The 56,463-nt window shown below is 67.7% G+C and carries 52 protein-coding genes, 1 other RNA gene, 2 pseudogenes and 1 riboswitch (2 of these 56 only partly in view); of the genes and pseudogenes, 10 read left to right on the top strand and 45 right to left on the bottom strand.

Annotated elements, in window-relative coordinates; translation table 11 throughout:
• From AC3ARF_RS02625 to AC3ARF_RS02595, 7 genes are all read right to left on the bottom strand, one after another.
• Positions 1-509, bottom strand: the 5' portion of a protein-coding gene (locus tag AC3ARF_RS02625; RefSeq protein ID WP_498930018.1) for a glycosyltransferase family 2 protein. It extends 415 nt beyond the left edge of the window; 509 of the gene's 924 nt are visible here — the first part of the coding sequence; its start codon is at positions 507-509; the stop codon falls past the left edge of the window.
• A 42-nt stretch (positions 510-551) separates the two neighbouring features.
• Positions 552-1,100 carry a class I SAM-dependent methyltransferase gene (locus AC3ARF_RS02620; protein WP_498930016.1) on the bottom strand — a complete coding sequence of 183 codons (549 nt, stop codon included), beginning with the start codon at positions 1,098-1,100 and terminating at the stop codon, positions 552-554.
• 212 nt (positions 1,101-1,312) lie between these two features.
• On the bottom strand, positions 1,313-2,422 hold the full coding sequence (locus AC3ARF_RS02615) for a glycosyltransferase (protein ID WP_498930014.1): 1,110 nt from the start codon (positions 2,420-2,422) through the stop codon (positions 1,313-1,315).
• Entirely contained in the window at positions 2,419-3,867 is a 1,449-nt protein-coding gene (locus tag AC3ARF_RS02610) for a lipopolysaccharide biosynthesis protein (RefSeq protein ID WP_498930012.1), read from the bottom strand. The genes AC3ARF_RS02615 and AC3ARF_RS02610 overlap by 4 nt, the downstream gene beginning before the upstream one ends.
• Before the next feature lie 3 nt (positions 3,868-3,870).
• Positions 3,871-4,536, bottom strand: coding sequence for a NeuD/PglB/VioB family sugar acetyltransferase (locus tag AC3ARF_RS02605; RefSeq protein WP_498930010.1), 666 nt, complete (start codon positions 4,534-4,536; stop codon positions 3,871-3,873).
• Positions 4,536-5,717 (bottom strand): DegT/DnrJ/EryC1/StrS family aminotransferase, encoded by a 1,182-nt coding sequence (locus tag AC3ARF_RS02600; RefSeq protein ID WP_498930008.1) that lies wholly within the window; start codon positions 5,715-5,717, stop codon positions 4,536-4,538. Before AC3ARF_RS02600 ends, AC3ARF_RS02605 begins: the two co-directional genes overlap by 1 nt.
• Before the next feature lie 13 nt (positions 5,718-5,730).
• Positions 5,731-6,585: a glycosyltransferase family 2 protein gene (locus AC3ARF_RS02595; protein WP_498930006.1), complete on the bottom strand. Its 855-nt coding sequence runs from the start codon at positions 6,583-6,585 to the stop codon at positions 5,731-5,733.
• Between the two features lie 115 nt (positions 6,586-6,700).
• Between AC3ARF_RS02595 and pilB the strand changes: the two genes are divergently transcribed.
• Genes pilB through AC3ARF_RS02580 form a run of 3 tightly spaced genes read left to right on the top strand, consistent with a single transcriptional unit; the run spans position 6,701 to position 10,567 of the window.
• Entirely contained in the window at positions 6,701-8,422 is a 1,722-nt protein-coding gene (gene pilB, locus AC3ARF_RS02590; RefSeq protein WP_498930004.1) for a type IV-A pilus assembly ATPase PilB, read from the top strand.
• A gap of 3 nt (positions 8,423-8,425) precedes the next feature.
• A complete protein-coding gene (locus AC3ARF_RS02585) occupies positions 8,426-9,682 on the top strand; it encodes a type II secretion system F family protein (RefSeq protein ID WP_498930002.1) in 1,257 nt (418 codons plus the stop codon).
• Positions 9,683-9,703: 21 nt separating this feature from the next.
• Complete coding sequence (locus tag AC3ARF_RS02580; RefSeq protein ID WP_498930000.1) at positions 9,704-10,567, top strand: prepilin peptidase; 864 nt, start codon at positions 9,704-9,706, stop codon at positions 10,565-10,567.
• Between the two features lie 12 nt (positions 10,568-10,579).
• On the opposite strand, the gene coaE is transcribed toward AC3ARF_RS02580, so the two are convergent.
• The 5 genes and pseudogenes from coaE to AC3ARF_RS02555 form a co-directional block, all read right to left on the bottom strand.
• Entirely contained in the window at positions 10,580-11,194 is a 615-nt protein-coding gene (gene coaE, locus AC3ARF_RS02575) for a dephospho-CoA kinase (protein WP_498929998.1), read from the bottom strand.
• Positions 11,195-11,208: 14 nt separating this feature from the next.
• Positions 11,209-11,961, bottom strand: a complete 753-nt coding sequence (locus tag AC3ARF_RS02570; RefSeq protein ID WP_498931728.1) for a thiamine phosphate synthase — start codon at positions 11,959-11,961, stop codon at positions 11,209-11,211.
• Between the two features lie 6 nt (positions 11,962-11,967).
• Positions 11,968-12,363: pseudogene (gene mutT, locus AC3ARF_RS02565) on the bottom strand (8-oxo-dGTP diphosphatase MutT); the annotation flags it as partial.
• A 61-nt stretch (positions 12,364-12,424) separates the two neighbouring features.
• Positions 12,425-15,133, bottom strand: coding sequence for a preprotein translocase subunit SecA (gene secA, locus AC3ARF_RS02560; RefSeq protein WP_498929996.1), 2,709 nt, complete (start codon positions 15,131-15,133; stop codon positions 12,425-12,427).
• A 111-nt stretch (positions 15,134-15,244) separates the two neighbouring features.
• Positions 15,245-16,168, bottom strand: a complete 924-nt coding sequence (locus AC3ARF_RS02555) for a peptidoglycan DD-metalloendopeptidase family protein (protein WP_498929994.1) — start codon at positions 16,166-16,168, stop codon at positions 15,245-15,247.
• A gap of 67 nt (positions 16,169-16,235) precedes the next feature.
• Between AC3ARF_RS02555 and AC3ARF_RS02550 the strand changes: the two genes are divergently transcribed.
• A complete protein-coding gene (locus AC3ARF_RS02550; protein ID WP_498929992.1) occupies positions 16,236-16,607 on the top strand; it encodes a DciA family protein in 372 nt (123 codons plus the stop codon).
• A 277-nt stretch (positions 16,608-16,884) separates the two neighbouring features.
• Here AC3ARF_RS02550 and lpxC read toward each other — a convergent pair whose 3' ends face one another.
• The 17 genes from lpxC to rsmI form a co-directional block, all read right to left on the bottom strand.
• Positions 16,885-17,793 (bottom strand): UDP-3-O-acyl-N-acetylglucosamine deacetylase, encoded by a 909-nt coding sequence (gene lpxC / locus AC3ARF_RS02545; RefSeq protein WP_498929990.1) that lies wholly within the window; start codon positions 17,791-17,793, stop codon positions 16,885-16,887.
• Positions 17,794-18,173: 380 nt separating this feature from the next.
• Positions 18,174-19,433, bottom strand: a complete 1,260-nt coding sequence (gene ftsZ / locus AC3ARF_RS02540; protein ID WP_498929988.1) for a cell division protein FtsZ — start codon at positions 19,431-19,433, stop codon at positions 18,174-18,176.
• Between the two features lie 170 nt (positions 19,434-19,603).
• Entirely contained in the window at positions 19,604-20,839 is a 1,236-nt protein-coding gene (ftsA, locus tag AC3ARF_RS02535) for a cell division protein FtsA (protein WP_036138431.1), read from the bottom strand.
• The gene (locus AC3ARF_RS02530) at positions 20,836-21,645 is read right to left on the bottom strand and encodes a cell division protein FtsQ/DivIB (protein WP_498929986.1); all 810 of its coding nucleotides are present in this window, start codon (positions 21,643-21,645) and stop codon (positions 20,836-20,838) included. Before AC3ARF_RS02530 ends, ftsA begins: the two co-directional genes overlap by 4 nt.
• Positions 21,642-22,613, bottom strand: a complete 972-nt coding sequence (locus tag AC3ARF_RS02525) for a D-alanine--D-alanine ligase (protein ID WP_498931726.1) — start codon at positions 22,611-22,613, stop codon at positions 21,642-21,644. The genes AC3ARF_RS02530 and AC3ARF_RS02525 overlap by 4 nt, the downstream gene beginning before the upstream one ends.
• A gap of 14 nt (positions 22,614-22,627) precedes the next feature.
• Complete coding sequence (gene murC, locus AC3ARF_RS02520; RefSeq protein ID WP_498929984.1) at positions 22,628-24,088, bottom strand: UDP-N-acetylmuramate--L-alanine ligase; 1,461 nt, start codon at positions 24,086-24,088, stop codon at positions 22,628-22,630.
• Positions 24,085-25,179 carry an undecaprenyldiphospho-muramoylpentapeptide beta-N-acetylglucosaminyltransferase gene (murG, locus tag AC3ARF_RS02515; RefSeq protein WP_498929982.1) on the bottom strand — a complete coding sequence of 365 codons (1,095 nt, stop codon included), beginning with the start codon at positions 25,177-25,179 and terminating at the stop codon, positions 24,085-24,087. The genes murC and murG overlap by 4 nt, the downstream gene beginning before the upstream one ends.
• Positions 25,176-26,513 (bottom strand): putative lipid II flippase FtsW, encoded by a 1,338-nt coding sequence (ftsW, locus tag AC3ARF_RS02510; RefSeq protein WP_498929980.1) that lies wholly within the window; start codon positions 26,511-26,513, stop codon positions 25,176-25,178. The genes murG and ftsW overlap by 4 nt, the downstream gene beginning before the upstream one ends.
• 1 nt (position 26,514) lies before the next feature.
• Entirely contained in the window at positions 26,515-27,600 is a 1,086-nt protein-coding gene (mraY, locus tag AC3ARF_RS02505) for a phospho-N-acetylmuramoyl-pentapeptide-transferase (RefSeq protein WP_498929978.1), read from the bottom strand.
• Complete coding sequence (locus AC3ARF_RS02500; RefSeq protein WP_498929976.1) at positions 27,590-28,981, bottom strand: UDP-N-acetylmuramoyl-tripeptide--D-alanyl-D-alanine ligase; 1,392 nt, start codon at positions 28,979-28,981, stop codon at positions 27,590-27,592. The genes mraY and AC3ARF_RS02500 overlap by 11 nt, the downstream gene beginning before the upstream one ends.
• On the bottom strand, positions 28,978-30,453 hold the full coding sequence (locus tag AC3ARF_RS02495) for a UDP-N-acetylmuramoyl-L-alanyl-D-glutamate--2,6-diaminopimelate ligase (RefSeq protein ID WP_498929974.1): 1,476 nt from the start codon (positions 30,451-30,453) through the stop codon (positions 28,978-28,980). The genes AC3ARF_RS02500 and AC3ARF_RS02495 overlap by 4 nt, the downstream gene beginning before the upstream one ends.
• Complete coding sequence (locus AC3ARF_RS02490; RefSeq protein ID WP_498931724.1) at positions 30,450-32,222, bottom strand: peptidoglycan D,D-transpeptidase FtsI family protein; 1,773 nt, start codon at positions 32,220-32,222, stop codon at positions 30,450-30,452. Before AC3ARF_RS02490 ends, AC3ARF_RS02495 begins: the two co-directional genes overlap by 4 nt.
• Before the next feature lie 140 nt (positions 32,223-32,362).
• Entirely contained in the window at positions 32,363-32,629 is a 267-nt protein-coding gene (ftsL, locus tag AC3ARF_RS02485; RefSeq protein ID WP_498929972.1) for a cell division protein FtsL, read from the bottom strand.
• A complete protein-coding gene (gene rsmH, locus AC3ARF_RS02480) occupies positions 32,626-33,567 on the bottom strand; it encodes a 16S rRNA (cytosine(1402)-N(4))-methyltransferase RsmH (RefSeq protein ID WP_498929970.1) in 942 nt (313 codons plus the stop codon). Before rsmH ends, ftsL begins: the two co-directional genes overlap by 4 nt.
• An 11-nt stretch (positions 33,568-33,578) precedes the next feature.
• Positions 33,579-34,025 carry a division/cell wall cluster transcriptional repressor MraZ gene (gene mraZ / locus AC3ARF_RS02475; RefSeq protein WP_498929968.1) on the bottom strand — a complete coding sequence of 149 codons (447 nt, stop codon included), beginning with the start codon at positions 34,023-34,025 and terminating at the stop codon, positions 33,579-33,581.
• A gap of 350 nt (positions 34,026-34,375) precedes the next feature.
• Positions 34,376-34,741: RNase P RNA component class A (gene rnpB / locus AC3ARF_RS02470), an RNA gene on the bottom strand.
• Positions 34,742-34,783: 42 nt separating this feature from the next.
• Entirely contained in the window at positions 34,784-35,605 is an 822-nt protein-coding gene (gene rsmI / locus AC3ARF_RS02465; protein ID WP_498929966.1) for a 16S rRNA (cytidine(1402)-2'-O)-methyltransferase, read from the bottom strand.
• Positions 35,606-35,822: 217 nt separating this feature from the next.
• Between rsmI and AC3ARF_RS02460 the strand changes: the two are divergent.
• The 4 genes and pseudogenes from AC3ARF_RS02460 to AC3ARF_RS02445 all read left to right on the top strand — a co-directional run.
• A pseudogene (locus AC3ARF_RS02460) lies at positions 35,823-37,025 on the top strand (penicillin-binding protein activator); the annotation flags it as partial.
• Entirely contained in the window at positions 37,006-37,410 is a 405-nt protein-coding gene (locus AC3ARF_RS02455) for a YraN family protein (RefSeq protein ID WP_498931722.1), read from the top strand. The pseudogene AC3ARF_RS02460 and the gene AC3ARF_RS02455, both read left to right, overlap by 20 nt.
• Positions 37,407-38,795: an FAD-binding oxidoreductase gene (locus tag AC3ARF_RS02450; protein ID WP_498929965.1), complete on the top strand. Its 1,389-nt coding sequence runs from the start codon at positions 37,407-37,409 to the stop codon at positions 38,793-38,795. Before AC3ARF_RS02455 ends, AC3ARF_RS02450 begins: the two co-directional genes overlap by 4 nt.
• An 87-nt stretch (positions 38,796-38,882) precedes the next feature.
• Positions 38,883-39,467 carry a uracil-DNA glycosylase family protein gene (locus tag AC3ARF_RS02445; RefSeq protein ID WP_498929963.1) on the top strand — a complete coding sequence of 195 codons (585 nt, stop codon included), beginning with the start codon at positions 38,883-38,885 and terminating at the stop codon, positions 39,465-39,467.
• Between the two features lie 3 nt (positions 39,468-39,470).
• Here the strand turns inward: AC3ARF_RS02445 and thiL are convergent, their stop codons facing one another.
• The 10 genes from thiL to AC3ARF_RS02395 all read right to left on the bottom strand — a co-directional run bounded on the left by thiL (position 39,471) and on the right by AC3ARF_RS02395 (position 48,006).
• Positions 39,471-40,424 carry a thiamine-phosphate kinase gene (gene thiL / locus AC3ARF_RS02440; RefSeq protein ID WP_498929962.1) on the bottom strand — a complete coding sequence of 318 codons (954 nt, stop codon included), beginning with the start codon at positions 40,422-40,424 and terminating at the stop codon, positions 39,471-39,473.
• 16 nt (positions 40,425-40,440) lie between these two features.
• Entirely contained in the window at positions 40,441-40,902 is a 462-nt protein-coding gene (nusB, locus tag AC3ARF_RS02435; protein WP_498929960.1) for a transcription antitermination factor NusB, read from the bottom strand.
• Positions 40,899-41,396 carry a 6,7-dimethyl-8-ribityllumazine synthase gene (ribH, locus tag AC3ARF_RS02430; RefSeq protein WP_498929958.1) on the bottom strand — a complete coding sequence of 166 codons (498 nt, stop codon included), beginning with the start codon at positions 41,394-41,396 and terminating at the stop codon, positions 40,899-40,901. Before ribH ends, nusB begins: the two co-directional genes overlap by 4 nt.
• Positions 41,397-41,447: 51 nt before the next feature.
• Positions 41,448-42,563 carry a 3,4-dihydroxy-2-butanone-4-phosphate synthase gene (gene ribB, locus AC3ARF_RS02425; RefSeq protein ID WP_498929956.1) on the bottom strand — a complete coding sequence of 372 codons (1,116 nt, stop codon included), beginning with the start codon at positions 42,561-42,563 and terminating at the stop codon, positions 41,448-41,450.
• A complete protein-coding gene (locus AC3ARF_RS02420; RefSeq protein WP_498929955.1) occupies positions 42,560-43,207 on the bottom strand; it encodes a riboflavin synthase in 648 nt (215 codons plus the stop codon). Before AC3ARF_RS02420 ends, ribB begins: the two co-directional genes overlap by 4 nt.
• Before the next feature lie 236 nt (positions 43,208-43,443).
• Positions 43,444-43,609, bottom strand: a riboswitch (FMN riboswitch).
• 136 nt (positions 43,610-43,745) lie between these two features.
• A complete protein-coding gene (locus tag AC3ARF_RS02415) occupies positions 43,746-44,576 on the bottom strand; it encodes a class I SAM-dependent methyltransferase (protein ID WP_498929953.1) in 831 nt (276 codons plus the stop codon).
• The gene (gene ribD / locus AC3ARF_RS02410) at positions 44,573-45,670 is read right to left on the bottom strand and encodes a bifunctional diaminohydroxyphosphoribosylaminopyrimidine deaminase/5-amino-6-(5-phosphoribosylamino)uracil reductase RibD (protein ID WP_498929951.1); all 1,098 of its coding nucleotides are present in this window, start codon (positions 45,668-45,670) and stop codon (positions 44,573-44,575) included. Before ribD ends, AC3ARF_RS02415 begins: the two co-directional genes overlap by 4 nt.
• A 67-nt stretch (positions 45,671-45,737) precedes the next feature.
• Positions 45,738-46,259, bottom strand: coding sequence for a transcriptional regulator NrdR (gene nrdR / locus AC3ARF_RS02405; protein ID WP_498929949.1), 522 nt, complete (start codon positions 46,257-46,259; stop codon positions 45,738-45,740).
• Positions 46,260-46,268: 9 nt separating this feature from the next.
• Entirely contained in the window at positions 46,269-47,522 is a 1,254-nt protein-coding gene (glyA, locus tag AC3ARF_RS02400) for a serine hydroxymethyltransferase (protein WP_498929947.1), read from the bottom strand.
• Positions 47,523-47,610: 88 nt separating this feature from the next.
• On the bottom strand, positions 47,611-48,006 hold the full coding sequence (locus AC3ARF_RS02395) for a hypothetical protein (RefSeq protein ID WP_498929946.1): 396 nt from the start codon (positions 48,004-48,006) through the stop codon (positions 47,611-47,613).
• A gap of 217 nt (positions 48,007-48,223) precedes the next feature.
• On the opposite strand from AC3ARF_RS02395, the gene ettA reads away from it, so the two are divergent.
• Positions 48,224-49,888, top strand: a complete 1,665-nt coding sequence (gene ettA / locus AC3ARF_RS02390; RefSeq protein WP_498929944.1) for an energy-dependent translational throttle protein EttA — start codon at positions 48,224-48,226, stop codon at positions 49,886-49,888.
• Between the two features lie 15 nt (positions 49,889-49,903).
• Positions 49,904-50,716, top strand: coding sequence for an orotidine-5'-phosphate decarboxylase (gene pyrF / locus AC3ARF_RS02385; protein ID WP_498929942.1), 813 nt, complete (start codon positions 49,904-49,906; stop codon positions 50,714-50,716).
• A 99-nt stretch (positions 50,717-50,815) separates the two neighbouring features.
• On the opposite strand, the gene AC3ARF_RS02380 is transcribed toward pyrF, so the two are convergent.
• From AC3ARF_RS02380 to AC3ARF_RS02355, 6 genes are all read right to left on the bottom strand, one after another.
• Positions 50,816-51,679: a glycosyltransferase family 2 protein gene (locus AC3ARF_RS02380; RefSeq protein ID WP_498929940.1), complete on the bottom strand. Its 864-nt coding sequence runs from the start codon at positions 51,677-51,679 to the stop codon at positions 50,816-50,818.
• Positions 51,676-52,563 (bottom strand): glycosyltransferase family 2 protein, encoded by an 888-nt coding sequence (locus AC3ARF_RS02375; protein WP_498929939.1) that lies wholly within the window; start codon positions 52,561-52,563, stop codon positions 51,676-51,678. Before AC3ARF_RS02375 ends, AC3ARF_RS02380 begins: the two co-directional genes overlap by 4 nt.
• A gap of 42 nt (positions 52,564-52,605) precedes the next feature.
• Positions 52,606-54,831: a type II secretion system secretin GspD gene (gene gspD / locus AC3ARF_RS02370; protein ID WP_498931963.1), complete on the bottom strand. Its 2,226-nt coding sequence runs from the start codon at positions 54,829-54,831 to the stop codon at positions 52,606-52,608.
• A 79-nt stretch (positions 54,832-54,910) separates the two neighbouring features.
• Positions 54,911-55,717, bottom strand: a complete 807-nt coding sequence (locus AC3ARF_RS02365) for a type II secretion system protein, XpsN-like (RefSeq protein WP_498929938.1) — start codon at positions 55,715-55,717, stop codon at positions 54,911-54,913.
• Positions 55,707-56,330 carry a type II secretion system protein GspM gene (gene gspM / locus AC3ARF_RS02360; protein WP_498929936.1) on the bottom strand — a complete coding sequence of 208 codons (624 nt, stop codon included), beginning with the start codon at positions 56,328-56,330 and terminating at the stop codon, positions 55,707-55,709. The genes AC3ARF_RS02365 and gspM overlap by 11 nt, the downstream gene beginning before the upstream one ends.
• Positions 56,305-56,463, bottom strand: partial view of a PilN domain-containing protein gene (locus tag AC3ARF_RS02355; protein ID WP_498929934.1) — the 3' portion only. It continues 1,008 nt past the right edge of the window; the window shows 159 of its 1,167 coding nt (coding positions 1,009-1,167); the start codon falls outside the window, past its right edge; it ends in the stop codon at positions 56,305-56,307. The genes gspM and AC3ARF_RS02355 overlap by 26 nt, the downstream gene beginning before the upstream one ends.

The following is a 56,463-nucleotide window of genomic DNA, read 5'->3' as shown; positions in this document are numbered from 1 at the left end:
ATCAGGGTGCCCGAGGTGATTAGCGTCAATGCCTCCGTCACGGGTTGCCCCGCGCTCGGTCTTGCGTGCCCGTAAAGCAACTTTCCCGCCACTTCTGCCTGGAACGGGAATGTGATGCCGGTATTTCTGTCAGTGAACGTTGGGGCAACCGCCCCTACCCTGGCGCCCTGTGCTACCAGTTCCTGCTTCGTTCGCAAGAGTCCCGCGACCATATCCGCCGCCGGCAGACTGTCCTGATCGCTGAGCAACACATGGCCGGCGCCGCAAGCCCGAGCGAGCCCAATGCCTACGTTCAACGCCTTGGCAATGCCGAAATTGTCTCCTAGGCGCCTCAATGCGACGTTGCTGAGACTCAGTCCATCCAGAATGACCTCAAGCCGCGGATCTGATGAAGGCGTATTGTCGATTACGTGGATCTTGTCAACTTGAGTCGAAAGCGCGACAAGCAGCTCGGACAGCACTTCGCGATCCGGGAAGTAGGTGACGATCACCGCATCGACATTAACCATCTTGGTGGAATCCCTCGAAGGAAGCCGCGCGCGGCACGGAGCTCAATCGCATCGACGAAAGAGAAAAAAGGGCTCCGAGGCATTAACGCCACAAACCATTGCGTCGTACCTGGTGAGGAGACTCTCATGCGTTTCCACACATGGAAGCAGGCCCATCGACGAAATACGCCCAAAAACATCCTTTCCATACAACCTCACGTGATCCTCCTGACCGTAAGCCTGCAGTCTCGCATTGGCGTCGGTGATTCCCGTGTCACTCCATGTAGAGGTCAGTACGAGACAGTATGGGGTCTGCAGGATCGCCAACCCGCCATTGCAGAGAACGCGATGAACCTCGCTTACTGCACGCAGATCATCATTCACGTGCTCCAGCACGTGATTGGCGATTACGAGGTCAAACGAACCATCACGGAAGGGCATCGCCTCGATGTCGACAGCCATCATATCGCCGCCTGTCGGATACTTGTCGCACTTGACGTACTCCAGCGGCCCCATCCCTGCAATGACTTTCGTCAGGCATCGCTCTGGAGCGAAATGCAAGATTCTTAGATCAGGAAGGCGCTTGAAAAGCCCTGACTGCATCAGATACATGAAGAGATGTCGTTCACGGTCATGTGCGCCGCAACGCGGACATTCAAAATTTTCTAGATCGCTCCCGGTCATTCCCAGCACCTGCACCAATGGCGGCGCGCTAGCGCTCCCTTTCCTGTAAGGCAGGAATCTTCCGACTCTCTTCCCACACATCACGCACTGGCGTCGGACCGGCCGCGGAATGGACGCCATGGCTCTACGCAGGTCATGAACTATGCCCAAGTGCCACCCCACTTGTGCCCGTCCCTAGTACCGGTCCGTCGGAAGGTAACTTGATGCAGCATCGCCTCGAACCGGAAAAAGGTTTGGACCAGGGAGCGAGTGAGATTCGGCATTGCGATTAGTCGTCGCATTGCATTCGCTGCCCATGGCCTCAACGCGCATGGATCATTCGATGAAAGCCAAGCCCAAGCTTGCTCGAAGCGTTGCCGGTCTCCCGCTACAAGCGCCAACCGCATCAGCGTTTGATACTGAGCTGACAAGGCACGCATTCGTACCGCCTCGCCATCCCCGAAGTGTTCACAGAAATCCTCCACCATCCGAATCGCATCCAAGCCCCTCTCGACTGCGGCTGCGGCCCCGGCATTCGTCACGGATCCCGGGGTCCTGCGATAGGCAGCCAAAGGCTGATTGATAAATCCAATCTCTGATTCGTGGGCAACATACAAGAACTCCGGCCAATCACCGACGCGGTATTCACCCACTCCAGGACCTACTGCATGATAACGAAGCACAAGATCGCGCCTGCTTAGGGCAGTACAGGTCTGGATTCGGTTGGCCTGCAGCAAAGCCGGATATATGTCCCCCGCGCGGAACTCCAATTGGCGACGATGCCGGAAAGCCAGACGCGCTCTCCACACGCCCCCAACCTCAATCACGTTCAGATAGTTGCCGTGGACCAGGCCGCATGCCGGATTCGCGCGCATGAATTCAACCTGTTTCTGCAGTTTGCTCTTCTCGACCCAGTAGTCGTCCCCTTCGCAGTATGCAATGAACTCCCCACGTGACGCGGCAATCGCGCGAGCATGGTTGGCGTGCATTCCCACGTTACAGCCCGAAACTATCAGTCGGATTCTGTCAGGCGACTTGTGTTGGCACTTGCTTGCAAGTTCTCGAGTGTCATCTGTTGAGCAGTCTTCCGCGATTATCACTTCAAAAGGGAAGGTAGTCACTTGCTCGAGCACGCTCGCAACCGCCCTCTCAATGTAGGGACCATGGTTATAGGCAAGCATAAGCACACTGACGACGGGATTATCGACGAGCACCCGCGCGTCTCGTACTTCGTTGCTTCGTTCGAGAGCGCCTGCGTTGGTCGCAATCATGACTCTTGCCCTGGCCGCGCAGGAGGAAACACCAATTGCATGACATCCTGCATTGCATCGATCCGCGCGATTGCCATCACTGACAAGTACGCCATGGCGCCAGCACTTCCTATCACCGCGATCTGCATGGATGCCGACGCGGTCCAAGCCTGACTCCAAAAGTGAGCTGCGCCTGCCACCAGGCCTGCAACAGACACCGGCGGCGCAATTTCACGCAACTGCGACCATGCACCAAAATCAAGCCAGCGTTTCGTGTAATGCGTGTTAACCGCCATAACCACCAGGGAGAACACCACTTGGCTCCACGCCACGCCCATGATTCCATAGGAGGCGCCAACCAGAATCAGGATTACGCCCATCCCTTTCTTGATTAGTTCAAGACGAAACATGAGGTTGGCGTGCCCCTGCGCCATCAGGGCTTGCAGGTTGATTACGTGGATTGGATAAAGCAACCCTGCCAAGCACAAGACCTGCAAGATCGCCGCCGCAGGCAGCCACTTAACCCCAAAAAGTAGCACCGTGACTGGATCCGCCAACGCAGCGATGCCGAGCATTAGCGGCGCATTGATCAGCATCGCTCCGCGAATGGAAAGCTGAATACCCCGCCGTAACAACTGCGGGTCGTGTGCGGCTTCGGAGAACATGGGTAGCGCCACGCGCGCTACCAAACTGCCAATGAAGCCGCCCGGAAGCTGACGAATGCTCTCTGCATTGGCATAGAACCCAAGTTCGCGAGCGCCGAAAATTCGACCTACAAGTAGCGTGTAGAGCTTTGAATACGCTGCTTCCAACAGGCTGGAGCCCAGATGGAAGCCGCCGAATCCGATCAGCTTGCGAAATGAGGCGCCGCTGAACACCCAGGCCGGGCGCCAAGGGTTGAGTAGCCAAAGCATCGCACTCATTGTGCCGACCATGACCAGCGCGTGCGCAACCAAGGCCCACACGCCATAGCCATGCAAGCCCAGCATGATGGCGACAACCCCTGACAAGCAGGCCGCCACAGTGCCTGCTTTGGCTTGAGTGCGAAAGTCGAGTTGCCGCGTCAACAGGGTGCTGTGGATAACGCCCAAGGAGGACAGTACGAACAACGGGGATATCACCCGTGCCAATGGAGCCAGGACCGGGGCGTCATAAAAGTCGGCGATCGGGGGCCCGGCCATGAACAGCCCGAGCGTCATGACGACGCCAATCCCCACGTTGCACCAGAACATCGTCGACTCGTCCGCGTGGTCAACGTTGCGGCTCTGGATGAGTGCTGCGGAGAAGCCGCCGTCCATCAGCACCATTGCGATGCTGATGTACAGCGCCAGCATGGCGACGACGCCGAAATCAGCGGGCGTCAGCATGCGCGCAAGCGCCATCGTAGTGACAAACTGGAGGCCTTGCCGCAGGACGATGTCGCCGCCGCCCCACACTGTCGCCGCAAGTGCGCGCCTCTTCAGCATGGCTTAGCGCTTACGAACGGCAGGCACGCCAGCCACCATCGCCCCAGGCTCGACGGAGCGCGTAACGCAAGCGCCTGCCGCCACCACAGCGCCATCCCCGATGGTCAGCGGATGATCGACGCTTCCATTGATGATGCTGGCTCCAGTCCCGATGTACGCAGCGTTGCCGATCAAGACATTACCTGAGACATGGACCCCAGGCGCAAGTGTGGAGTAGCTGCCCACGACCACGTCATGACCAAGTGTGCAGCCCAAATTCACCTGGACGTGAGCACGGATGTCGATATCCACGGTTAGGATCGAGCCAGCACAAATGACGCTTCCCTCACCCAATGCGACTGAGTCCGACGCCTCAACCCGGGGATGAACCAATCGGGTTGCAAGTAGTCCCAATGCATCGCAAGCGGCGACAACCCTCTGGCGCTGAATCGGGTCACCAAGGGCGACCACGTATCTTTGCCTTGGTGAAGCCACGCAATCGCTTAGCAGGCGGACGGGAAGCCCACTGACCGCGCCAGACAGATACTCCGGCCGATCGACTACAAACTCGATTGTCACCGACGCGCCCAATGCCTGCCGTGCCAACCACGCGACTTCCCGGCCAAACCCCCCCGCCCCGAAGATCAACAAGTGGTCGAAGTCTGGCGTGGCTCCTGGGAGTGTATGCATCAGGCGCGGCCTTCCAAGTCCGCGAGCGTCCTGAACACCATGGCAATCGTCTCGATCGCACCTTCGGGGAGCGAGGGCCCGCTCGGCAGCACGACGACACGCGCCCCCACGGACTCGGTGTTTGGCAACAATAACCCCGCATGCGGGTAAAGGTCGCGGTAGGGCTGCATGCGGTGACATCCGGGCCAGAAGTACTTGCGGGCAAGGATGTTCTCTGCCTGCAGCGCTGCTACCACGTCATCCCGGCAGGCGCCAAACGCCGAGTCGATCTCAACCACTACATACTGATAGTTGGGATCATTGGCAGGGTCGTATTGCAGAAGCCGGACGCCCTCGAGACCTGCAAGCGCTGCCTCATACGCTGCGTGGTTACGGCGATTGGCCTCGACGAACTGCGGCAGGGCGTCGAGGTTGACCAGGCCCATCGCGGCGTTGATCTCGGGCATCTTGCCGTTGGTGCCGGGATGGACGACGTTGTCGTACCCCTTGAAGCCGAAGTTGCGCATCAGCCGCATGGTTTCGGCCAGATTGTCGTCATTGGTGACCACAGCCCCACCCTCAAAGGTGTTGAACACCTTGGTTGCGTGGAAGCTGAGCACCTCGCAGCGGCCGAACCCGCCAATTTTCCGCCCATTGAGGCTGCAATCGAAGCCATGCGCTGCATCGAACATCAGCTGCAGGCCATGTTCGTCGGCGATCGCCTGTAGCGCTTCCACAGGCGCCGGCCGGCCCCAGAGATGCACGCCAATGATGCCGCGGGTACGAGGCGTGATCATCCGTCGTACCGCGTCTGGATCCAGGTTGTGGGTGCCGGGGTCGATGTCCGCGAATACTGGGGCAATCGCCTGCCAATGCAGGGCATGGGCAGTGGCTACGAACGTATAGGAGGGGACAATGACTTCGCCCTCTAGCCCCAAAGCACGAATGGCGATCTCCAGCGCGATGGTGCCATTGCACATGGCCACGCAATGGCCGACCCCGAGCCGCGCGGCGATTCGCGCTTCCAGTTCCTGCAGAAGCGGACCGTTGTTGGTCAGCCAGCGTCTATCGTAGATGTCGGCAGTATGGCGCAGCAGCGCCTCCCGTTCGCCCAGGTTGGGCCTGCCGACGTGCAGTGGCTCCGCGAATGCGGGCGCGGCGCCATTGATTGCGAGATCGGCCGGAGTGCGGATGGATTTCATGTCCCTTCGCTGGCTATTCGATGCGGCGATACGTCAGGCTGGTGATCTGCTCCGAGACCAACCCGATCAGGAAGATGATCACCGCTGCACTCAGCAGCAGCATGCTCATATTGGTGAAGCGTTGTTCTGTCACATACGTGTAGCCGTAGTAGCCGGTACCCAGGAGCCCGAAGGCCAAACCTATGGGGGCAAACAGCTTCAACGGTGAATACAGCGTGGCAATCCTGAAGATGATCAGCAGGAAGCGGAGACCGTCCTTGAGCGGGCGGATGTGGCTCCCGCTCCCCACCCGCCGTGCAACGGGGATTGATACATAGGCGACCGGATAGGCGCTGCGGAAGAAGGCCATCGTGGAGGTGGTTGGATAGCTGAATCCGTTGGGAAGCAGATGCAGGAACTCGCGAAACCTGGCGGCGCGGACGGCCCGGAACCCGGACGTCAGGTCGGCGACCCGGTGCCCGGTCATCCAGCTGGCGAGGCGGTTGTAAAACCCATTGGCGAGCCCCCGGCCGACGTTCGCCTGGCCGGCCGCGTCGCGGGCGCCGACCACCATGTCGTATCCTTCATCAAGCCGCTCCAGCAGTCTCGCAATGTGGGCCGGATCATGTTGCCCATCGGCGTCCATGAACACCAGCACATCACTCCCAGCCTCGCGCGCGCCGCGCTTGATCGCGGCGCCGTTGCCCATCGGGTAGGGGTTCGACAGCACTCGCGCTCCATGCGCCTTCGCCACCAATGCAGAGTTATCAGTGGATCCATCATCGACCACGATCACCTCAGCCCCTGGATACAACTCACGCAGCGCCGGCAATGTCCTCGCCAAGCCCTCCGCTTCGTTCTTGGCCGGTAGTACTACTGATATGCGCATGAAACCCCCGTTCCGGCTAGCGTAGGGGAAGCCCTGACCATACGGAAGGGCATTCAGTCGCAGTCCCCCGAGCGAGATTGCGCTAAAGTCGCATTGGGGTAACAGGGGAGGTCCAATGAGCACCGTAGCAACCGCCAATCTGGTTGGCATTACCGGCATCGCCCGCCGCTTGGTCCTGGACGGTGCGTTGGATGAAGTGCGTGCCCGGGAGGCCATGAGCGCCGCCACGGAGCAGCGCAAACCCCTTGCCATTTACCTGACCGAGCATCGGGTCGTCACCACGGGCCAGCTGGCGGCCGCCAACTCCATGGAGTTCGGCACCCCGCTGTTCGACGTGGGTGCGCTGGACCCCGCGCAGTCGGCCATCAAACTGGTCAGCGAGGACCTGATCCGCAAGCACGACGCCCTGCCCCTGTTCAGGCGCGGGAATCGGCTGTTCGTTGGCGTGGCGGACCCGACCAACACCCGCGCGCTGGACGAGATCAAGTTCCAGACCAACATGGTCGTCGAGGCCGTGCTGCTGGATGAGGAGCGGATCCGGCGCACGCTCGATCAGTGGCTGTCCACCGCGGACGCCCTCACGGACAACGAGGACAGCGAGGGGTTGGACAAGCTGGACATCAGCGGTGGCGAGGACGACGCCGCTGGCGATTCTGGGGTAGACGCCAAGGGTGATGACACCCCGGTGGTCAAGTTCGTCAACAAGGTCCTGATCGATGCGATCCGCCGGGGTGCCTCGGACATTCACTTCGAGCCCTACGAAACCGAGTACCGGGTACGCCTGCGTATCGACGGCCTGCTCAAGCAGGTGGCCAAGGCGCCGGTCAAGTTGCAGCCCCGAATTGCGGCCCGCCTGAAGGTCATGGCTCAGCTGGACATTGCGGAGAAGCGCGTCCCCCAGGACGGCCGAATAAAGCTCAACCTGTCCAAGACCAAGCAGATCGACTTCCGCGTCAGCACCCTGCCAACCCTCTTCGGCGAAAAGGTTGTGCTGCGTATCCTGGACGGCGGCGCGGCCAAGCTTGGCATCGAGAAACTGGGCTATGAAGATGAACAGAAGAGGCTGTTTCTCGACGCCATCGCCAAGCCCTACGGCATGGTGCTGGTCACCGGTCCCACCGGTTCGGGCAAGACGGTTTCGCTGTACACGGCCCTCAACATCCTCAACGACGAGCACCGCAACATCTCCACCGTGGAGGACCCGGTCGAAATCCGCGTACCCGGGATCAACCAGGTGCAGATGAACACCAAGCGGGGCATGACCTTCGCCGCGGCGCTGCGCAGCTTCCTGCGCCAGGACCCGGACGTGATCATGGTCGGCGAAATCCGCGACCTGGAGACCGCCGAGATCGGGATCAAGGCCGCGCAGACCGGCCACATGGTGCTGTCCACGCTCCACACCAACGACGCTCCGCAGACCATCGCCCGCCTGATGAACATGGGTGTGGCCCCCTTCAACATCACCAGTTCGGTCACCCTGGTCATTGCCCAGCGCCTGGCGCGGCGACTTCACGACTGCAAGCGCAAGGTCGAACTGCCGGAGCACGCACTGCTGGCCGAGGGCTTCACCCATGAGGAAATCGCGGCCGGACTCACGCTTTTCGAGGCCGTGGGTTGCCCTGACTGCACGGAAGGGTATAAAGGGCGGACGGGCATCTATCAGGTGATGCCCATGACCGAGGAGATCCAGGAGATCGTCCTCGCGGGGGGAAATGCGATGCAGATTGCCGAGGCCGCCAAGCGGGCTGGGGTCAACGACCTGCGCCAGTCTGCCCTGCAGAAGGTCAGGGATGGCGTCACCAGCCTTACTGAGATCAACCGGGTTACGAAGGACTAAGCCATGGCCGCATCACGCTCCGCCGTCAAGCAGAAGGCCCCGCTCCGCCGTCAGGAAGCCATGCCGATCTTTGTCTGGGAGGGCAAGGACAAGCGTGGTGTGACCATGAAAGGCGAGCAGATGGCCAAGAGCGTGAACAATGTTCGCGCCGAGCTGCGCCGACAGGGCATCACGCCCACGGTGGTCAAGCCCAAGCCCAAGCCGTTGTTTGGCAGTGCAGGCAAGCGAATCACCCCGGGCGACATTGCCGTGTTCAGCCGGCAGGTCGCGACCATGATGAAATCCGGTGTGCCGATTGTCACCTCACTGGAAATCATGGCGGGGGGGCAGAAGAACCCCAAGATGAAAACGCTGGTCAATGACCTGCGTGCCGAACTCGAGAGTGGCTCTTCGATGAGCGAAGCGCTTGCCAAGCACCCGGTGCAGTTCGACGAGTTGTATCGAAACCTGGTGAAGGCGGGCGAGTCCGCTGGCGTATTGGAGACCGTGCTGGACACCATTGCCAGCTACAAGGAAAACATCGAGTCCCTCAAGGGCAAGATCAAGAAGGCGCTGTTCTACCCAGCCACCGTTGTCGCGGTGGCGATCCTCGTCAGCGCGATCCTGCTGATCTTCGTGGTGCCCCAGTTCGAGAAGACCTTCGAGAGCTTCGGTGCGGAGTTGCCGGCCTTCACCCAGCTGATCATTTCGGCCAGTGACTTCATGATCGCCTACTGGTGGGCGGTGCTGCTCCTCGTCGTTGGCACGATTACCGCATTGGTAATGGCCAAGAACCGGTCGCCGGCGTTCGCCAATTTCCTCGACAGGATGATGCTCAAGTTGCCCATCGTCGGGCAGATCCTGCACCATTCCGCCATCGCTCGGTTCGCGCGCACGACCGCCGTGACATTCCGGGCCGGCGTCCCCTTGGTCGAGGCTTTGTCGACCGTCGCCGGCGCAACCGGCAACCAGGTGTATGAACAAGCCGTCTACCGGATCCGGGACGACGTCTCTGTGGGCTACCAGATGAACATGGCGATGAAACAGGTGAATCTGTTCCCGCACATGGTGGTACAGATGGTGGCAATCGGTGAAGAGGCCGGCGCACTGGACACCATGCTGTTCAAGGTGGCCGAGTTCTATGAGCAGGAAGTCAACAACGCAGTGGACGCGCTTTCCAGCTTGCTGGAGCCCCTGATCATGATCGTACTGGGTGGCATCGTGGGTTCGATGGTCATCGGCATGTACTTGCCCATCTTCAAGCTCGCCGCCACCATCTAAGCTGCAGGATCCCACCACGCAATGGCCTTCCTCGACCAGAACCCCGCCATCGGTTTTCCGCTGGCGGCCGGCCTTGGCCTGCTTGTCGGCAGCTTCCTGAACGTGGTCATCCTGCGGCTGCCGCGCCGCATGGAGTGGCAGTGGAAGCGCGACAGTCGCGAGATCCTCGGCGAGCCCGACACGTATGACCCGCCACCACCCGGGATCGTGGTGGAGCGCTCGCACTGCCCGCAGTGCAAGGCGCAACTGAGCTGGTATGAGAACATTCCGGTGTTCAGCTGGCTGGCGCTGGGCGGCAAGTGCCGGCACTGCAAGGCGCCCATCTCCCCCCAGTATCCGCTGGTCGAGCTGCTGACCATGCTGCTGTTCGTGGCCTGCGCCTGGCGCTTCGGGTTTGGCTGGCAGGGCTTCGGGGCGATGGTGTTCACCGGGTTCCTGGTCTCCATGTCGGGCATCGACCTCCGCACCCAGCTGCTGCCCGACCAGCTCACCCTGCCGCTGATGTGGCTGGGGCTGATCGCGGCGTCGGACAACCTGTACATATCGGCCAAGCCGGCGTTGCTGGGCGCGGTGGCCGGCTACGTGAGCCTGTGGAGCGTGTGGTGGTTGTTCAAGCAGCTCACCGGCAAGGAGGGCATGGGCCACGGCGACTTCAAGCTGCTGGCGGCCATCGGCGCGTGGACGGGGCTGAAGGGCATCCTGCCGACCATCCTGCTGTCGTCGCTGGTGGGCGCCATCATCGGCTCGATCTGGCTGGCGGCGAAGGGCCGCGACCGGGCAACGCCGATTCCGTTCGGCCCGTACTTGGCCATTGCCGGCTGGATCACCTTCTTCTGGGGTGATCGTCTGGTGGACGGTTACCTGAAGCTGGCCGGGCTCGGCTGAAGCTGGGGGACCTCAGCTCCCGGCCGCCAACCGGCGGTACAACCGATCCAGCGCTTCCACGTGCCCCTGCAGCGCTAGCAGCGGGCCGTCATTGACGATCACATCGTCTGCCACCGCAAGTCGCTGTTCGCGGCTGGCCTGCGCGGTGATCATGCGCTGCGCCAGTTCCGCGTCACTCCCATCGCGCTGCATGAGCCGGGATTGCTGGACCTCAGTCGGCACATCAACGACCAGGATCCGGTCGGCCCACGGGTAGGTCTCGCGACCACCGCCTTCGGCCAGCAGCGGGATCGCGGCAATGGCATAGGGGCCGCCCGCAGACTCGCAGCGGGCCCTCAGCTGGGCGCGCACGCGCGGGTGGATGATCGCCTCAAGCCGGCGGCGCGCGGCCTCGTCGCCGAAGACCCGCTGGCGCATTGCCGCACGGTCGAGGCTGCCGTCCGCGGCCAGCACCCCATCGCCAAACGTCGAGACCACTTCAGCCAGCCCTTCCGAACCAGGGGCAACCGCCTCGCGGGCGGCCACGTCGGCGTCGGCCACGGTGACCCCCAGCGCTTCGAAGCGCCGGGTGACCTCACTCTTGCCTGAGGCGATGCCGCCGGTGACGGCCACGATGTAGTTGCTCATCCGCGGATGATAGGTCAGCCCCACCACGCGCGGATGGCGGCAATGCCCTGCGCACCATGGCGGCGCGCCTCCGGCAGGTCCGCCGCGCCAAGGCCGCCGATCGCGTACATGGGCAGGCACACCGTTTCCCGAAGGCGGGCGAACGCATCCCAGCCGATACCCGGTTCGCCCGGATGGCTGGGGGTCGGTTTCAGGCTGCCGACCACGACGAAATCGCACCCCAGCTCCTGTGCGCTACGCAGGTCTTCCACGGTGTGGCAGGACGCAGCCACAGGCACACCATCGGCAAGCGGGCGGCGCATGAATTCGCCCAGTTGCGCGGCCCGCAGGTGCAGCCCTGCGCCCAGCTGCGTCGCCAGCGCGACATCGCCGTTGACCAGCACGTCGGCCTTGGCGGCGCGGCAGCGGGCGACCGCGGCGGCCGCGAGCGCGGGCCAGCGCGCCGGATCGTGGCCGTGGGCGCGCAGTTGCACGCGACGGATCCCATTGGCGAGGGCGCGGTCGAGGGCCCGGAGCCAGCGCAGTTCGACCGGGGTCCACGCGCTGGCGTCCCGGCGCCGGCGTTGGCCCAAGGGTTCCACCAGGGGTTCCAGCGTGCCCACCATGCGGTCCATGGCCGTTCGCACGCTGGCGGCGGCGAAGCGGCCCAGGCCGAGGGCGTTGTCGACGGGGCCCGGAAGTCGGCTGGTCCGCGAGGACGCGTCGTCGCCCCGCAGGCCCCCCGCCCCCGAGGGCGCGGCCGCTGCCGCGCTGCCCATTGCCAGCACCGCCGTGGGATCGGGCGTCACCAGATACCGGTCCGGCTGCCCCAGCGCGGCCACCACCGGCACGTCCGCGGGCGGCATCTGGTAGGCAGCCAGCTTGTGCGGCGGCACCCATACCAGCGCCTGCCCTTCGCGGCCGCGCGCGGCCCCGCTGAACCCGCGCACTTCGCGCACGTCCAGGGTCAGGTGCTTGTCGGGGTATTGCTGCGGGACGGTGATGAGATGGTCCCCCACCTCGGCCTCGATGCCCAGTTCCTCGCGCAGCTCGCGCACGAGGGCGCCTTCGGGAGACTCGCCAGGCTCGCGCTTGCCGCCGGGGAACTCCCACAGGCCGGCCAGATCACGCCCCTCGGTGCGCCGGGCCAGCAGGATGCGGCCGCGGGCGTCGCGGATGACGCCCGCCACCACTTCGATCGAACGACGCGCAGGTTGGCTCACCGGCGCGGGACGTTCATCCGGTTCCGGGTCAGGCGAGCTGCCCATGGCAGTGCTTGTACTTCTTGCCGCTGCCGCACGGGCACGGGTCGTTGCGGCTGACATTGGCGAACGCGGCCTCGCTGACCTGCGCGGCCTCCTCGTCGGCGCCGAAGCCGCCGGCATCGGCGTGCTGGAACTGCATCTGCCGGGCCTGGGCCTCGGCCATGGCGCGCTCCTGCGCCTCCATCTCGGCGATTTCCGCCTCGGTCTGGATGCGCACGCGGGCGAGGAAGGTGGTCACGTCGCGCTTGACCTTGTCGAGCATGTCCGAGAACAGCTCGAAGGCCTCCTTCTTGTACTCCTGCTTGGGCTGCTTCTGCGCGTAGCCGCGCAGGTGGATGCCCTGGCGCAGGTAGTCCATGCGCGCCAGGTGCTCCTTCCAGTTCTGGTCCAGCACGTTGAGCATGATGTGGCGCTCCAGCATGCGCATGGTCTCGGCGCCCAGCGCCTGCTCACGCGTGCTGAAGTACTCGTCGACGGCCTTGCGCACATGCCCGGCGATGCCCTCGGCGTCCAGTTCCTCGTGCTGCTTGACCAGGCCCTGCAGGTCCACGCGCACGCCCAGCTCCTCGGCCAGGGTGGCCTCCAGGCCCGGCAGGTCCCACTGCTCGTCCACCGAGTTGGCCGGCACGAAGCGCTCGACGAAGTCGCCCACGACGTCGTCGCGGATGCCCACGACATTGTCCCGGATGTCCTCGGCTTCCAGCAGCTCGTTGCGCTGGCCGTAGATGACCTTGCGCTGGTCGTTGTTGACGTCGTCGAAGTCGAGCAGGTTCTTGCGGATGTCGAAGTTGTGGGCCTCGACCTTGCGCTGCGCGTTGGCGATCTGCTTGGTGACCAGGCCGCTCTCGATGACGTCGTCTTCCTTCAGGCCCATCCGCGCCATCACCTTCTGCACCCAGTCGGCGGCGAAGATGCGCATCAGGTTGTCTTCCAGCGACAGGTAGAAACGGGACGAACCCGGGTCACCCTGGCGGCCGGCGCGGCCGCGCAGCTGGTTGTCGATGCGGCGGCTTTCGTGGCGCTCGGTGCCGACGATGTGCAGGCCGCCGGCGGCCTTGACCGCTTCATGGCGCTGCTGCCATTCGGCCTTGATGCGGGCCTTGGTGGCCTCGCTCACTTCACCCTCGGCCTCGAGGGCGGCCAGTTCGGCTTCCAGCGAGCCGCCCAGCACGATGTCGGTACCGCGGCCGGCCATGTTGGTGGCAATGGTAATTGCGCCCGGACGGCCGGCCTGCGCGACGATGTGCGCCTCGCGCTCGTGCTGCTTGGCGTTGAGCACCTCGTGGGCGATGCCGGCTTCGGTCAGCTGCTGGCTCAGCAGCTCCGAGACCTCGATCGAGGTGGTGCCCACCAGCACCGGCTGGCCCTTGGCATTGGCGGCCTTGATCTCGTTGACCACCGCGCGGTACTTGCCCGGGCGGTTGAGGAACACCGCATCCGGATAGTCCTTGCGCTGCACCGGCTGGTTGGTCGGGATCACGATCACTTCCAGGCCGTAGATGCTCTGGAACTCGTAAGCCTCGGTGTCCGCCGTGCCGGTCATGCCGGCCAGCTTGCCGTACATGCGGAACAGGTTCTGGAAGGTGATGCTGGCCAGCGTCTGGTTCTCGCGCTGCACCGGCACGCCTTCCTTAGCCTCCACCGCCTGGTGCAGGCCGTCCGACCAGCGGCGGCCGGCCAGGGTACGGCCGGTGAACTCGTCGACGATGATCACTTCGCCATCGCGCACGATGTAATCCACGTCACGCTGGTAAATGGCGTGCGCGCGCATCGCGGCGTTGAGGTGGTGGACCACGCTCAGGTTGCGCGGGTCGTACAGGTCCTCGTCCTCGCCGAGGATGCCGGCGGCGCGCAGCAGCGCCTCCGCGTGCTCCTGGCCGGACTCGGACATGTGCACCTGCTTGCCCTTCTCGTCCACCCAGAAGTCGCCTTCGGCCTCTTCGGTGGCCTGGCGGATCAGCTGCGGGACGATGCGGTTGACCTTGATGTACAGCTCCGGCGACTCATCGGCTGGGCCGGAGATGATCAGCGGGGTGCGCGCCTCGTCGATCAGGATCGAGTCCACTTCGTCGACGATGGCGTAGTGCAGGCCGCGCTGGAACCGGTCTTCCTTGGCCAGCGCCATGTTGTCGCGCAGGTAGTCGAAGCCGAATTCGTTGTTGGTGCCATAGGTGATGTCGGCAGCGTAGGCGGCGGCCTTGTCGCTGTGCGGCATGCCCGGGTACACCACGCCCACGCTCAGGCCCAGCCAGTTGTACAGCTTGCCCATCCACGCCGAGTCGCGGCGGGCCAGGTAGTCGTTGACGGTGACCACGTGCACGCCCTTGCCCTCGAGCGCGTTGAGGTACACCGGCAGCGTGCCGACCAGGGTCTTGCCCTCACCGGTGCGCATCTCGGCGATCTTGCCCAGGTGCAGCACCATGCCGCCGATCAGTTGCACGTCGTAGTGGCGCATGCCCAACACGCGCTTGGCGGCCTCGCGGCACACGGCAAACGCTTCGGGCAGGATCTTGTCGAGCGCCTCGCCGTCGGCGAGGCGCTTCTGGAACTCGGGGGTCTTGGCCTGCAGCTCGCTGTCGCTGAGCTTCTGGACCTCGGGCTCAAGCGCGTTGATCTTGGTGACGGTGCGTTGGAGTTGGCGCAGCAGGCGTTCGTTGCGGCTGCCGAAAACGCGGGTGAGCAGGCTGTTGAGCATGGAGGGGTCCGAAGCGGAAAAGAAAACAGGGCGCTGGGCGCCCTGTCTTGGCGAACATTCATTCTAGCGTGGTGGCGGGTGAACGCGCTTTCAAGCGCCCCGCCCCCGGCCTCAGCCGCGGACCTTGACCTTGAGCGGGGACTGCTGGCTCAGGAAGTTGCGCGGATTGACCACCGCGCCGTTCTGCCACACCTCGAAGTGCACGTGGGCGCCGGTGGAGCGGCCCGACGAGCCGGCCTTGGCGATCTCGGCACCGGCGCGGACCAGTTCACCGACGCGGCGGGTCAGGCGCGAGTTGTGCGCGTAGCGGGTGACGAAGCCGTTGCCATGATCGATTTCCACGGTATGGCCATAGCCGGAGCGATCCCCGGAGAAGCTGACCACGCCGTCAGCGGCGGCCAGCACCGGGTCGCCTACGTCGGCCTCGAAGTCGATGCCTTTGTGGAACTGGCGACCGCCCTTGATCGGGTCGGCGCGATTGCCGAACGAGGACGTGATGTACTTGCCCTGGATGGGTTCGCGGCCTGGCACGGAGTTCATGTCAAGCTGGGTGTTGAACAGCAGCGACTCCAGCACGGAAAGCTGCTCGCCCGAAGCAGCGAACTTGCGCTTGAGGTCGTCCATGCCGTCGACGAGCTCGCCAACCGGCATGTCCTCGACGGCTTCGCCACCGCCGACACCGACCGGCTTGTCGAAGTCGAACTCGCCGTCCTGCAGCTGGCCCATGCGGGTCAGGCGCTCGCCCAGGGCATTGAGGCGGTTGGCCTCGGCCTGCAGCTCGCCCATGCGGGCGGCGAGGGCATTGACCTCGCGCTGCGCCTCACGGCGGATCTTGTCGGTTTCGGCCTGCTGCTGGCGCACGTCGGCGCGCATGGCGGCGGTGACCGCAAGGCTGGTGCCGCCACCGAGGACGAGGCCGGAGCCCAGCAGGATCGCGATGGCCAGCAACGGCCGGCGCGCGCCCTTGTGGGCCATCTGGTGCAGGAACCGGGAGAATGGTCCGTGCGACTTGTATAGGATGGAGTGATAGGTCATATGTCCGATGTCTGATTACCGATCCCCGCCCTCCCCGCCTTCGCCCCAGGACGCACTTGACGTGCTCATGGCGGCGCCGGCCGGAAACACGTTGCGTCGCGCCTTGTGGCTCGACACCGTGGACCGTCGGTTACGTCCCCATCTGCCCCCTTCATTGGCCGCGCATGCGCGACTGGCCAATCTTGAACGCGGCAGACTCGTGTTCGTCGTCGATGCACCGGTGTGGCACGCCAAGCTTCGGCTTGCCTCCCCTCAGATCCTCGACGCGGCCCGTTCCCTCGGACTCGACGTGGCCGAAGTCGTCGTCAAGACAACTCCCCCCGTTGCACCGCCTGGGCAGACAACGCGGAAGGCCATCCCCATGTCCGCGGCTGCACAGAAAGACCTGCAGGCGGCATTGGCGTCACTCAAAAACCCTGACCCCACAGGGTCCGACTGACACCGACCGGGTCCGTTTGGCACGGCACGCAACCTGCGTATCGGCCGCCCTTTTCCGGAGGGACGGCGCATCCTAGCCGCCCTCCCCCCCGCTTTTGTTAAGCAGTTGGAAGCGTTTCGGAAAGATATCGTTAAAAATGAGTTAAGGCGTCACGAGATGTTCACGTCCGTGACCGGTTAGACAGTTCGATTGCGTATGCCGGCCGGTTTGCGCCGTGACGCAAGGATCGGCCCATCTCACGGCGTGGCGGCTGGCCAACACCCACAGCCAGCGGCACTCAGACCGGAGCGGGAATCCCGTAGATCACCGGGGCCGGGGCCTCGTCGGGGAAGGTCACTTCTTCCCAGGCCGACTGCTCGGCCAGCAGGGCGCGGACCAGCTTGTTGTTGAGGGCGTGGCCGGACTTGAAGCCCTCGTAGGCACCGATGATCGGGCGGCCGGCCAGGTACAGGTCGCCCACCGCGTCGAGGATCTTGTGGCGCACGAACTCGTCGGCATAGCGCAGGCCGTCGTCGTTCAGCACGCGGAACTCGTCAAGGACGATGGCGTTGTCCATGGAACCGCCCAGGCCCAGGTTGCGCTCGCGCATGTACTCCAGGTCACGCATGAAGCCGAAGGTCCGCGCGCGGCTGACCTCCTTCACGTACGAGGCGGTGGAGAACTCGATCTCGGCGCGCGACTGCGAGGCCGGGATGGCCGGGTGGTCGAACTGCACGGTAAAGCCGATGCGGAAGCCGTCGTGCGGCTCGAAACGGGCGACCTTGTCCCCGTCGCGCACTTCCACCGGGTGCTTGATGCGGATGAAACGCTTGGGCGCGTCCTGCTCGGCGATGCCTGCCGACTGCAGCAGGAACACGAACGGGCCGGCCGAGCCATCCATGATCGGCACTTCCGGCGCCGACAGGTCGATGTAGGCGTTGTCCACGCCCAGGCCCGCGAGCGCTGACAGCAGGTGCTCCACGGTCTGGATCTTGGCCGGGCCGTAGCTCAGGCCTGTGCACAGGGTGGTCTCGGTGACCAGGTCGGCGCGTGCGGGGATTTCCATCACCGGGTCCAGGTCCACGCGCCGGAACACGAGCCCAGTGTCCACGGCGGCCGGGCGCAGGGTGAGGAAGACCTTCTCGCCACTGTGCAGGCCCACGCCGGTGGCGCGGATCACGTTCTTGAGGGTGCGTTGGCGGGGCATCGGCGGTGGAAAGGCCTTGTAGTTCGGTTGCGTTGGCCAGCTGGCGTCAGGATTGGGCGCCTCGGCTCGCGTGGGCAGAGCGGGCGGATGAGAACCAATCCCATGTTCAGCCGGCGAAGATTAGCACGCCGCGAGCTGAATCCTGGCCGAAACCGGGGACACTCCGTCCCGCCAGCGTCACGGATGGCGGAAAGACTGGCCGGCCGGCCACCGCCCGCGGGCGACGGCCAACCGGCCCAACCCCCCTGCCGCAAGGCAGGGGCAAGTGGTGCTGCAGCCCTGCAGCGCGATCGCGCCACACGGCATCGGACAGGAGTCGGTCCCGTCGCCGGAACCACCCGGGATGCCGCTGGCGACGGCAGCCCGGGGCGTAACGCCGGTCAGTCCGCCTGGCGGCGGAGGAAGGCCGGGATGTCGAGGTAGCTGTCGAAGTCGGCCGCGCCGGTGGACGACGGGGCGGTGTCGACGGCCGGACGCGCGGCGTTGCTGCGCAGGCTGCCACCGAAGCTGGGAATGGCCGGGCCGGCGTTCGGGGCGTACGCGTCGGTCACGTCATCGATGGGCAGACCGGTGGTGCCATCCAGGCGCGCGGTGCTGCGGACCAGCTCCACCTGCGGGCGGCGGTGGGTCTGGAAACCGGAATCGCGGCCGGAGTCGCGGATCGGCTGGCGGGCGACGGCGCGGTTCAGGCCGGTGGCGACCACGGTCACCTTGACCTCGTCCTGCATGTCCGGATCCAGCACCGTACCGATGACCACGGTGGCGTCCTCGGAGGCGAAGCCTTCGATGGTGCGGCCCACTTCGTCGAACTCGGCCATGGTGAAGTCCGGGCCGGCGGTGATGTTGACCAGGATGCCGTTGGCGCCGGACAGGTTGACGTCGTCCAGCAGCGGGTTCTGGATCGCCGATTCGGCAGCGGCCTGCGCGCGGTCGTCGCCGCGGGCCGAGCCGGTGCCCATCATCGCCAGGCCCATCTCGCTCATCACGGTGCGCACGTCGGCGAAGTCGACGTTGATCAGGCCCGGGCGCACGATCAGGTCGGCGATGCCCTGCACGGCGCCGAGCAGCACATCGTTGGCGGCGCGGAAGGCCTGGATCATGGTGGCATTGCGGCCGAGGACGGTGATCAGCTTTTCGTTCGGGATGGTGATCAGCGAGTCGCAGTGGTGGCTCAGTTCCTCGATGCCCTTGAGCGCGACCTGCATGCGGCGGCGGCCTTCGAACGGGAACGGCTTGGTGACCACGGCGACGGTCAGGATGCCCATCTCCTTGGCCAGCTGCGCCACGACCGGGGCCGCACCGGTGCCGGTGCCGCCGCCCATGCCGGCGGTGATGAACACCATGTCGGCGCCCTGCAGCGCATCCATCAGGCGTTCGCGGTCCTCCAGGGCGGCCTGGCGGCCCACTTCGGGGTTGGCACCCGCACCCAGGCCCTTGGTGACGTTGCTGCCCAGCTGCAGCTGCAGCTTGGCGCCGCAGTTCTTGATGGCCTGCGAGTCGGTGTTGGCGGTGATGAACTCCACGCCGTCGACGTTGCCATTGACCATGTGCGCGACCGCGTTGCCGCCGCCGCCGCCCACGCCGATGACCTTGATCACCGCATTCGGGGCCATCTGTTCAACCAGTTCAAAGTGCGCCATGTCCGTGTCCTCGATTGTCTAGTTATGTGTGTTGCTGTTGTTGTTGCGTTGCTTCGGGTGTCGCCCTCGCAGGCGCTGCATCCCTGCCGATGACTGCAGTCCCACCACGTTCCGCCCTGCCTTCCCCACTCCCCGCGTGCCGCGCCGTCGCGGCAAACGCTTCCGCGCTGTCAGAACTCGCCGCGATACCAGTTCTTCAACTTGCTCAGGAACCCCCCCGCGCGCCCGGTGGGCAGCACCGGCCGGCGCGGGTTCTCGATCTGGCTGCCCATCAGCAGCAGGCCCACGCCGGTGGCATGCACCGGATTGCCGACCACTTCGCCCAATCCGGTGACGTGCTGCGGGATGCCCACGCGCACCGGCATCTGCAGCATTTCCTCGGCCAGTTCGACCACGCCTTCCATCTTCGCGGCGCCGCCGGTCAGCACCATGCCGGCGCGGACGTGCTGCTCGAAGCCGCTCCGGCGCAGTTCGGCCTGCACCATCTCGAAGATTTCCTCGTAGCGCGCCTGCACGGCCTGCGCGAGCGAGGCGCGCGGCATGCGGCGCGGCGGGCGGTCGCCCACCGACGGCACCTGGATGGATTCTTCGGCCGTGGCCATCTGCGCCAGCGCGCAGGCGTAGCGCACCTTGATCTGCTCGGCTTCGGGCGTGGGCGTGCGCAGCATGTGCGCGATGTCCTCGGTGACCTTGTCGCCGGCGATGGGCAGGCTGGCGCTGTGGGCGATGGCACCGCCCACGAACACCGCGATGTCGGTGGTGCCCGCGCCCATGTCGACCAGCACCACGCCCAGTTCGCGCTCGTCGCTGGTGAGCACGGCGTTGCTGGAGGCCAGCACGCCGAGGATCAGGTCGTCGACCTGCAGGCCGCACTTCTGCACGCACTTGGTGATGTTGGCCGCGGCCGCGCCAGCGCAGGTGACCAGGTGCGCGTGTACTTCCAGACGCACGCCGGTCATGCCAACCGGGTTGCGGATGCCTTCCTGCGAGCCGTCGAGCACGTAATCGCGGGGGATGGCGTGCAGGATCTTCTGGTCCGCGGGGATGGCGACGGCCTTGGCCGCCTCGAGCACGCGGTCGAGGTCGGCCAGGGTGACTTCGCCATCGCGGATCGGCGCCACGCCCTGCGAGTTGCGGCACTGGATGTGGCTGCCGGAGATGGAGGCGTATACCGAACGGATTTCGCAGCCGGCCATCAGCTCGGCCTCTTCGATGGCACGCTGGATGGACTGCACAGTGGAGTCGATGTCCACGACCACGCCACGCCGCATGCCGCGCGACTCGTGCGAACCGATGCCGATCACTTCGATCGGGTTGCCAGGGGAGTACTCGCCGACCAGCGCCACCACCTTGGAGGTGCCGATGTCCAGGCCGACGATCAGGGATTTGTCACCCTTGCGGTTCATGTCTGTCCTTGCTGCGTGGTGCTGCCGCCCGGCTGTGCCGGCGCGGTGGGGGAAACGGAGGGGTCCACGGGATCCGGCTTGGGTGCCGGTGTCCAGGACAAGGCGAACCCGTTGGTGTAGCGGAGATCGGCACGGGTCAGCACCTTCTCCTGCTGTGCCAGCAATTGCGGCATCAGCCGGACAAAGCGCTGCAGGCGCGCGCGGGCTTCGCTGCGACCGACAACGATCTCGGCACCGGCCGCGACCTCGGCGGTGCGGCCGCGATCATGCAAGGTCAGGGTCCAGCTGCCGCGAGGGTCGATGCGCAGCGCCTGCACGTTGAAACCGATGGGCGCGAACAGTTCGCGTGACTCGTTGTACAGCGCGACCACTTCCGGCACCCGGGTCTCGGGCCCTCCCAGCTGCGGCAGGCCCTTGGGTACCTGGACGCCCTCGGCGGGGAACAGCCTGCCCTGCATGGACAGCAACCGGTCGTCGCCCCAGCGTGCAAACGGATGGTGCTCGGTCACGCGCACTTCCAGCACGTCGGGCCAGCGCTTGCGCACGTCGGCCGATTCCACCCATGGCAAGCTCGCAACCGCATTGCGCGCGCCTTCCAGGTCGACGGCGAAGAATCCGCGCCGGGCGTACGGGATCAGCGTCTTCTGCAGCAGCGCACCGTCCACGCGCTCGAACTCGCCGGTCACGCGCAGCTTGGACAGCGGCCATTGGCCCGCGCCCACCCAGCCGTTGACCACGGCGACCACCGGCAGCACGACCAGTGCTACCGCCAGCAGCCATCCGACGAGTCGCAGCAGGGCATTCACGCTGCCGCACCTCCTTGCAGGCTCGATTCCAGCACGCGCCAGCACAGTTCCTCGAAGCCGATGCCGACCTGGCGCGCTGCCTTGGGCACCAGCGAGTGGCTGGTCATGCCGGGGGCGGTGTTGACTTCGAGCAGGTAGAAGTTGCCGCTGGCGCGGTCGCGCATCACGTCCACCCGACCCCAGCCGGTGCAGCCGGCAGCGAGGAACGCGGCGAGCGCGATGCGGCGGATCTCCGCTTCGGCCTCGCCCTCCAGGCCGGGACACAGGTATTGGGTGTCCTCCGCGATGTACTTGGCGTTGTAGTCGTACCACTCGCCCTTGGGCACGATGCGGATCGAGGGCAGCGCGTCGTGACCCTCGCCATTGGCCAGCACGCCGACGGTCAGCTCGTCGCCCACCACCAGCTGCTCCATCAGCATCTCGCCGGGATAGCGCGCGGCGAGCGCGACCGCGTCGGCCAGGCCCGCCTCGTCGTGCACGCGCGAGACGCCGACGCTGGAGCCTTCGCACGAAGGCTTGATGATCAACGGCAGGCCGATCTGGCGGGCTGCGGCATGCACGTCATCGCCCTTGGCCAGGCGCACATAGCGCGGCGTGGGCAAGCCCACGCTCAGCCACACCTGCTTGGTGCGGATCTTGTCCATGGCCAGCGCCGAACCGAGCACGTCGGAGCCGGTGAACGGCACGCCGAGTGCGGTCAGCAGGCCCTGCAGCACGCCGTCCTCGCCACCGCCCTTGTTGCCATGGAGGATGTTGAACACGCGATCCACCTTGCCGCCTCGGATCGCGTCGACAAGTGCGGGAATGCCGTCCACCGCGAAGGCCTCGACGCCCTGGGCGCGCAGTGCGTCGAGCACGTTGCGGCCGGAATCGAGCGAGACCTCGCGCTCGGAGCTGGTGCCGCCCATCAGCACGGCGACGCGGCCGAACACGGCCGGATCGGTGACCCGGGGGGCGGCGAATTGCACGGTGGCCGGCTGGTTCACTTGGTTTCTCCTTGCGCAACCGGGCCCGCGAAACCGGACCGGGCGATGTTCTGGGCGGCGTGGCCGATGTCTCCCGCGCCCATCATCAGCAGCAGGTCACCGTCGGCGAGGATGTCGGGAAGCACCTGGGCTAGCTCGGCGGCGGAGCTGACCACCACTGGATCGATGCGGCCACGGGCGCGGATGGCGCGGGCCAGCGACTTGGCGTCTGCGCCGGCGATCGGCGCCTCGCCGGCGGGGTACACCTCGGTCAGCACCAACGCATCCACCGACGACAGCACCGCGGCGAAGTCATCGAACAGGTCGCGGGTGCGGCTGTAACGGTGGGGCTGGAACGCGACGACCAGACGGCGCTCCGGCCAGCCGCCACGTGCTGCGGCGAACACCGCCTCCAGCTCCTTCGGGTGGTGACCGTAGTCGTCGACCAGCGTGATCTTCGCGCCCTTGGCGGTGACGGGCTCGGCCAGCAGGTTGAAGCGGCGGCCGATGCCCGCGAAGGCCTGCAGTGCGCGTGCAATGGCATCGGCACTGACGCCCAGTTGCCAGCCCACCGCGGCGGCAGCCAGCGAGTTGAGGACGTTGTGGCGACCCGGCAACGCCAGCGTGACCGGCGTGCGCGAACCGTCGGGCAGGCACAGGGTGTAGCGCATGTTCGGTCCGGCCTGCTCGACGTCAATCGCGCGGACGTCGGCGGCCTCGCCGAAGCCGTAGGTCATCACGTGGCGTGAGGTCCGGGCGGCCAGCGCCGCGACCTCCGGATCCTCGATGCACAGCACCGCAAGGCCGTAGAACGGGAGGCGGTGCAGGAATTCGTCGAACGCGGCTTGGACCTTGGCGAAGTCCCCGCCGTAGTTCTCCAGGTGGTCGGCGTCGATGTTGGTCACGATCGCGATCTGCGGGTTCAGGCGCAGGAAGCTGCCATCGCTCTCATCAGCCTCGGCCACCAGCCAGTCGCCCTTGCCCAGGCGCGCGTTGGCGCCGGCGGCGAGCAGCTGGCCGCCGATCACAAAGGTCGGGTCGATGCCGCCCTCGCCCAGGACGCTGGCGGCAAGCGAGGTCGTCGTGGTCTTGCCATGGGTGCCGGCCACCGCGATCCCGCGCTTGAAGCGCATCAGCTCGGCCAACATCTCCGCGCGCGGCACCACCGGGATGCGCTGCGCCCGGGCTTCCATCAGCTCGGGGTTGTCGGCCTTGATTGCGCTGGACACCACCACGCAGTCGGTACCCAACACGTTGGCGGCGGCGTGGCCCTTCTGCACGCTGATTCCAAGCGAGGCGAGGCGGCGGGTGACGGCGTTGTCCGCGTTGTCGGAACCGGACACCTGGTAGCCGAGCGTGCACATCACCTCGGCAATGCCGCTCATGCCCACGCCGCCGATGCCGACGAAGTGCACGCGTGGGAAGGCCTTGGCGAGGTCGCCGGTGTGCTGCAGGCGGCGGCGAAGGGCCGAACTCATGCGGTCTGCTCCAGGACGATGTCAGCGACGCGATTGGCTGCGTCGGGTGTGGCGAGCGCGCGCGCGGCCTGGGCCATGCGCAGCAGGTCCACGCGCTCGTTGAGGATTTCGAGGGTGGCGCTGAGCCGCTGGGCGAGATCCTCGCCCTGCGGCAGCAGTTGCGCCGCGCCGCGCTCCACCAGGTACTGCGCGTTCTTGGTCTGGTGGTCGTCCACCGCTTGCGGGAACGGCACGAGCAGGCTGGGCACGCCGGCCGCACACAGTTCGGCAAGGGTCAGCGCGCCGGCACGGCACACCACCACGTCGGCCCAGGCATAAGCGGCCGCCATGTCGGCGATGAATGGTTCGACCGCTGCCGCCACGCCTGCCTCTGCATAGGCCTGCTCGGCATCGGCGCGCATCTTCTCGCCGCACTGGTGGCGCACGTCGAAGGCCACCGTCCCACGCAACGCGGCGATTGCCTTCGGCACGGCGGTGTTCAGCGCACGCGCCCCTTGGCTGCCGCCGAGCACCAGCAGGCGCAGCGGGCCTTGGCGTCCCGCGAAGCGCTCCTGAGGCGGTGCGACGGCGGAAATCTCCGCGCGTACAGGATTACCCACCACTTCTTCCTTCACGGCGTGGAAGGTGTCCGGGAAACCGGTCAGCACGTGGCGCGCCATGCGCGACAGCACTCGGTTGGTCATGCCCGGCGCACGGTTCTGTTCGTGCACGATCAGCGGGATCCCGGCCAACCGCGCCGCCAGCCCTCCGGGACCGGCCGCGTAGCCGCCAAAGCTGATCACCGCGCGCGGCTGGCGCTGGCGCAACACCTGCGCCGCGGCGCGTACCGTGCCGAGCAACTTGAAAGGCGCGAAGAGCAGCGTGGTGAGGCCCTTCCCGCGCACGCCGCGCACGGCGATGGTATCGATGGCTATGTCGTGCTGCGGGACCAGGCGCGTCTCCATGCCCCCTTCCGCTCCGAGCCACATCACCGGCTGGCCGCGTTCGCGCAGCGCGCGCGCCACGGCAAGGCCAGGGAAAATGTGCCCACCCGTGCCACCGGCGAGGATCATCACCGGATGCAGGTCGGTATCGGTTGCCGCGCGCTTCATGCGCCCCTCCCCAGGATGGGCTCAACCCGCTGCCGCAGGCGGCTGGTGCCGCGGGTCGCGTCCGCAGCCTTGGACACGCCTACCCGAGCGGCGGTGGCCACGCTGGGCAACGGCTGCGTGGTCGACGGAATGTAGGCCGGTGCACCAGCGGTCGCCGCAGCGCTTTCGCCACGGCGCAGGGCCACCTGGCGCTGGGCCCGATCCAGTTCGTAGGACACCCGCAACAGCAGGCCGACCGCGAGGCAGGTCATCATCACGCTGGAGCCGCCATATGAGATCAGCGGAAGGGTCAGGCCCTTGGTCGGCAACAACCCGAGGTTCACGCCGATGGAAACCAGTGCCTGCAGCCCGATCCACAAACCAATGCCGAACGCGCAGTAGCCGGCAAAATGGCGGCGCATCTCTACGCACTTGTAACCTACCCAGAAGGCGCGGCCGACGAACGCGGTGAACAGGCCAACCACCGCCACCACCCCGAGGAATCCAAACTCCTCGGCGATGACCGCCATGATGAAATCGGTATGCGCCTCCGGCAGGTACGACAGCTTCTGCACCGATGCACCCAAGCCCACGCCCAACCACTCACCGCGGCCGACCGCCATCAACGCATTCGCCAGCTGGTAGCCGGCGCCGAACGGATCGGCGAAAGGGTCGGTGAACGAGGTGATGCGGCGCATGCGGTACGGCTCGGCGATGGCAATGACCGCCAGCAGCGGCAGGCCGATCAACACCGGCGCGAACATGCGCGGCATGTTGACCCCGCCAAGCACCAGCATGCCGGCGGTGATTGCCAGCAGCAGCGACGACGAACCGAAATCCGGCTGCATCAGCAGGATGCCCACCAGCACCACGGCCACGCCCAGCGGCTTGAGCATTGCCGGCCAGGTGGCGCTGACCTCCTCGCTGAAACGCTTGAGGTAGCTGGCCAGCCAGATGATGAAGCACAGCTTGACCGCCTCGACCGCCTGGAAGCCGGCGATGCCCAGGTTGAGCCAGCGCCGCGCGCCGTTGACCGTCTTGCCGATGCCCGGCACGAAGACCAGCAGCAACAGCACGAAGCACGCCAGCAGCAGCCACCAGCTGTGCTGCTCGATGGTCTTGAGCTCGGTGCGCGCAATCCACGCGGCGAACACCAAACCACCACTGATGAACACGGCATGGCGGATCAGGTAGTAGTACGGGCTTGAGCCTTCGTCTTCGGCGATGGCCACCGACGCCGAGCCCACCATCACCACGCCCAGGCATACCAGCGCCAAGGCAATGCCCAGCAGCCAGGGGTCGAAGCGCCCCTGGATGGCATCGTAGCGGGTGGCCTGGCGGGCGACGGCGTCCATGTCAGCGCACCTTCAACGTCGCGAGGCCGACCAGTACCAGCACCACCGAGATGATCCAGAAGCGCACGATGACGCGCGGCTCCGGCCAGCCCTTGAGCTCGAAGTGGTGGTGGATGGGCGCCATGCGGAACACGCGCTTGCCGGTCAGCTTGAAGCTGGCGACCTGGATCATCACCGACAGCGTCTCGATGACGAAGATGCCGCCCATGATCACCAGCACCAGTTCCTGGCGGGCGATCACCGCAATGGTGCCCAGCACCGCCCCGAGCGCCAGCGCGCCGATGTCGCCCATGAACACCATGGCCGGGTAGGTGTTGAACCACAGGAAGCCGAGCCCCGCGCCGGCGATGGCCGCGCAGATCACCACCAGCTCGCCCGCGCCGGGTACGGCCGGGATCTGCAGGTACTTCGAGAACTCAGCATGACCGGAGGCGTAGGCGAACACGCCCAGAGCAGTGGCCACCAGCACCGTCGGCATGATCGCCAGACCGTCGAGGCCATCCGTCAGGTTGACCGCGTTGGAGAACCCCACGATCCACAGGTAGGCGATGGCGACGAAGCCGACGCCGGCCAGCGGCAGCGCGATCGACTTGAAGAAAGGCACATAGAACGTGGTCGCGGCCGGCACGTCCGCGTACAGGTACAGGTACAGGCCGGCGCCCAGCCCGAACAGCGACTGCAGGGCGTACTTGGTGCGCGACTTCATGCCGTTCGGATCGCGCTTGACGATCTTGATCCAGTCGTCCCACCAGCCGATCCAGCCGAACGCCACCATCACCGCCAGCACCACCCACACGTACTTGTTGCGCAGGTCGCCCCACAGCAGCACCGATGCGAGCACGGTGATGATGATCAGGGCGCCACCCATGGTCGGGGTGCCGGCCTTGGAGAAGTGGGACTGCGGACCCTCCTTGCGGATCGGCTGGCCACCCTTGAGCTGACCCAGGCGGCGAATCACCGCCGGCCCCCACCACAGCGACAACGCCAGCGCGGTCAGCGCGCTGAGGATGCCCCGGAAGGTGAGGTAGTTGAACAGGCCGAACAGGCTCTGCAGCTGCTCCAGCCAACGCGCGAGTTCAAGCAGCATGGGTGTCCCCCTTGTCCGCGCCAAGCAGCGCGGTCACGATCCTGTCCATCGCGCTTCCGCGCGATCCCTTGACCAGCACGCGCACGCCGTCCCGAAGGTCCGCGGCGAGTGCCGCTGCGAGCGCATCATGGTTGTCGTACTGCGTCGCGCCTTCCCCGAAGGCGTTGGCGGCGGCCGCGCTCAGTGGCCCCAGCGTGTACAGCCGGCGCAGGCCGGCGGCCTTGGCGCGACGGCCGGCTTCGGCATGCATCGATTCGGCGTCGTCGCCCAGCTCGCGCATGTCGCCCAGCACCAGCCAGCCCTCGCCGCCGCTGGCGGCCAAAGTGTCGATGGCCGCAGCCAACGAGCCGGGGTTGGCGTTATAGCTGTCGTCGATCAGCACGGCGCCCGAAGGCAAACGATGCGAGATCAGGCGGCCTGCGACCTGCCGCGCCGCGTTCAGTCCGTCTGTGATGACCTCCAGCGGCACGCCCAGCGCGCCCGCCATCGCAGCGGCGGCCAGCGCGTTGCGGACGTTGTGCCGGCCGGGCATGGCCAACCGCACGCTCGTTTCGCCCGCAGGAGTGACGAGGGTGAAGCGGGAGCCATCGGCATCGAGCACGATGTCACGGGCGGTGACGTCGCCGCCGTGGTCGAGCCCGAAATACACCAGCTGGCGCCCGTGGGCGCGCTCGGCGAAGTACGGGGCGAAGGCATCGTCGCCGTTGATCACGGCCGTGCCATCTGCAGGCAACGCGTCATAGATGGCGGCCTTGGTGTCGGCGACGGCCAGGAGGCTGCCCATGCGCTCCAGGTGCGCAGGCGCGATGTTGTTGACCAGGGCCACGTCCGGGCGCGCGATGCGCGTGAGGTAGGCGATGTCGCCGGGTTTGCCGGCACCCATCTCGTACACCGCGAAGCGCGCATCGTCCGGGGCGTCGATCACCGCCAGCGGCAGGCCGATCTCGTTGTTGCGGTTGCCCGGGTTGGCGTAGGTCCTGCCAGCGCGCTCGAGAATGGACAGCACCAGTGACTTCACGCTGGTCTTGCCATTGCTGCCGGTGATGGCCACCACCTTGCCGCCCACGCGCTCGTGCTGCAGGGCCGCGGCGAGGTCGGCCAGCGCGCGCTCGGTGTCCGGGACCACCACCTGCGGCAGGTCCCAGCCGGCCACGCGCGCGGGCACATGGTGCGCGACCAGTGCGGCGGTGGCTCCCGCCTCGGCTGCGGCCTGGACGTGCTCGTGGCCGTCGAAGCGCTCGCCCTTGAGCGCGATGAACAGCACGCCGTCACCGTTGAACAGGGTGCGGGTGTCGGTGGACACCGCAAAGACCTGGCGGTCCTCGCCTTCCAGATGGCCACCCACCATGCGCGCCAGCGCCGAGAGCCACAGTGTCTTCATGCGCAGGCCTCCAGCGCGGCGCGCGCCACGTTTGTATCGTCGAAGGGGTGCTGCACGCCGTTGATCTCCTGGTACGGCTCGTGCCCCTTGCCGGCAACGAGCACGATGTCGTCCGCGGCGGCGGCGGCCACGGCGAAGGCAATCGCCTTCGCACGGTCGCGCTGCACATGGACGGCCTGCGGCGCGGCGAAGCCGGCCATGATGTCCTGCACGATCCGGTCGCCGTCCTCGGAACGCGGATTGTCGTCGGTGACGATCACCACGTCCGCCAGGCGCTCGGCGATCGCGGCCATCTGCGGGCGCTTGCCCCGGTCACGCTCGCCGCCACAGCCGAACACGCACAGCACGCGCGCATTGGCGTGGCCACGTAGCGATGCCAGTGCCTGCTCCAGTGCGTCCGGGGTATGGGCATAGTCGATCACCACAAGTGGACGATGGGCCGAGTCGCCTCCCAGCCGGTTCATGCGCCCGTGGATCGGCTGCAGCTTCGCCAGCGTTGCCGCGATCTCCGCCGGCGCCTGCCCTAGCGCGAAGAGCGTGGCAGCGACCGCCAGCAGGTTGTCGATGTTGAAACGGCCCAGCAACGGTGAGTCCACCGGATAGGCGACCCCTTCCACCACCAGGTCGAAGTGGATTCCCCGCGCGTCGAGCCGCAGCGCCTCGGCGCGCACCACCGCGTCGGCACGGCCGCGCGAGCTGAAGCCGACGCACTGCACGTGCTCGTCCAGCAACGCCGGCAACGTCGCGCCGACGGCGTCATCAAGATTGATTGCGGCGCCCTTCAGCCCCGGCCACTGGAACAGGCGCGCCTTGGCCGCGCCGTAGGTCTCCATGTCGCCGTGGTAATCGAGGTGGTCGCGGGTGAGGTTGGTGAACACCGCCACGTCGTAGTGCAGGCCTGCCACGCGCCCCTGGTCCAGCGCGTGCGAGCTGACCTCCATCGCCACCGCCTGCGCGCCGGCATCGTGCAGTTCGGCGAGCAGGCTGTGGGTGCGCAACACCAGCGGCGTGGTGAAGCCGGTTGGCACCACGTTGCCATACAGGCCCGCACCCAGCGTGCCCACCGTGCCAGCGGTGGTGCCCTGCAACGTCCACGCCTGCGCCAGCAGTTGCACGGTGGTGGTCTTGCCGTTGGTGCCGGTAACCCCGACCAAGGTCATCGTTTCGGTGACACGATCGTGGAACGCATCAGCCAGCTCGCCCAGGCGCGCACGCAGGTTGGGCACGGCGATGGCACCGGCGGGCACCGGCAGCTCGCTCGGCGCCGGGGGCTCGAACAGCACCGCCACGGCACCGGCGGCGCGCGCCTTCTCGGCGAACTGCAGGCCATGCGCGCCGAAGCCGGCGATGGCGACAAAGGCGCAACCTGGGGTCACTTCGCGGCTGTCCATGACCAGCCCGGAGATGCGCAGATCGCCGGGGATGCCGGCGACGTCGGGGAGCAGGTGGGCGAGCAGCTTGCTGCGGCTCATGGCAGGCCTCCTGCCACCGGCGCCGGCAGGCCCGCGCTGACCTGGGCGACGTTGGGCAGCACGGGGCTGTCCTCCGCCGGCTTGCCGCCGTTGGCCCTGGTCCGCTTGGCCTCGGCCTCGGCCTGCGCCGCCAGCCACGTGTCGATGTCGTCGGGCGCCACGTCCATCAGGCGCAGCGCGCCTTCCATGACGTTCTTGAACACCGGCGCGGACACCAGCCCGCCGAAATAGCCCTTGCCCGGATCCGGGTCGTCCACCACCACCACCATCGAGAAGCGGGGGCGCTCTACTGGCACCAGTCCGGCAAAGAAGGAAACGTAGCGACGCGAGTAGCCGCCGCTGCTGCTGAACTTGCGCGCGGTGCCGGTCTTTCCAGCGACGTGATAACCCAGGATGGCGGCCTGGGTGGCGGTGCCGCCGGTCTCGGTCACGGTCTGCATCATGTGCAGCACTTCGTTGGCGATCGCCGGGTCCAGCACTTGGCGCGACTCGCGCTCTTCTCCCTTCACGAAGGTCGGGCGGATCAGCTTGCCTCCGTTGCCCAGCGCGGCATACGCCACCGCGATCTGCAGCGGCGTGGCCGACAGGCCGTAGCCGTAGGACATGGTGGCCTTGGTGGTGCCGAACCATTTGGCCGGCTGCGGCAGCAGGCCCGGCGCTTCGCCCGGGAAGCCGCTGTGCGGCACCTGGCCGTAGCCGAAGCCGCGAATGAAGTCATAGAAGTACTGGTCGTCCAGCTTGGCCGCAATCTTGGCCGCGCCCAGGTTCGAGCTCTTCGTGATGACGCCGGTGGTGGTCTGGATGCCGTAGTTGTGGTGGTCGCGGATGGTGTAGCGACGATCCAGGGCCATCCAGCCGGGGTTGAGGTCGAATACCGTATTGGGCGTGATCACGCCAGCCTTGAGCCCGGCCGCCACGGTCAGCGGCTTCATCGTCGAGCCCGGCTCGACCACGTCGGTCACGGCCCGGTTGCGATGCGCGTCGATGTTGGTGCCGCCACCCGCATTCGGGTTGTAGGTGGGCAGGTTGGCCATCGCCAGCACTTCGCCGGTGGCCACATCCAGCACGACCACCGAGCCTGCGCTCGCACCGGTGCGCAGCAGAGCACTGCGCAACTCGCGGTGGGCCAGGAACTGGATCCGGCGATCGATTGTCAGCGTCAGGTCCTTGCCCGGCTCGGCCGGGGTGACCAGGTCCACGCTCTCGACGATGTTGCCCTGGCGGTCGCGGATCACGCGCTTGCTGCCGGGCGTGCCGCGCAGCCAGTCCTCGAACGCCAGCTCCAGCCCTTCCTGGCCGCGGTCGTCGACGTTGGTGAAGCCCAGCACGTGCGCCATCGCCTCACCCTGCGGGTAGAAGCGGCGGTACTCGCGCTGCGAGGCCACTCCCGGGATCTTCAGCGCGAGGATGCGCCGGGCCTCGTCGGGATTGATGCGGCGCTTGAGGTAGACGAATTCCTTGCCGGCCTTCTGCCCCACCTTGCGCGCGAGGTAATCGGCCGGCACGCCCAGCGCCTTTGCCAGCTCTGGGATGCGCGCGGGGTTCTTCAGCAGTTCCTGCGGGTTGGCCCAGATCGACTCGACCGGCGTGGAGACCGCCAACGGCTCGCCGTTGCGGTCGGTGATCATGCCGCGCGAGGTCGGGATCGGCAGTTCGCGCTTGAAGCGCGCCTCGCCCTGCTCGCGGTAGAACTCGTTGTGGACCACCTGCAGGTCGAATGCACGGCCGACCAGCACCACCGAGCACAGGCCCAGCGCGCCGCCGACCATCAGCAGCCGGCCGCGCAGGTCGAAGCCGTTGCGACCCCGGGCACGGTCGCGGCCACCGTCCCCGCGCAGCGCTTGCAGGCGTGCGCGGATCGCGACCAGCAGGCGCTGGCCGGGCGTGGCGGGCTGTGCGTCGCGGCGGGTCATGGCCGGATCACCACGGTTTCGGCGCCTTCGGGAAACTTCATGCCGAGGCGGTCACGGGCCACCTGGTCGATGCGGTTGCTCTCGGCCCAGGTTGCCTGCTCCAACTGGAGCCTTCCGAACTCGATATTGAGGTCGTCGCGCGCCTTTTCCAGCTGGCTGAACTGGATGAACAGGCGGCGGTGCTGGTGCCGCGCCTGCACCACCATCAATGCCGAGACGATGTTGGCGACGATCAGCACGACCAGGACCAGACGCAGGTTCATGCGCCCACCCCCAACTTCTCGGCCACGCGCAGCACCGCGCTGCGGGCGCGCGGGTTGGTGGCGATTTCCTGGTCTGTGGCCTTCTGCGCGCCGTCGATCGCCAGCAGGGTCGGCGTGAACGCCTGCTCCACCGGCATGCGGCGGTTGGCCGGCGGCGCCTTCGCGTGCTTGGCAATGAACTGCTTGACGATGCGGTCTTCCAGCGAATGGAAGCTGATCACCGCGAGCCGGCCGCCGGGCTTGAGCCGCGCCATCGCCGCGTCCAGGCCGGCCTCGAGGTCGGCCAGTTCGCGGTTGATGAAGATGCGGATGGCCTGGAAGCTGCGCGTGGCCGGGTGGATCTTGCTGTCGCCGCGCGGCATGACCGAAGCGATGAGTTCCGCCAGTTGGGCAGTGCGCGTGAGCGGCTGTTCCTCGCGTCGGGCAACGATCGCGCGGGCGATGCGCCGGCTCTGCCGCTCCTCGCCGTAGGTCCACAGCACGTCGGCGATCTCGCGGTCGTCGGCGCGGGCCAGCCATTGCGCGGCGCTTTCGCCCGAGTCCGGGTCCATGCGCATGTCCAGCGGACCGTCCTTGCCGAAAGAGAAGCCGCGCTCGGCCTCGTCCAGCTGCGGCGAGGAGACGCCCAGGTCGAACAGCACGCCGTCCAGGCCCTCGGCGGTGGCCGGCCACTGCGCCAGTTCGGCGAAGCTGCCGCGGAAGATCGCGACGCGCGCGTCCGAGCCGAACTCACGTTCGGCCACGGCGATCGCCTCGGGATCCTTGTCCATCACCAGCAGCTTCCCCTTGGGCCCCAACTGCGCCAGCACGCCGCGGGCGTGCCCGCCACGGCCGAACGTGCCATCCAGGTACGTGCCATCGCCGACCACCCGCAGGCCTTCCAGCACCTGCGCATACATGACCGGAAGGTGGCCGGAAGCCGCATGCGTGCGGTCCATGCCACCGCTCGTCACAACTGCAAATCGAGCAGCTCGTCGCTCAGATCCTCGTCAGTGATGACCTGACGGATCTGCTCGTGATGCGCGTGCTCGCTCCACAACTCGAATTTGTCGCCCATGCCCAGCAGGACGGCCTTCTTTTCAATGCCGACGGCGCTGCGGTGGCTGGGGGGAATGGTGATGCGGCTGTTGCCGTCCAGTTCGACGAAGTGGGCCGCGCCCACCAGCTTGAGTTGCATCACCCGGCTGAACTTCTTGACCCGCGGGAGCTTGTTGACGTCGTCGCGGACGCGCTCCCACACGTGATGCGGATAGATGTAGAGGGACCCGGATTCGAACGGGTTGTAGGTGATGACCAGTTTGTTGCCGCAATCGCGCGCGACGAGGTCGCGGTAGGCGGTGGGCACCGCCAGCCGGCCCTTCTCGTCAATCGTGATGGCGGTCTCGCCCTGGAACATTGAGCACCTTGTGTGCGCCACCTCTAAGCGGGCGGCTTCGCCACTGGAAAACCACAAAAAACCCGGATTTCCCTCTGATGCCCACCTTAGGCAGGGCCTCTGGGGTTGTCAACAACTTTCCAGTGGGAATTTCGCTTGGCGCATCAATGGCTTAAGGGAAACTTCACACTCTTATTCAAGACTTATCCACTAAGTCTTGTTTCAGCTCATCTTTTGGTCTTGGATGGCTCTTCACATCCAGATAACAATCACTTGCGTGATGACCTTCGCACCCAGCCAGAGCTGCGAGCACGCATGCTGCACTGCGCAAATGCCCCTGCCGGAGACGCGGCGGGCAGGTGCAGTCAAAGTGGCGGAGCCGGCCGGTAAGCCGGGTTCTGTCGTGGACAGTCATTCCTCTAGGCGCATCGTCACCGATACGCTCAAGCAACCTACCCGGAGACACCGCGGGCCGCGGCATTGTCTCCCTATTTGGTCTTGCTCCCGGTGGGGTTTGCCGTGCCGGTCTGTTGCCAGACTCGCGGTGCGCTCTTACCGCACCGTTTCACCCTTGCCACGCGCCAAGCGCTCTTTCGAGCACCGGGCCGTTCGGCGGTCTACTCTCTGTTGCACTTTCCGTCGGCTCGCGCCGCCCAGGCGTTACCTGGCACCGTGCCCTGTGGAGCCCGGACTTTCCTCGGCATTCTTTCGAATGACGCGACTGTCTAGCCGGCTCCGCCATGGCTATTGTCGCATGGTTTGCAGGGTGGTCGGACGGGCTACACCCCGTACAACGCCTTCCGCGGCGCGCCACTCAGTTCAGCGGCCAGTTTGGCCGCGGTTGACGGCGGCAGGTGCTCGGCCAGCTTGGCGTACAGGCGCTTGCCTTCCGCCAGGCGCGCATCGGCGTCGTCGCCCGCGCCTTCGACGATGACCACGAATTCGCCCTTGCGCTGGTTCGGGTCGGCCTGGACCTTGGCCAGGAGTTCGGCCAGGGTGCCGTCGAGCACCGTCTCGAACAGCTTGGTCAGTTCGCGCGCCAGCACGGCGGGCCGCTGCGCGCCGAAAGCACCCACCATGTCCTCCAATGCCTCGTCGATGCGGTGCGCGGACTCGTAGAACAGCAGCGTGCGCGGCTCGGCGGCCAGCCGCGACAGCCGCTCGCGGCGCGCGGACGCCTTGGCCGGCAGGAAACCCTCGAAGGTGAAGCGGTCCGAGGGCAGACCCGCCACGCTCAGCGCGGCGATGGCCGCGCAGGCACCGGGCACCGGCGAGACCTTGATCCCCGCCGCGCGCGCGGCGCGGACCACGCGGAAGCCGGGGTCGCTGACCAGCGGCGTGCCCGCGTCCGAGACCAGCGCCAGCGACTCGCCGGCCTGCAGCCGCGCCACCAGTTGCGCGGCCTGCGCGTCCTCGTTGTGCTGGTGGAGGGCGACCAGGGGCCGCTCCAGGCCGAAATGGGCCAGCAACTGGCGGGTGTGGCGGGTGTCTTCGGCGCAGACCGCGGCGACCGTGCGCAGGGTGTCGAGCGCGCGCGTGGAAAGGTCGCCGAGGTTGCCGATAGGCGTGGCGACGACATGGAGGGTGCCGGGGGTCTGCATCGTGCTTCCACAGGAGGGACGGGTAGAATCCTAACCCGGTCCCCCCCAAACGCCGCGTGGCGGCGCCTGCATGCCGATGATGACTGTCTCGAGGAAGTGGATGTTCGCGCCGGTGCTGCTGGCCGCGCTGGTCGGTGGTTGCGCCACGGTACCGACCGGGGGCGCGCGCACCGAACAGGTCAGTCGCTCGCCGCAGGTGCAGCAGGCGCACGCGCTCGCCGTAGCCGCCGCCGGCCTGAGCGGCACCGCGCGCAGGACCCAGGACGAGCAGATCGAGCGCCTGCTGGCCCAACTGGACAACGCCACGCTGGCGCGCGAGGCCGCGGCGCTGCCGGCCGGCGACCCGCTGTACAACTACACGGGGCGAGCCCTGCTGGTGCGCGGCCTGCCGCTGCCCCGCCCGTTCGATCGCAGCGCATGGAAGTTCGACGCCGGTAACCGGCCGGCCGCCGACCGCGACGGCTACCGCCCGCCTCTGAAGCTGGCGGTGCTGCTGCCGTTGTCGGGCAGCCTGGCCCCGGCGGCAGCTCCGGTACGCGACGGCCTGCTGGCAGGTTACTTCGGCGAGTCGCGGGCCAAGCCCGAGGTGCAGTTCTACGACACGGCCGCTGGCGTGGGCGCGGCATATGACCGCGCCGTGGCCGAGGGCAACGACTTCGTGGTCGGCCCGCTGGGGCGCGACGAGGTCACCACGATCTTTTCCCGCCCATCGTTGCCGGTGCCGCTGCTGGCGCTGAACCGTGGCGACACGCCTCCGCCGGCCGGCAATGCAAGCTTCTCCCTGTCGCCGGAGGACGAAGGCGTCGCCGCCGCGGAGTGGCTGCTGGGTCGCAAGTCCACCCGCGTGCTGGTGGTCGGCGGGGAGGACGACACCCAGCGCCGTGCCGTCGCCGCGTTGCGCGGCCGTCTGGCCGAACGCGGTGCCAGCGTCACCGACGTGGTCGGCAGCGGCACCGTTGACTTCGCGCCGTTCGCGCAGAAGGGCGTGGATGCGGTGTTCCTGGCCGTGCGCGGCAACACGGCGCGCGGCGTGGTGCCCAAGCTGGCGCTGGCCGGCTTGAGCGGCAGGCCGGTCGTCGCGACCTCGCAACTGCTGTCGGGCACGGGCAAGCCGACTGAAGATGCGGCACTGGATGGCATCGCCTTCCCGTCCGAGACCTGGACCACGCACGGCGCCCGCGGCCTGCCCGCCGCGGCGTCCGCCGCGCAAATGTTGCCCAACGCCCGCGGCGGAGCAGCGCGCCTGTTCGCCTTCGGCCACGACGCGTGGTTGCTGGCGGCGTACCTGGAGCGGCTGGCGGTGTCGGCCGATGGCCGCATCGAAGGCGCCACGGGCACGCTTCGCATGGACGGATTCGGCAACGTGCAGCGCACGCCGGCGTGGTCGACGTTCCGTGGCGGTGTCGCCGTACCGCTCTGAGGCGGCCGCTCCACGCGACCGGCGCGCCCTCGGCGCGTCGGTCGAGGCGGCCGCACGCGACTACCTCGTGGCACAGGGCCTGGTGCCGGTGGCTGCCAACGTCGGGTATCGCCTCGGTGAGCTGGACCTGGTGATGCGTGACGGCGACGGACTGGTCTTCGTCGAGGTGCGCTACCGGCGCGACGACCGCTACGGCGGTGGCGCCGCTTCGGTCGACTGGCGCAAATGCCGCAAGCTGGTGCGCGCCGCGCAACTGTTCCTGATGCACCACCCGCGATGGGCCGATGCACCCTGCCGCTTCGACGTGATCGACGCCGAAGGCGATGCCACGGCCCCACAACTGACCTGGCTGCGCGATGCCTTCCGCGTGGATGACGTGATGTGAGCGCTTCGCCGCTCCCCGCCGCACTGGATGCCGAGTTGCACGCCCTGCTCGGGGACGCCTGGTTTACCGATGCCAGTGAGCGGCTGGCCTACGCTTTCGACAACTCGCGACGCGAAGCGCTGCCCGATGCCGTGGCGCTGCCGACCACGCGCGAACAGGTGGTGGCGCTGGTGCGCGCCTGCCGCGCGCACCGCGTGCCGTTGGTGGCACGCGGCCGCGGCACCAACACCACCGGGGCCACCGTGCCGATTTCAGGTGGCGTGGTGGTGTCGTTCGAGCGCATGAACCGGATCATCGACATCCGCCCCGGCGACCGCTGCGCAGTGGTGGAACCGGGCGTGCTCAACGGCGACCTGCAAACGGCGCTGCAACCCCACGGCCTGTTCTGGCCGCCGGATCCGACCAGTGCGGTGTTCAGCACGGTCGGCGGCAACCTCGCCTGCAACGCCGGCGGCCCGCGCGCGGTGAAGTACGGGGCCAGCCGCGACAACGTGCTCGCCCTCACCGCGGTCACCGGCGCGGGCGAACTGATCGAGTGCGGCACGGCGACCACCAAGGGTGCCACCGGCTATGACCTGCACCGCCTGCTGGTGGGCAGCGAGGGCACGCTGGCGCTGATCGTCGAAGCAAGCCTGAGGCTCACGCCCGCACCTTCGGCACGCCGCGCGCTGCGCGCGATCTACCGCGACGTGTCCTGCGCGGCGCAGGCGGTGGCGCGGTTGATGGCGCAACCGGTGACGCCGTCGATGCTGGAGTTCATGGACGCGCAAGCGGTGCGCTTGGCCCGCGACGTGGGCGGCGCCGACCTGCCGGCCGATGCCGGCGCATTGCTGATGATCGAAGCCGACGGTGACGCGGAAACCCTGCCGCACGACATCGAAGCCCTGGCCCGGGCGGCCGAAGGCGATGGGCTGGTCTCGCTGGACGATGCCGCCGACGAAGCCGCCCGCGCGAAGCTGTGGGCCGCGCGCAAGGCACTTTCGCCTGCGCTGCGCACGCTGGCCCCGGGCAAGATCAACGAGGACGTGGTGGTTCCGGTATCGCGCATCCCCGCGCTGGTCGATGGGGTGCAGGCGCTGGCACGCGAGTTCGACCTGCCCATTGTCTGCTTTGGCCACGCGGGCAACGGCAACCTGCACGTCAACCTGATGTACGACCCGGCCGATGGCGCGCAGGCGCAGCGCGCGCGCGGCGCGATGGCACGCGTGTTCGCGCTGGCGGTATCGCTGGGCGGCACCCTGTCGGGCGAGCACGGCATCGGCCTGGCCAAGCGGGACTTCATGCCGCAGGCAGTGACGCCCGCCACCCTGGCCGTCATGCGGCAGCTGAAGGCGGTGTTCGACCCGGACGGCATCCTCAATCCCGGCAAGTTGCTGCCGCCCTGAAGGCTGCCCAGGTCACGCGTTGGCCACGCGGCCTGCACGCGCCCAAGGGTTAACCTGCGTGCGCCCTCCCCGGAGAGGCCACTCCACGTGAGCCGCCCACTGGACCGCCTGTTGCGCGACATCCGTGCCTGCCGCATCTGCGAGGCGCACCTGCCGCTGGGTCCCAACCCCGTGCTGCGCGCCAGCGCGACCGCAAGATTGCTGGTGGTAGGCCAGGCCCCCGGCACCAAGGTCCACGCTACCGGCATTCCATGGAACGACGCCAGCGGCCAACGCCTGCGCCAGTGGCTGGGTCTGGACGCGGACCGGTTCTATGACGAGCGCCACGTGGCCATCGTGCCCATGGGCTTCTGCTATCCGGGCCGCGGACCCTCGGGCGATCTTCCGCCCCGCCCCGAGTGCCGTGCCACCTGGCACCCGCAGTTGTTGCCGTTGCTGCCGCAGATCCGCCTGACATTGCTTGTCGGCCAGTACGCGCAGGGCTACTTCCTCGGTTCGCGACGCAAGGCGACGCTTACCGAAACCGTGCGCGCGTGGCGAGAGTACCTGCCCGCTCACCTGCCCCTGCCCCATCCCAGTCCGCGCAACGTCGGCTGGTTCAAGGCGAATCCGTGGTTCGAGGCGGAAACGGTGCCCGCTCTGCGCGAGCGCGTTCACGCGCTGCTGGGCTGAGCGTTACCCGGCGAAATGCTCGTAACCGACTTGCGAAGGCCGCCACTCGACGCCCCCCGCCTGCAGCAGGCGCACTCGCCCGGCAGTGGGCGTGACCGTACCGATTCGGGTAAGTCGCAGCCCCTGGTCGCGGGCGATGCGCTCGATCGCGGTGCGTGACGTCACCGCCGCGGTGAAGCACAACTCGTAGTCGTCGCCCCCGCTGGCTTGCAGGCGCTGGCGCTCGGCCGCGGGAAAGGCAGCGGTCAGGGATTCCGACGCCGGTAACGCGGCGCACTCCAAGTCGATGCCGACCCCGCTGGCCACGGCCACATGCGCCAGGTCTGCCGCCAGGCCGTCGGAGATGTCGATGCAGGCATGGGCTACACCGACCAGCGCGCGTCCCAGTTCAACGCGCGGGATCGGCCGGTCCAGCCGGTTGCGCAGGGCCGATGACATGGACTGGCCGGTGGTCCACTGGGCCAAGGCGCCGGCGGCGTCACCCACGGTGCCGCTGAGCCAGACGTCATCGCCCGTGCGCGCGGCGTCGCGGCGCAGCGCCTGCCCCGGCGGGACAAAGCCGTGCACGGTCACGCAGATCGACAGCGGGCCACGGGTCGTGTCACCCCCCACCAGCGCCACGCGGTGCCGGGCTGCAAGATCGAGGAAGCCATCCAGGAACGCATCCACCCACGTTGCATCGCTACGCGGGAGGGACAGCGACAGGGTGCACCACGCCGGCGTGGCACCCATCGCCGCCAGGTCCGACAGGTTGACCGCCAGCGCCTTCCAGCCGATATCGGCCGGCGCAGTCTCCTCGGGGAAGTGCACGCCGGCGTTGAGGGCGTCCATCGCGACGACCAGCTGCTGCCCGGTCGGCGGTTGCAGCAGCGCCGCGTCGTCACCGATGCCCAGCACCACGTCGTCGCGCGTGGCGGCGCGCTGCGCGATGCGGGCGATCAGGTCGAACTCTGGCAAGGCACCCGCGCGCGGCTTACTTGCCGCGCCCGGCCCCCACTTCCACCGCGCGCCATGCGGCGGCGGCATGGTCGAGCACGCCGTTGACGTAGGTGTGGCCGTGCTCGGCGCCAAAGCGCTTGACCGACTCGATGGCCTCGTTGATGACCACGCGGTACGGCACGTCCGGGCGTTGGCGCAACTCGTAGGCGGCGATGCGCAGTGCGGCACGCTCCACCGGGTCCACCTGCTCGACCTCGCGGTCGAGGAACGGGGCCAGCGCCTGGTCGAGGTCCTTGACGTGCCCGTCCACGCCACGGACCAGGTCCTCGAAGTACTCGAGGTCGGCCGGCTCCTTGGCCTGCTCGTGCGCGAACTGCGCGATCACGTCGTTGACCTTGGCGCCGGACAGTTGCCAGGCGTACACGGCCTGCAACGCACGGCGTCGCGCACGCGAACGGGCGACGGGATCCACGCCATCGGGGCGGCGGCGGTTCATTCCAGCACCTCCAGCAGGTCGTGGGCGGCGGGCAACTGGTCAAGCAGATGGCACATCTCGATCACCACCAGCGCGGCCTCCTCGCCCTTGTTGCCATGGCTGCCGCCGGCGCGGGCCTGGGCATCCTCGAAGCGGTCCACGGCGAGCACGCCGTTGGCCACCGGCACGCCGTAGTCCAGCGCCACGCGCATCAGTCCCTCGGAACAGCCGTCGGCCACCTGCTCGTAGTGGCGGGTGTCGCCGCGCACCACGCAACCCAGCGCCACCACAGCGGCGTGCTGGCCGGCCGCGGCAATGCGGGCAGCGGTCACCGGAATCTCCCATGCGCCGGGCACGCGGATCACGTCCACTGCATCCTCGGCCACGCCGTTGTCGGTGAAGGTCTTGCGCGCGCCCGCCACCAGGGTGTCGGTGATGCGCGGGTTCCAGCGGCTGGCGATGATGGCGTAGCGCGCGCCGGTCGGGCTGCGCAGGTCGCCTTCGATATGGGGCATGGAGGGGGCCGGTGGTGGGGTGAAGAGGGTTAGTTTAGCTGCTGGGGCCGATCAGAGCGTGTGCGGGTCCACGTACTCGACGACCTCGAGGCCAAAGCCCGCCAAGCCGATCTGCTTGCGTGGGGTACCCAGCACCCGCAGTTTGCCCAAGCCCAGGTCGGCCAGGATCTGCGCACCGGCGCCCGTGCGGCGCCACTCGGTCAGGGCGTGGCCGGCGCCGGGCGTCAACTCGTCCTGGTGGGCCGGCTCGCGCAGCCGGGCGAGCAGCGCGTCGGGGGTGGCCGTGTCGGCCAGCACCACCAGGGCGCCCCGGTCCTCGCGGGCGAGGGCCGCCAGCACGTCGCCCACCGCCGGGCCGAAGTCCGGGCGGCGCCAGTGCAGCGCATCGGCCAGCGGGTTCTGCACGTGCACGCGCACCAGCGTCGGTTCCGGCTTGTCCGGGGTCCCGCGCAGCAGGGCGAAGTGCAGCGCGTGGCTGAGGCGATCGCGGTAGGTCGTCAGCTGGAAGGGGCCGTGCTCGGTGTCGATCTGGCGGCTGTCGACGCGTTCCACGGTGTGCTCGGTGGCCAGGCGGTAGCGGATCAGTTCCTCGATCGAGCCGATCTTCAGGCCGTGCTCCCTGGCGAAGGCCTCCAGTTGCGGGCGGCGGGCCATGCTGCCGTCGGCGTTGAGGATCTCCACCAGCACGCCGGACGGCTCCAGCCCCGCCAGCAACGCCAGGTCGCTGGCCGCCTCGGTGTGGCCGGCACGGTTGAGCACGCCGCCCGGCTGCGCCTGCAGCGGGAAGATGTGGCCCGGCTGGCTGAGGTCGTCCGCGGTGGCGTCGGGCCGCACCGCGGTGCGCACGGTATGCGCGCGGTCGTAGGCGCTGATGCCGGTGGTCACGCCCTCGGCGGCCTCGATGCTGACGGTGAAGTTGGTGTGGTGCGGCGAGGTGTTGTCACGCACCATCGGCGGCAGGCCCAGCTGGCGGCAGCGCTCGCGGGTCAGCGACAGGCACACCAGGCCACGGGCGTGGGTGACCATGAAGTTGATGTCCTGCGGCCGCACCAGTTCGGCGGCCATGATCAGGTCGCCTTCGTTCTCGCGGTCCTCGTCGTCGACGATCACGACCATGCGGCCGGCGCGGATTTCCTCGAGGATCTCGGGGATGGTGGCGAAGCTCATGCGGATTCTCCAGCGGCGGCGCCGCTTGCGAAATGGTCGTCGGGGGTGGTGGCGCGGTGGGCGAACAGGCGCTCGGCATAGCGCGCGACCAGGTCCACCTCGAGGTTGACCGCATCGCCGACGCGGGTCTGCTGGAACGCGGTGTGCGACACGGTGTGCGGAATCAGCGCGACCTCGAAGCCGGCGTCATCCACTTCGTTGACGGTGAGGCTGACGCCGTCGACGCAGATCGAGCCCTTCTTGGCGACGTAGCGCAGCAGCGCGGGCGGCGCGCGGAACCGCCAGCGCAGCGCGCGCGCGTCCTCGGTGATGCGTTCGACGCGGCCCACGCCATCGACGTGGCCGCTGACGATGTGGCCGCCAAGGCGGTCGGTGGGGCGCATCGCGCGTTCGAGGTTGACCATGGCGCCGACCGGCAGCGCGCCCAGCGTCGTCAGCGCGAGTGTCTCGGTGGAGGCATCGGCGTCGAACGAGGTGGCGTCGTAGGCGATGACGGTCAGGCAGGTGCCGTTGACCGCGATGCTTTCACCCAGGCGCACGTCATCGAACGGCAGGCTGCCAACTTCGATGCGCAGGCGGGCGTCGCCGTCCTGCAGGTCACGCGAGGCGAGGCGGCCGACGCCTTCGATGATGCCGGTGAACATCAGGCGGCCCCCATGGGCATGCAACAGCCAACGTCCACCGCGAAAGTGGCGACGCAACCATGGACCTGACGGGTGGCGCGTCGACTGGAGGGGCCGAACATCAATTGAGGCATGGCACGTTTCCCGCGTGGAAGGCGAGCGAAAAACGTCGCAAGGCAGTGGCATGCGCGTCCGCCACGACCGGCGGACGGTCGCTGGCGCTCCGCCACGCGCACGGGCGCTGCAGCGGATGCGCACGCCGTCTTCTTTCATCCGGACTATGACCGTCGGCTCCGGCATTGGACCGGATCTGCTGACCTTCCCGGTACCAGGGGCATCGGGAAGCGCTCGCGGGCTTGTTGCACGACCGGGGCCGTGCGACCTACCGCCGGTGGGGAGTTGCACCCCGCCCTGAAGACGTCGCGTTATGCCGCCGGGGCGGCGCGGGCATTCTACCACCGCCGGCCCGCACGCCCGCTGCGGAGCGCACTGCACCCGTGGAACGCAGTGTTGGCGAGGTGCTGCGGCGCCTCCCGTCGGCCGGCGGGCCGAGGCCGCGTCAGGGCTTCTGTCGCAGGTGCAGGAACAGGGGCCAGCTGATAGTGCGCAGGTCCGCGGCGTCGCCCCAGTTTTCGGCCAGGGCCGGTGCGTGGTGGGCCACTGGGTCGATGCCGGTGGCCGCACGACAGCGCGCACTGGCCGACATGCTGGACAGGTAGCGCAGGAAGTGACGAAGCGACCACTCCGCCTCCAGCCACAGCGCGGGCGCCGGCAGCGCGGGGAACGGCCATTCGTAACCGGCGTAGCGCGCATCGATCTGCGCTCGCTCCGGGGGCCAGTAAGGTTCGATACGGGCGCGGAAGGCCGCCACCGCGTCCAGCATGCCCTCCGGGGCCACGAAGTCCGGATACCCCCAGGCCGCGAGGACACCGCCCGGGGCCAGCACGCGCTGGCACTCGGCAAAGAACTCCGGCCGGTCGAACCAGTGCAGCGCCTGCGCGACGGCGATCAGCTGCACCGAGCCCTCGGCGAGGGCCGTGCGCTCGCCGGGCTCGACTGCCAGCGACACCCGTGGATCGGACGAGGGCAAGGGCACTGGCGGGGCGGCTGCCTCGCCCCCCGCAGACGTCGTCGCAAGCCCACGGTCGTCCGCGCACGCCCAGTGTTGAACCAATTGCTGGGCGCTGGGGTCGGTGGCGTGCACGTGCGCGAAGCGGGCGACCAGCCCATGCGTGGCCTGCCCGCTGCCGCAACCCGGCTCCCATACCCGCGCGGTGGCCGGCACGTGCAGGGCAATCGCGTCGAACAGCGCGTCCGGATATTCCGGTCGCACGGCGGCATAGGCATCGGCGATACCGGAGAAATGGTCCTTGAAGCCGCCCGTGCTCACCCGGTGTGCACCGGCTGCAACAGCAGGCGCACGTCGTGGCCGATGTAGCGCGACTCGACGATGCGCAGGTGGTGGCGTTCGGCCATGGTGGTGATGCCGAGGCCGTCGAACATCGGCCGCGCGTTCTCGCCCAGCAGCACCGGCGCCACGTACAGCAGGATTTCGTCCACCAGTCCGGCCGCCATGAACGCACCGGCCAACGTCGCGCCCGCCTCGATCTGCACCTCATTGATCTCGCGCGCGGCCAGCAGCTGGAGCACTGCGTGGAGATCGAACAGCCCGCCCCTCACCGGCGCGGACGCGACCTGGGTGGTCAGCCCGCGCGGCGGCTTGGCGTCGGGGGCGTGGATGTACAACGTCGGCGCATCGCCCTCGCGCACGCGGCCGCGAGCGACGGTGGCCAGGCCGGGGTCGAGCACCACGCGCAACGGGGGCAGGAACGGGGTGTCATCGCCCAGGCGCACGGTCAACGAGGGATCGTCGGCCAGCACCGTCCCGGCGCCGGTCAGGACGGCGCCGGCACGCGCGCGCCAGTGCTGCACGTCGTGGCGCGAAGCCTCGCCGCTGATCCACTTGGACTCGCCGTTGTCGAGCGCGGTGCGGCCATCCAGGCTGGTGGCCAGCTTGACCCGCACCCACGGCCGACCGCGTTCCTGCCGCGAGAGGTAGCCGCGGTTGAGCGCACGCGCATCACCCGCCATCAGGCCACTGTCCACCGCAATACCGGCCGCCTGCAGCTTGTCGAAACCGGCGCCGTCCACCTGCGGGAACGGGTCACGCATCGCCGCGACGACGCGCGACACCCCGGCGGCCACCAGCGCGTCCGCGCAGGGGCCAGTGCGTCCGGTGTGCGAACAGGGTTCCAGCGACACATAGACCGTGGCGCCCCTGGCACGCTCGCCCGCCTGCTGCAGGGCGTTGACCTCGGCGTGGGCCTCGCCGGCACGCACGTGCCAGCCTTCGCCGACCACCTCGTCGCCTTGGGCGATGACGCAGCCCACCATCGGGTTGGGGCGGGTGGTGTAGGCGCCACGCTCGGCCAGGCGGATGGCGCGGGCCATCATGGCGTGGTCGGTGGCGGAAAACTGCGTCATCGTTTGCTCCAGGGGGGGGATCCTTCGGCTACCGTCCTGGCGCCGACGGCACGGGTCTGCGGCAGGGTCAGCGCTTGCGGCCCTTGGCCGCCGGCTCGGATTCCCCTTCCAGCAGCGGCAACTGCCCTTCGCCGCCGTGGTCGCTTTCCAGCCGGTCGAGTTCCTCGCGGAAATCGGCCACGTCCTGGAAATCGCGGTACACCGAAGCAAAACGCACGTAGCCCACGTGGTCGAGCTTGCGCAGTTCGGCCATCACGAACTCGCCCAGCCGCCGTGACGGCAGCTCGCGCTCCGCGGTCATGCGCGCGCGGTGCACCACCGCGCGCACCGCCGCTTCGATCTGTTCTTCCGACACCGGGCGCTTCTGCAGCGCGCGATCGAAACCGCCCCGCAGCTTGCGCGCGTCGAACGCCTCGCGCCGGCCGTCGCTCTTGACGATGGCCGGCAGCTTCAGCTCGATGGTCTCCAGCGTCGAGAAGCGCTCACCGCACGCCTCGCACACCCGGCGACGACGGATGGTCGCGCCGTCGTCGGACACCCGCGAGTCGATCACGCGGGTGTCCAGGTGCTGGCAGAACGGACAGTGCATGCGTCTGCGTCAGCCGTAGACCGGGAACTGCTTGCACTGCTTGCTGACGTTGTCGCGCACCCCGGCGATGACCTTGTCGTCGCTGGGGTTGTCCAGCACGTCGCAGATCCACTCGGCCAGCGCCACGCAGTCGGCTTCCTTGTAGCCACGTGTGGTGACGGCCGGGGTGCCGATGCGCAGGCCCGAGGTCACGAACGGCGAACGCGGGTCGTTGGGCACCGAGTTCTTGTTGACGGTGATGTGGGCCTTGCCCAGCGCAGCCTCCGCGTCCTTGCCGCTGACGTCCTTGCCGATCATGTCGATCAGCATCAGGTGGTTCTCGGTGCCACCGGAGACGATCTTGTAGCCGCGCGCCATGATGGTCCTGGCCATCGCCTGCGCGTTCTTCACCACCTGCTCCTGGTAGGTCTTGAACTCCGGCTGCAGCGCTTCCTTGAAGGCCACGGCCTTGGCCGCGATCACGTGCATCAGCGGGCCACCCTGGATGCCCGGGAAGACGATGCTCTGCAGCTTCTTCACCAGCTCCTCGGACGCGCCCTGGGCGACGATGATGCCGCCGCGCGGGCCGCGCAGGGTCTTGTGCGTGGTCGAGGTGACCACGTGTGCGTGCGGCAGCGGATTGGGGTACACGCCCGCGGCCACTAGGCCGGCGACATGCGCCATGTCCACGAAGAGGTAGGCACCGACCTTGTCGGCGATCTCGCGGAAGCGCGCCCAGTCGATCTTCTGCGAGTAGGCGGAGAAGCCGGCCACGACCATCTTCGGCTTGTGCTCCACGGCCAGGCGCTCGACTTCGTCGTAATCGATCAGGCCCTGGTCGTTGACGCCGTACTGCACGGCGTTGAGCAGCTTGCCGGAGATGTTGACCTTGGCGCCGTGGGTCAGGTGGCCGCCGTGGGCCAGCGACATGCCGAGGATGGTGTCGCCCGGGTTGAGCAGGGCGAAGTACACGGCCTGGTTGGCCTGCGAGCCGGAGTGCGGCTGCACGTTGGCGTAGTCCGCGCCGAACAGCTGCTTCAGGCGCTCGATGGCCAGGTTCTCGGCCACGTCCACGTACTCGCAACCGCCGTAGTAGCGCTTGCCCGGGTAACCCTCGGCGTACTTGTTGGTCAGCTGGCTGCCCTGCGCTTCCATCACCAGCGGGCTGGCGTAGTTCTCGGAGGCGATCAGTTCGACGTGGTCTTCCTGGCGGCGGGTCTCGTCGGCGATGGCCTTGGCGAGTTCGGGATCAAAGGCTTCGATACGGGCATTGCGCTGGAACATCGCCACTCCGACGGGTTGGGGTTGCTGGGGGGAGGAAGTCAAGTGTAACGGCGGCGGACACCCCGGGGCCACAAAGGACCGCCCACGCTCAGCCGGGTCGCGGCCGCCGCAAGCGCCCTGCCAAGACAACTGCCACGACCAGGTCGAATCCGACACACAACTGCGCGTACCAGACCACTCCCGGGGTGCACGTGCGGGTCATCAAGTGAAATACGCCATCCCATACCGGATGGGCGAGCCAGCCCAGCAACAGGAATCCCGGATGCCAGCGGACCCCGGCCCATGCCAAGGCGGCGAAGAGCCCGAGCCCCACCAGCTCGGTGACCAGCGCCTGCGACGTGCAGGCCGCGACGGCCACGCCGACATAGACGAGCGCGGCCACCACCAGGACCACGGCCGCAGCGCTCCGCAACGACGCCCCCCGGACGTGGACGGATTTCAGGAACACCAGCGCCAGCACGGCGCCGAGCAGGTACATGAACATCACGACCATCCGTGGTCACGTGGGCGGCGAAGTATACCCGGCGGTCCGCGGGCCACATCCGCCCCAACTGCCGTTGAACGGCCGGGCCCGGCGAATGGCGGCCCGGACCGACATCCGCGATAATGGTCTGATCCCCAGTTTCCCCGGCCCTGCCCCCGGCAGGTCGCCGCCGTATGTCCAGCGACGCCCCCGGGGCGTCGCGCCCGCCGGAGCCCCCATGTCGCAATTCATCTACACCATGAACGGTGTCAGCAAGACCGTTCCGCCCAAGCGCCAGATCATCAAGGACATATCGCTGTCCTTTTTCCCCGGCGCGAAGATCGGCCTGCTGGGCCTGAACGGCGCCGGCAAGTCGACCGTGCTCAAGATCATGGCCGGCGTGGACAAGGACTTCACCGGCGAGGCGCGGCCGCAGCCCGGCATCAAGGTCGGCTACTTGGCGCAGGAGCCGCAGTTGGACCCGACCCAGACCGTCCGCCAGGCGGTGGAAGTGGGCCTGGGCGAGATCATCAACGCCCAGCACGCGCTGGACGCGGTCTACGCCGCGTACGCCGAGGAAGGCGCCGACTTCGACAAGCTGGCCGCCGAGCAGCAGCGTCTCGAGGCGATCCTGGCTTCGGGCGATGCGCACATGATGGAACAACAGCTGGAAGTCGCCGCCGACGCGCTGCGCCTGCCGCCGTGGGACGCGGTGATCGGCAACCTGTCGGGTGGCGAGAAGCGTCGCGTCGCGCTGTGCCAGCTGCTGCTGCAGAAGCCGGACATGCTGCTGCTCGACGAGCCGACCAACCACCTGGACGCCGAGTCGGTGGAATGGCTGGAGCAGTTCCTCGCCCGCTACACCGGCACCGTGGTGGCCGTCACCCACGACCGCTACTTCCTCGACAACGCCGCCGAGTGGATCCTCGAGCTGGACCGCGGCCGCGGCATCCCGTGGAAGGGCAACTACACCGACTGGCTGGTGCAGAAGGACGAGCGCCTGAAGCAGGAAGAGAACCAGGAGAAGTCGCGGCAGAAGGCCATCCAGAAGGAACTGGAGTGGGCCCGCCAGAACGCCAAGGGCGGCCGCTCCAAGGGCAAGGCCCGCCTCGCCCGCCTGGACGAACTGCAGTCGGTCGATTACCAGCGCCGCAACGAGACGAATGAAATCTTCATTCCGCCGGGCGAGCGCCTGGGCAACTCGGTCATCGAGTTCAAGAACGTCAGCAAGAAGTTCGGCGACCGCCTGCTGATCGACGACCTCAGCTTCATCGTGCCGCCGGGCGCCATCGTCGGCATCATCGGCCCCAACGGTGCCGGCAAGTCGACGCTGTTCAAGATGATCACCGGCCAGGAGAAGCCGGACTCGGGCTCGATCAACATCGGCCCGACCGTGAAGCTGGCGTACGTGGACCAGAGCCGCGACAAGCTGGAAGGCAACCACAACGTGTTCCAGGAGGTCTCCGGCGGCCTCGACATCCTCAACATCAACGGCATCGAGATCCAGTCGCGCGCCTACATCGGCCGCTTCAACTTCAAGGGCCAGGACCAGCAGAAGCTGGTGGGTTCGCTGTCGGGTGGTGAGCGCGGCCGCCTGCACATGGCCAAGACCCTGCTGCAGGGTGGCAACGTGCTGCTGCTCGACGAACCGTCCAACGACCTGGACATCGAAACCCTGCGCGCGCTGGAAGACGCGCTGCTGGAGTTCCCGGGCAACACCTTCGTGATCTCGCACGACCGCTGGTTCCTGGACCGCATCGCCACGCACATCCTTGCCTTCGAAGGCGACTCGCACGTGGAGTTCTTCCAGGGCAACTACCGCGAGTACGAGGAAGACAAGAAGCGTCGCCTGGGTGCCGAGGGCGCACAGCCGCACCGCCTGCGCTTCAAGGCGCTGAAGTAAGCGACGGAGTCGACGATGAGTTTCATGCAGCAGTTGCGCAACCGCTGGGACCAGGCCAACTCGCTGGTCTGCGTGGGGTTGGACCCGGAGCCAGCCAAGTTCCCGGCAAAGTTCGCCCACGACCCGGACGCGGTGCTGCACTTCTGCATCGACATCGTCGACGCCACCGCCAAGTACGCCTGCGCGTTCAAGCCGCAGATCGCGCACTTCGCCGCGCTCGGCGAGGAAGGGGCACTGGAGCGGGTGATCGCGCACATCCATGCGCACCACCCCGGCATTCCCGTGATCCTGGACAGCAAGCGCGGCGACATCGGCAGCACGGCCCAGCACTACGCCACCGAGGCCTTCGACCGCTATGCCGCCGACGCGGTGACCGCCAACCCCTACCTGGGTCGTGACTCGGTGCAGCCGTTCCTCGACCGCGCCGATCGCGGCGTGGTGATCCTGTGCCGCACTTCCAACCCGGGCGCGGGTGACCTGCAGGACCTGCTGGTGGACGGCCGACCGCTGTACCAGCACGTGGCCGAGAAGGTCGCACGCGATTGGAACGGCAATGGCAACTGCGCGCTGGTGGTGGGTGCAACGTGGCCGGAGCAGCTGCGCGACGTGCGCGCGATCGTCGGTGACGTGCCGTTCCTGGTGCCCGGCGTGGGCGCTCAGGGCGGCGATGCCGGCGCCGTGGTGCGCAATGCGCGAACCGCCGACGGCACCGGTCTGATCATCAGCAGCTCGCGCGCGGTGCTGTACGCCTCGGGTGGCGAGGATTACGCCGAGGCGGCCGCTTCGGCTGCCAAGGCGCTGCGCGACGAGATCAACCAGCACCGCTGAAGTTGTCGTTAGGCGGACCTGCCGCGCATTCGGCCGCCCGCAGCCGCGCTGGCTTGGGCGGCCGTGCCGATTCCTCGGGGGCGCACCTGGCGAACGCGCTCAGCGCCTGAGCGCCGCCCTCAGCACCGACAGTGGGAATCGCAGCCAGATGGCCAGGAACACCGCGGCACGCACCAACGTGCCCCGTCGCGGCGCCTCGAAGCGGGTGAAGTAGCGCCACAGGCCGCGGTGCTTGTGCCACTCCACGAACACCGGCCGCGAACGGCTGGAAACCCCACGCACATGCAGCACGCGCACGGCATTGGCCACGGCCACGGCGCCGCCGGCGGCACGCACCCGCCGGCACAGGTCCAGGTCTTCGGCGTGCAGCCGGTAGCCCTCGTCAAAGCCGCCGATGCGCTCGAAGAGCGCGCGGGGCAGCAACATCAGCGCGCCGGAAATCGCGTCCACGGGCTGCAGTGACTGCCCATCATCGATGGTCACCGCCAGTTGCGACTTTCCGGCGGGATTGCGCAGCACGCCCTGCAGCATCCTCGCGAAATCCGGGTCACGCCGCCGCGCGGCCGGATCGCGGCGGCCCTCCTCGTCCACCAGGTCGGCACCAAGCAACGTGGGCGGCGCGACGGGGGCCAAGGCCAGCATCCGGGTGAAGGTATTGGGTTCCACCAGGCAGTCGGGGTTGACGAAGGCCAGCCACGGCGCGTCGACCTCGCGCGAGCCCTGGTTGCACGCGACGGAGAAGCCCGGGTTGTCAGGGTTGGCGATGAAGCGGACGCGCGGGTCGGCCAGCGCATGGCGCTGCACCACTTCCAGCGTGTCGTCGCGGGAGTCGTTGTCGACCACGCGGATGGCGGCGACACCCTCCGCCTCGCGCAATCGCGTGAGGCACGCATCAATGGTGCTCGCGCTCTGGTAGGTGACGACAACCGCGCCGACGCGGGCATCCGCGGTTACGGCGCTCATGCGTCGTCGTCCGCGATGACGGCGGGACGCGCGCCTGCGGGGGCTCTGCCCTCGCCCGCGCCCTCGAACAGATCGCCCTGCGGTGCCGGCGCGCCCAGCGTCGCCAGCAACTGCGACAGTTGCTCACGCGCTCCGCGCAGCGGATCCTGCATCAGGCACTGCGCAAGGCGCGCGTGCCAGTCCGGCCAGCGCACTGCCAACCGGTCCATGTCCCCGTCCGCGGGCACGCCCTCGCCACGGCGGGCCACGAACGCGGAATCGCAGAGCACGTTGCGCCAACCCAGTCCGGCCAGTCGCAAGGAAAGGTCGATGAGCGCGGCATACCAGGATCCGTAGCTGGCCGCATCCAGCCCGCCAGCACGCGCCCGCGCGGCGCCGCGCAGCAGCACGGCGTGTCCCACGGCCGCCGGCAGTTCCGGCAGCAATGCCGGCATGTGCGCGGCCGCATGCGCCAGGCTCAGGGGCTCGGCGGGCATCGGCGCGATCTCGCCAATCCGAGGCCACGCGGCGACCTCACCCGCGTTGGACCACGGGGTCACGCTGCCGATCGCGCCATCGGCCTGCAGGCTGGAGCTCATTCGCTCCAACCAGCCGGGTAGCGGCACGGCGTCCGGCGCCAGCACCACCACGTCCATGCCACTGCAGGCGGCCAAGGCCTGGTCCAGGTGGACCACTTCGCCCACGCTGCGCTGACGGCGGGTGTAATCGGCTTTCAGCGCCGTGCGCGCCATCCAGCGTTCGATGATGGCGTAACCGCGTGGCCCGGCGCAGGCGTCGTCGGCCAGCCACACCCGCGTGCCAGCGGGCGTACTGGCGTCCAGTGCGGCAAGGCAGGCATCGAGGGCGTCATCGTCACTGCCTACCGGCAGCACCACGATGGGCATTCCGCCCCGCACCTCACCCATGCGCACGTCCGGCTTCGAGCATCAGTACGCCCGCTGGGTCGGCAGCGGCTTCAATGCGCGGAAGCGCTGGCCGTACTCGTCGGTGAGGTCGCGTGCTTCCTGCGGGTTGCGGATGATCGTCGGCGTCAGCAGCACCACCACTTCGCTGCGCGTGGTATTGGTCGAACGCGTGCCAAACAGGCCGCCGATGATGGGGATGCGGCTGAGTCCCGGCAGCCCGGACGAGCCCTTGGTCAGCCCGTCGCTGATCAGGCCGGCGAGCATGACGGTGTCGCCACTCTGCACCGCGGCCTCGGTCTTGAGCTTGCGGGTGTTGACAGGGGGGTTGCAGGCGCCTTCGAAGTCGGCGTCGGCGCATCGCGCGGGCAGCGAGCCCGGTGAACTGACTTCCTGCACCAGGTCGAGGAACACCATGCCGTCCTTGCTCACGCGCGGGCGCACCTTGAGGATCACGCCGGTGTCCAGGTACTGCACCTGGCCGTACGAGGTGTTCACGCCCGTACCGGGGTTGACCGTGACCGACTCGATCGGGATGCGGGTGCCTACGTTCAAGGTGGCCTCGGCGTTGTTGCGTACCACCACCGAGGGCGTCTGCAGCAGCTTGAGATCGGTGACCTCGTCGAGCGCGGTGATCACCGCGGCCGCGTTCTTGCCCAGGAAGGTCCAACCCATGCCGCCGGAGCCCACGACGCCGGCGATATCCCCCCAGATGGTGCGGCCCAGCGCGCTGGGCAGGCCGGCGCCGCCGTTCGCGATCGAGGCGTTGACCGCATTCTCGAAGTACCAGTTGACGCCGTAGCTGAGGTCGCCAGTCAGCGAAACCTCGACCACCTGCGCCTCGATCTGCACCTGCATCGGCATCACGTCCAGGCGCTCGATCACCTCGAGGATGGAACGCCATGCGGCGGGGTTGGCGCGGACCAGCAGCGAATTGGTTTCGTCGACCGCCGACACACCCACGCGGCTGCCTTCGACGTCCAGCGTGACCGCGCCATTGCCGCCGCCCGTGCGCGGGCTCAGCGCCATGCCTTCGCCGAGGCCGCCACTGCTGCCGCTGCTGCCGCCCTCGCCCGACATCTGCGCGACGCTGCCACTCTCGCCGTCCTTCAGCTCCACCGACTGCAGGCCCGGCATCAGCGACGGCGCACCGCTGCTGCTGCCGTTGCCGCCACTCGTGCTGCCAAATACCTCGGCGAGGCGGTCGGCCAGATCCTTGGCCTTGATGTACTTGAGTTCGTAGGAGAACAACTGCGACTCGCCGCCCGCGCCGTCGATGCGCTCCAGCCACGTGCGGATGTCATCGAGGTAGGCGGCCTGCGGCGTGATCACCAGCACCGCATTCGCACCGTCCAGCGGCATGAAGCGGAACATGCCGGCCACCGGCGTCTTGCTCTGTTCGCCGAACACCTTCTCCAGATCGGCGACGACCTTGGTCGCCTTGCCCGACTTGAGCGGGAACACGCCCACCGACATGCCCGACAGCCAGTCGACATCGAACACCTCGATGGTGCGCAGGTAGTTCTCCAGCTCGGCGCGACTGCCGCTGACGGTGATGACGTTGCGCGCGCTGTCCACGCCCACCACCGCGTTGGGGCGGGCGTAGGGCTTGAGGATCTTCTCCATCTCGCTCGCCGAGACGTAGCGCAACGGCACCGTGCGCACTTCGAAACCGCGCGCGCTCGCGGCCGGGCCGGTGCGCGCAGCGACGTTGCCGGCCAGCGCCTGGTCGGCCGGCACGATGTTGTAGCGCCCGCCGCTGTAGACCATGCGGGCGTTGTTCCAGCCCAGCACCATCTCCAGCAGGTTCATCGCGTCCGCCGGGCTGACCGGCTTGGGGGTGGCCAGCGTCACCGTGCCCTGCACGCCCGGCGCGATGACATAGTTCTGGCCCAGCATGTCGCCCAGGATGGCCTTGACCACCGCATGCAGCGACTCGCCTTCGAAGTTGAAGGTCGCCTGCCCGCTGCTGCCACCGAAGTTGGGCGGCGGCGCCGATGCGGCGCTACGGTTGATGACCTGGCCGGTGCCGCGGCGGATCTGGGGCCGCGGGCCGGCGTCGCTGGCCGCAAGCGGCTCGCTCTTGACCCCACCGCCAACGGCCGCGGTCGAGCTGGCGGTGCCGGCGCTGCGCTGCAGCGACGCGGGATCAGCGTCGCGACGCACATCGGCCTGCGGCACGGTCGCACACGAGGTGGCGAATGCCACGCTGCAGCCCAGCCACAGGGCCCGCGTGAGCGGCGAGGCCATCAACGGGGCGTCGACGAGGGGTGCCTGGCCGGCGCGCGCGTGCTGGTTTTTGGAAGATGTCATGGCATGCACTCTAGGGTTACTTGGCCGGCGGTTGCGTCTGGGCGGCTTCGCGACGCAATTGCTCGCGACGGGCCTGGATGCGTTTGCGGATGGCCTCCATCTGGGCCTCCGGCGTGACAGGAGTCTGGGCGTTGGTCGGCTCTGCCGCCGGACGCGGCGTTGCCGGCGCGGGCGGTGGCGTGGTCGTGCCGGGGTCCACGACGGCGGGGCCTTGTGGTCCCGGTCGCTCGTTCGCCTCGGCGGCGGCCGTAGCCGCCTGCCCCGCGGGCGCCGGCGCGGTGCCCGGGGTGCTCCCGGCGGCGGCCGTGGGGCGCTGGCCTCCGGTGCCATCGAACACGCGCAACTCCAGCGTCTTCTGTCCCTCCGGGCCCTCGAACACCGCACTGCGCGCATTGAGCGACACCAGGCGCCAGGCCGGCTGCGGCTCGGGCGCGTCGCCGAGCTTGACCCGCAGCGACTGGCTGCCGTCGGGTGGCTGCAGGATCGCCAGTTGCAAGTTGGGGGTGATCATCACGCTGGTCAGCACGTAATCGAATGCCGTCGTGGCGCTCGCATCGCCCTCGCCCTGCAGGAAGAACGGCTTGGGGCGGCGGTCGGTGGCAAACAGCGGCCGTTGCCCAATCTCGCTGTACTGGCCAAGCGGGCCGATGCGGCTGGGTTGTGCTGTACGTAACGGCGGCAGGGGCCGGGCCAGGGCGGCATCGTCAGGCAGCGCGGGCAGGGGTTCGCCCATGCCGGCCAACGCCAGCACCCACGCCAGCACGCCCCAGCCGGCCGCGCCGGCCAGCAGCCACGTCCATGGCCGGGCGGTGTCAACGCGCACGCGACACCTCCACGGACGGCGGCAGGTAGCCGTAGAGGTCGAAGGAGACGTCGAGGCCGCCTTCGCCGGGATTGCGCACGCCGGGCGCGAAATACATGCGCTGGGCGAGCACGTTGAGGTTTTCCACGAACAGCCGCGGCGTGCCACTTTCCAGTGAATGCAGCACCTGCGCCAGTTCCGGATTGCCGCATCGCAGGCGCACCTGCACCACGACGCGGTTGAAGCGCTCGCGCGAGGCCTGCCCTGTCAGCGGCGAGCGGTTGGTGATTGCGCAACTGCGGTTGCCCGGGCTGGCTTCGGCCACCACCCCCTCCAGCCGCTGGATCAATCCGGCGGTCGCCAGTTCGGCGTTGGCCTCCGACAAGAAGCCGGGCATCGTGGACTGGCGCCGGGTGACTTCGGTCAAGCGCCGCGCCACTTCGGGCGCCTGTTTCAGCTCGGCCTGGATGCGCAGCTCGCGCTCCTGCAGGGCAGCGATGCGCTCGTTGAGCTGCAGCATCGGCGCGGTCCACCACGGATGCACGAACAGGGCGTAGGCCACCAGCAGCACTGCCAGCAGCAGGCCGAGCGCGAGCCAGCGATCACGGTCAGCGGAAGGTACGGGCGTTGCCACGCGCAGCCTCCTTGCTTGCCGGTGCCTTGGGCCCGATGTCCGCGCTGAGGGTGAAGCGATCGCGGCCGGACGCGGGGTCTGGCTGCAGCGCACCGGTCAGTGCCGGCGAGCGCCACAATGGGGAGCCCTGCAG

The sequence above is a fragment of the Lysobacter sp. KACC 24251 genome (assembly GCF_057747755.1).
Note: the sequence above shows the minus strand (reverse complement) of the source record. Positions and strands in the feature narration are given on the sequence as shown.

Coding starts and splice junctions, on each gene's coding strand:
- AC3ARF_RS02605 (WP_498930010.1), bottom strand. CDS start 4,536: ATGCATACACTCCCAGGAGCCACGCCAGACTTCGACCACTTGTTGATC.
- ftsW (WP_498929980.1), bottom strand. CDS start 26,513: ATGGACGCCGTCGCCCGCCAGGCCACCCGCTACGATGCCATCCAGGGG.
- lpxC (WP_498929990.1), bottom strand. CDS start 17,793: ATGCCCCGCCAACGCACCCTCAAGAACGTGATCCGCGCCACCGGCGTG.
- mraY (WP_498929978.1), bottom strand. CDS start 27,600: ATGCTGCTTGAACTCGCGCGTTGGCTGGAGCAGCTGCAGAGCCTGTTC.
- AC3ARF_RS02600 (WP_498930008.1), bottom strand. CDS start 5,717: ATGAAATCCATCCGCACTCCGGCCGATCTCGCAATCAATGGCGCCGCG.
- AC3ARF_RS02420 (WP_498929955.1), bottom strand. CDS start 43,207: ATGTTCACCGGCATCATCGAAGGCGTCGGCCGCCTCGCCTCGCGTGAC.
- AC3ARF_RS02615 (WP_498930014.1), bottom strand. CDS start 2,422: ATGATTGCGACCAACGCAGGCGCTCTCGAACGAAGCAACGAAGTACGA.
- AC3ARF_RS02380 (WP_498929940.1), bottom strand. CDS start 51,679: ATGAGCGCCGTAACCGCGGATGCCCGCGTCGGCGCGGTTGTCGTCACC.
- rsmI (WP_498929966.1), bottom strand. CDS start 35,605: ATGCAGACCCCCGGCACCCTCCATGTCGTCGCCACGCCTATCGGCAAC.
- AC3ARF_RS02495 (WP_498929974.1), bottom strand. CDS start 30,453: ATGAGCCGCAGCAAGCTGCTCGCCCACCTGCTCCCCGACGTCGCCGGC.
- murG (WP_498929982.1), bottom strand. CDS start 25,179: ATGAAGCGCGCGGCAACCGATACCGACCTGCATCCGGTGATGATCCTC.
- nusB (WP_498929960.1), bottom strand. CDS start 40,902: ATGAACCGCCGCCGCCCCGATGGCGTGGATCCCGTCGCCCGTTCGCGT.
- mraZ (WP_498929968.1), bottom strand. CDS start 34,025: ATGTTCCAGGGCGAGACCGCCATCACGATTGACGAGAAGGGCCGGCTG.
- ftsL (WP_498929972.1), bottom strand. CDS start 32,629: ATGAACCTGCGTCTGGTCCTGGTCGTGCTGATCGTCGCCAACATCGTC.
- AC3ARF_RS02490 (WP_498931724.1), bottom strand. CDS start 32,222: ATGGTCGGCGGCGCGCTGGGCCTGTGCTCGGTGGTGCTGGTCGGCCGT.
- AC3ARF_RS02595 (WP_498930006.1), bottom strand. CDS start 6,585: ATGCGCATATCAGTAGTACTACCGGCCAAGAACGAAGCGGAGGGCTTG.
- AC3ARF_RS02585 (WP_498930002.1), top strand. CDS start 8,426: ATGGCCGCATCACGCTCCGCCGTCAAGCAGAAGGCCCCGCTCCGCCGT.
- murC (WP_498929984.1), bottom strand. CDS start 24,088: ATGAGTTCGGCCCTTCGCCGCCGCCTGCAGCACACCGGCGACCTCGCC.
- secA (WP_498929996.1), bottom strand. CDS start 15,133: ATGCTCAACAGCCTGCTCACCCGCGTTTTCGGCAGCCGCAACGAACGC.
- AC3ARF_RS02395 (WP_498929946.1), bottom strand. CDS start 48,006: ATGTTCATGTACCTGCTCGGCGCCGTGCTGGCGCTGGTGTTCCTGAAA.
- ribH (WP_498929958.1), bottom strand. CDS start 41,396: ATGCCCCATATCGAAGGCGACCTGCGCAGCCCGACCGGCGCGCGCTAC.
- gspD (WP_498931963.1), bottom strand. CDS start 54,831: ATGGCCTCGCCGCTCACGCGGGCCCTGTGGCTGGGCTGCAGCGTGGCA.
- pilB (WP_498930004.1), top strand. CDS start 6,701: ATGAGCACCGTAGCAACCGCCAATCTGGTTGGCATTACCGGCATCGCC.
- AC3ARF_RS02555 (WP_498929994.1), bottom strand. CDS start 16,168: ATGACCTATCACTCCATCCTATACAAGTCGCACGGACCATTCTCCCGG.
- ribD (WP_498929951.1), bottom strand. CDS start 45,670: ATGACGCAGTTTTCCGCCACCGACCACGCCATGATGGCCCGCGCCATC.
- ettA (WP_498929944.1), top strand. CDS start 48,224: ATGTCGCAATTCATCTACACCATGAACGGTGTCAGCAAGACCGTTCCG.
- AC3ARF_RS02620 (WP_498930016.1), bottom strand. CDS start 1,100: ATGTATCTGATGCAGTCAGGGCTTTTCAAGCGCCTTCCTGATCTAAGA.
- AC3ARF_RS02580 (WP_498930000.1), top strand. CDS start 9,704: ATGGCCTTCCTCGACCAGAACCCCGCCATCGGTTTTCCGCTGGCGGCC.
- ftsZ (WP_498929988.1), bottom strand. CDS start 19,433: ATGGCGCACTTTGAACTGGTTGAACAGATGGCCCCGAATGCGGTGATC.
- AC3ARF_RS02610 (WP_498930012.1), bottom strand. CDS start 3,867: ATGCTGAAGAGGCGCGCACTTGCGGCGACAGTGTGGGGCGGCGGCGAC.
- glyA (WP_498929947.1), bottom strand. CDS start 47,522: ATGTTCCAGCGCAATGCCCGTATCGAAGCCTTTGATCCCGAACTCGCC.
- ribB (WP_498929956.1), bottom strand. CDS start 42,563: ATGAGCTTCGCCACCATCCCCGAGATCCTCGAGGAAATCCGCGCCGGC.
- pyrF (WP_498929942.1), top strand. CDS start 49,904: ATGAGTTTCATGCAGCAGTTGCGCAACCGCTGGGACCAGGCCAACTCG.
- AC3ARF_RS02500 (WP_498929976.1), bottom strand. CDS start 28,981: ATGAAGACACTGTGGCTCTCGGCGCTGGCGCGCATGGTGGGTGGCCAT.
- AC3ARF_RS02375 (WP_498929939.1), bottom strand. CDS start 52,563: ATGCCCATCGTGGTGCTGCCGGTAGGCAGTGACGATGACGCCCTCGAT.
- coaE (WP_498929998.1), bottom strand. CDS start 11,194: ATGAGCAACTACATCGTGGCCGTCACCGGCGGCATCGCCTCAGGCAAG.
- nrdR (WP_498929949.1), bottom strand. CDS start 46,259: ATGCACTGTCCGTTCTGCCAGCACCTGGACACCCGCGTGATCGACTCG.
- AC3ARF_RS02550 (WP_498929992.1), top strand. CDS start 16,236: ATGGCGGCGCCGGCCGGAAACACGTTGCGTCGCGCCTTGTGGCTCGAC.
- rsmH (WP_498929970.1), bottom strand. CDS start 33,567: ATGGACCGCACGCATGCGGCTTCCGGCCACCTTCCGGTCATGTATGCG.
- ftsA (WP_036138431.1), bottom strand. CDS start 20,839: ATGAACCGCAAGGGTGACAAATCCCTGATCGTCGGCCTGGACATCGGC.